Origin of the sequence: Saprospira grandis str. Lewin, assembly GCF_000250635.1 — a bacterium.
Classification (GTDB): Bacteria; Bacteroidota; Bacteroidia; order Chitinophagales; family Saprospiraceae; genus Saprospira; species Saprospira grandis.
Genome location: NC_016940.1, coordinates 980413 through 1038083 on the forward strand (window position 1 = coordinate 980413; position 57671 = coordinate 1038083).

The following is a 57671-nucleotide window of genomic DNA, read 5'->3' on the forward strand; positions in this document are numbered from 1 at the left end:
TCTACATCTATAGTGCGGAGAGGATTAAAATCCTCTACCGCTTTGAACAAGGGTTGTTTTTTCTTTGGTAGTTTGATTTTGTTTTTTTCTCCCCCATAAATTTCATAATAACCCTAGGGCCAAGGCCCTAGGCTATTGAAAAAATCGCCATCCCCTCATTCGAGGGGATTTTCTGTTCCACTAGGCTCCATCAGCAAAGAAGGGCTAAAATGTTTATTTATGGAGGGTTTCAACCCTCCATTGAACACAAAAATGCATTCGTTAATTGGCTGTAGGTTTCAACCTACAGGCCCATATAGCAGGCCCCTAGGGCCGCAGGCCACAACAAGCCCTTTAGGGCGCAGTTCGACGACCAACGGGAGTAACCGATGTGCAGGGGTGGCCGAAGGCCAGACCCAGCGGGCGCAGCCCGCGCAGGGCCGAGCGAACAGCGAGCCCCGAAACGTAGCGCCCGCCAAAGGCGGGAGGCCTATACAAAACAGCTATCAGCTTTCATATCTTAGATCTGCCAACTATTCTTCTAATAGTTTTGTTCATATCTTAGATTTACCAACTTTTTTTCTAAAAAGTCATCTCCAGGATTAAGCTTTAAGGCCTCTAGCAAATGATATTCAGCTAAATACAAAGCATAGGGCATGTACAGAAGACAATTTCTCAGTAAAATACAACAGTCAAAATGTGCTTGATATTTTTTTTCACTGCTTTTTGAATGCCATAAAGGGTAAGCATAAAATGCATAGTAAACCATCTGATAATCACTATAACTCCATATAGTAATTGCAACCTTTCTCCAAAAGGCTGCTTGCTCTTCTTTTTTCTCACTTTCGGGCGTTTTAGTCCGATCTAACTCTGCCCAAACCTCTCCAAATCTGCCTTCCTGAATAAGTTTAATCATTTTTTTAAAGCGAATCTCTTCTAGAATTTCAAGTAACATTGTCTAAGAGTTTTTCTAACTGTAATTTATTTTCTTCTTTATCAGGCGCAAGAGCCAAAGCCTCTCTTAAGTGATAAATGGCCGTCATTTTGCCTCCTCCCATGATGTCATTCATTTCTGCAGAAAGTATGTGGCCTAAGGTTTCATGTATAGCCAAATGCTTCTCTATTGGCCAATAGGATAATAAATAAACAAAAAAACCATAACAACTTATTGCGGGACCTTCTTCTCTAAGCTGTGCAATGATGATAGACGTCATTTTCTCTAAGCTCCAATCTTTGGCTACAACCATTGCATTCTCATATTCTGCAAAGAATACACATTCTACAAATTTTTCCTCTTTCATTATCTATTTATTTTAGTGCTTCATTATACGACTTTTTTCTTTCGTTTTTCCACCTTAAACTACTGTCCTAATTTTGGGGGTAAGGGCTATTCGTACAGATGAACAGCTATTTCCCTTTTTCTAATAGAGGAAATATATATTTATTTTGCCCCCTATCAAAAAATGCTTCATAAGCAACCATTTCTACTCCATAATATTTAGCGGCCCAACTAGCCATAGCGAAAAAAAAGCCTTCCTTTTGATAATCAGCACAATGAAAGTTAATTGACCTAATCTTTATTAGAGTTGACTCATTCACACAACTTACAACATCCACATTTTTTAAAAACCATTCTAAACCCAACTTTAAGTATTCACGAACTTCTTTATTAACATTCACATTTTCTAAATCCAATAATACGCTATCGTCATTTACAGGATTGGTATTTGTAACAACCTCTGCATCAATAGTTATTGAAATACCCCAATCAGCTTTTAACAACCTAAATGTGTGTACCATTTTAATCTAATTTGGTCATCTGAAGACTAATGATGAACAATAATATTTCCTACCATATACTAACAAAAGCGACTTAGCTCCCTTCTCAAAGAACAAGGGCGAAAATGTTTATTTATGGAGGGTTTCCCCCCTCCATTGAACACAAAAATGCATTCGTTAATTGGCTGTAGGTTTCAACCTACAGGCCCATATAGCAGGCCCGTAGGGCCGCAGGCCTAGCGATGGTAGGCAGTGCGGCAAAGCCGCAGAGCAAGCAAAAACTTGTTTTTTGCGCAGGGCCGAGCGAACAGCGAGCTGCCGAACGTAGCGCCGCAGCTTTGCTGCGGAGGCCCCAAAAAAAGAAGCACCTCCTAATCGTTCACGGCTGTATTTCGGCCCAAATCTAAGCGATTGATGCGCCAGAAAAAAATGAGCAGGGCCAAAAGGCTAAAGCTGGCCAAAATAGAATAGAGCCAATATTGTTCAAAAAAACTTCTTTTGGCCAGAGCCATCGTTTGGCGGTCGCCCAGATAGAGGTAGCCGCTCCAAAACTGAGGGGCCGCCCATTCTGAGCTCAGTAAAAGGCTCAGTTGGGCCTCTCGGAAAGCCTCCTCTTTTTGGTAGCCCTTGGCTAGTAAATCGTAGAAAATAGACAAAAAAGCGGCTTCGGCTTCGGCAGATTTGGACCAGCGGCTCAGCAAAAGCGAAGAGCAGCCATCATGAGCAAAAAGATGTCGCCAGCGCAACAGCTCCTCAGCCTCGGCCTGCCGCTCGGGCAAGGGCACAAAATAAAGCAGAGCCGTTTGTATCGGCAACTGTCGGAGCTGCCAGGCCGACAGACTATCGGTAGCAAATAGATAGGGGGCTTGGGGGCCTTTTTGGGCCAAAGCCAAATGCAGCAGACTATAATCGCCAGAAGCTGCCAGGGGCTTAAAATCGGCCAAACTGGCCTCCTCTGCTCGATAAAAAGAGCCTCTAAAGCGTTGAAAAAGCAGATCGAAGCCAGAAGTAGGCAGCAAGCCCATAGCTGGCGCCCGCTGATCTATGGCCAAGACATTTTTGCCCAAATTGGCCTTTTGGCTGCTGCTATCTGTAGGCAAAAAGCGATAACTCAGCTCCAGCTCCTTGATCAAATAGGGCAATTCGGCATAGCTTTTCTCTTCGGTAACCGCCTGGCGCAAAAGGGCCTCAAAAGGCAGCTGCCAGAGGGGGCCATCCAGATAAAGCTGTATTCCTTCTTTGTTTTCGGCCAGTCCGAGGGCCAAAAAGCGCTTATAAAAGCTATGCGCCTGCTGCAAATAGACCTTAGAGGGCTGGGTATTTTTTTGGGCTAATAGGCTGGCTAGTTGCGCCGTTGCCTGTTGGAGATCCTCGCTGCGGCCTAGCTTCCAGAAGCCCAGTAGCTGCTCTGCATCGGCAGCCAAAAGGTAGCTTTCTTCTTCGGCGGTATAATAAAGCAAAAACTCTTCGTTTTCCTTCAGTTGCTGCCGCAATTGGGACAGACTAAATTGGGGCAAGGGCGCATAAGTAAGCGCATATCGGCTAGGCGATTCTTCTGCTAGGCGAGCCTGCCAAAGGGCCAAATTGGGGGTGGTTTGTCCGGCCAAAAGCAAACTATCGCTGCGAACATCCTTTCGTTGAGGCCAAAGCAATGCTCTTTTTTGCCAAACTCTAGCCTCTAGGGCCAGCTGCAGGGCCTGCTCAAAATACTGCGCTTGGGCCTCTTGGCTAAACTGCTGTTGGTAAAGGGCCACCGACTGCTCCCAAACCGCTGCGCTGAGGGTTAGCAAGCGTTTGCGCAATGGGCTATAAGGCCGCAATTGGGTCCAGGCTTGTTCTAGTTTTTGGCGACTCACCTGCAAGGACAACAAAGCAGACTTTGCGGGTTCCCAGCTGGCTTGTCGGCTCAAAATTTCGGCTTCTAATAATAGGCTCTCGGCCTGTTGGCCCAAGCTAGCCAAAAGCTCCAGAGACCTTTCGGCCAAATACTTTTTGCGAAAGCGGTTTTGGCTTCGCTGCAGCTCTAAAAAATAAGCTTTAGCCAAGAGAAACAGCTGTTGTTCTCGGCTCAGGAACTGAATCGCCTGCTCCAAATAAATAGAAGAGCTGGGGCGTTTTTTGGCCAAATGCAGCAGGATTTCGCCCCAATAGGCCGTTCCTTCCAAGCCTTCCCAATAAGTGAGGGCCTTTTCTGTATCTTCCTCAATTAGGGCTTGGCCCGTCTTCCAGCGCCAAAACAGGCGCAGGCTATCTCCCTGCTCGAGGCTATCCATCAGGCTAAGCCCCTCTTGCCAAAAAGGCGCACGATTAGGCAGCGGCAGCTCGCCCAATAATTGGAGATAAGCTAAGCGGTCTGCGCCCTCCAAACTGGCTAAAGCCGTTTGGGCGGCAGCTTGGGCGCCTTCCCAATCTAGGGCGGCTTGGCGATTTTGAATGCTAGAAAGCGATTGGCCGAAGCTGCTCAAAGCAGTCAAGCCAAGGAATAAGATGGTAAAAATGGGCTGTATTCGAGCCATAGGAGTAGCACTAAAGGTGTTGGTAGATGCTGCGCATCAAAGCGCTTCATAATAAGTTAATAGCTTTTGGGCTTCCTTTTCCCAAAGCCAATCTTGCTTAGCCAAACGGCAATTTGCTTGTAATTGTTGATAAAGCTGGGGCTCATCTAGTAGTCGGCGAATAGCCCTTGAAATTGCCTTGGGACTCAGTTCTTCTAGCAAAAGGGCCACCTCATATTCGGCCAGATGCCGTTGATATTCTGGAAAAGCCATATTCAGGCTGGGTTTTTCTGCTTGAACGTAATCAAAGAACTTATTGGCCAAAGAAAAGTAGTAACTCTGTCCCTGATGCTTGAGCAGATTGAGGCCCAAATGCGCCTGAGGGGTTATTTTTTGCAGTTCTTCGGGCGGCAGGAAGCCCCAAAACTTAAGCTGTTCTCCCAAGTTAAGACTTTGCGCTTGTTCTTGCAAACTCGCCATTTTGTCGCCCTTGCCCAAAAGCCAAAGCTGAACTTCTTGAGGCGAAAAATCGGCTAAAGCGGCAAGGAGTTCCTCTAGCCCCCTACCCTCGTTCAACATCCCTTGATAAATAAGAATCAGAGGACCATTTTCGGGATAACGAACGGCTGGCTGGGCTTTGGGCTGTGCAAGAGGCAGGTTGCGAATTACGCCAAAGGGCTGGCCGTGCTGCTCCTCAAACAAATCGGCCAAACTCTGACAGACCGTATAGGCCAGATCTACCTTCGGAATATAGTGGCGGGCAATCCAAGCCCAGATAGCTCGTATTTTAGGGCGACGGACCACCTCTGGCATTTCTTCAAAGTATTCATGGGCATCAAAAACTAAGCGTTTCCCCTTTAGGCGAGCCGCCGCATGTCCTGCCGGCAAACTATCTAAATCTACAGCGCAAAGAATATCAAATTGCTGAAAAAGCAGAAAGAAGAATAGCCGCAATTGGTACTCGATATAAAAGAATTTTCCAGCCTGAAAAAAACAGTTTAGGCGCTTTTGCGCATAAGGCCTATCGGGCAAAGGCAGAGAGTCTTTTTGCTTTCGCCCCACCAAAGTAAGTTGATAACCTGCAGTCTGCAAGCTTAAACAAATACGGTGCATTCGCTGATCTTGCAAGAGGTCATTTGTGACACTACAATATATTTTTTTCTTCAACATAAGCCCAAAGATAGAGAAGAGATGGCAAGAACCTATAGCTTTTATCCTCTAGACGCTATTTTTTTGGGGCCTGCCGCCTTCGGCGGCCGGGCCCTTTCGGGGCTCGCAGGTCTGCTCGGCCCTGCAGCCCTACGGGCTTGGGTCTGGCCTGCGGCCACCCCTGCAGGCCCCTAGGCCAATCCTCCCCTACTGCTCAGCTACAAGACGCTTCGCGCCTTCAAGCTTCGCAGGCTCGCGCCAAGCGCGCCCGGCCGGCGGCTGGCGGCGGCCACAACATTCTCTGCACTTGAGCTAATCTACCCCTCAATATATTCCATTTCAGGCCTAGTCCTCCCCTGCGCCGCCCCCGCCTGGGGGCTGGGCTCCTTTGGCCTTGGAGGCCAAAGCGCCCAGCATTACGATGCCCCCCTCCGGGGCGCATCCCCCATAAAAAAAGGGCTGTCGGGAAAACCCGACAGCCCTTCACTACATCATCAACTCAGCACTAACGAAGCAAATTCACTGCGCCCTTAATCACTGCCGTCTCTCCATCAATATAGAGCACCTCAGCATACCAAGCATAAACCCCAGAATTCATTGGCTTGCCCTTAAAGCTACCATCCCAACCCTGTTGAGGATCATTAGGATCAAGGTCTACACCTTCATACACCAACTCCCCCCAGCGGTCATACACTCTAAACACCAACACCTGCTCCACCTTCTCATCGCCCTGAATAAAGAAGCGGTCATTATTTCCGTCATTATTCGGCGTAAAGGCCGTAGGTGCAGCGGCATTTCTAGGCTTCTCCATCTTCACCACAATCGAGCTATCCTGCATACAGCCAGAAGCATTCATGGCCGTAAACTGATAAAATGCCCGACTCATAAGGCGTAATATCCATCATTAGACTACTATCCAGCAATGCTCCAGAGTTAATCTCGGTCCACCACCAACTAGCTGCAGTCGTATCATTCAAGTCCGCAAAAAGCGTCAAGGTATCGCCATACTCTAGCACATACTCCACCTCGCCCGAATCTAAGGCCGGACCAAAGCTCGTGATAAAGAAGGGATCTGCCGCTTCTACCGTCACCAAAGTATCAAAGAGACAACCATTGTTATCTTGGACATACAAAGGATAAATCCCCGCTTCCAAGCCCACAAAGAGGTTACCGCCCTGGAACGTCAAGCTATCTAGACTATAAGTATAGCCTCCCAACAAAGTCGATCCGCCCGTTCCATCCAACTGAATGCTTCCGTTCGCATCGCCCACACAGGCCACGCCTGTAATATTGAGGTTGCCAATACCTACTTCCGTCGGATTCGCCAAGCTAATGCTTGTATCTACCTTACATCCGTTGGCATCTTCCACATTAAGCGTATAGTTGCCTGCCGCTATGCTATCCAAACTAGGCGTTAGCGCCCCATTGGACCATAGATAACTATAAGGCGAAGTTCCACCAGCTACCGTAGAGCCCAAAGCTCCTGTACTGTTGTTGTAGCAATCTACCGCGCGAACTTGATTCAAGCTCAACTCCAATTCAGCAGGCTGACCCACTTGGTAGCTAAAGCTATCCACACAACCACTAATCGATTGGACCACCACGCCATATTGGCCAGCGGGTACAGCCGTAATGCTTGTGCCTACAACTCCATTGCTCCAGTAACTCGCCTGCAAAGGCTCATTCGAGTTCGTAATGCTAATCGAGCCCGTAGAAGCCCCATAGCAATCTACATCATCAATCGCTACCGTAATGCTCAAGGCCAAGGCCTCGTCTACTACTGCCGTATCTACCTGCGTACAGCCATTAAGGTCTGTTACACTCACATAATAAGTGCCTGCAGAAAGGCCAGTGGCTACATTCGTCGTCTGACCCAAAGGATCTGACCACTGATAGCTTAGAGTTCCTGTTCCACCAGAAGCCATCACCTGAGCGCTTCCATCTGCGCTGCCTGTACAGCTTGCATCTGTTACATTCACTATTTGGCTACTGATTCCTGAGCTTTCATTTACCGTTGCCGAACGGACCAGAGAACAGCCGTTAGCATCTGTAATCGTCACGCTATAGCTGCCTACTGTCAAGTTCGAATTTACATCCGTACTCGCTCCATTCGACCAAGCATAAGTATAGTCTCCATTGCTGTTTGGCGTTCCACCACTCACAATAGCCGTAATTTGACCAGAGGCCCCACCAAAGCAAAGCGCATCCGCAGTATTTAGGGTCGCCACTAGCTCACTAGCGGGTTCACTCACTATAATCTGGCTGTTGGTCACACAACCATTCGCATCCGTTACGCTGACCACATAAGTACCTGCGGCCAAACCGCTAATACTTTGGCCAGTCATTCCGTTGGACCAAGCAAAGCTGTATGGTAGGGTTCCGCCACTCAAGAAGACCGTGGCCGTTCCATCGGCTCCCCCTTTACAGTTCACCGCCGTCATCCGAATCGTATCGACGACTAGGGCCGCAGGTTCTACCATATTGACATCCAAGGTCGTGCTACAGCCATTGGCATCTGTTGCCGTTACTGTATTTATGCCAGCGCCTAGGCTTGTTGCAGTTGCTGTGGTCTCCCCATTGGGCCAGAGATAAGTATAAGGGGCAGTCCCTCCGCTAGCCACTACTGTTGCCGTTCCATCTTGATCGCCATTACAGCTAGGGTTACTGCTCGATACAAAGCTCAATACTACAGGATCTGGATTTTGTAGCAAGACTTGTTCTATAACAGAACAACCTTGGCTATCCACTACTACCACAGAGTAAGCGCCTGGCGCTAGGTTCATTGCGGTGGCTGTAGTTTGTCCATCCGACCAAAGGTAAGTATAAGGGGCGGTTCCTCCTGTGGGAACTGCCGTAGCGCTACCGCTATTCGCTCCAGCACAGGCGGCTGTATTGGTGCTAATCGTTGCAGTCAACAAGCTAGGCTCGCCAATCACAATACTTTCTACTAGCTGACAGGCATTGGCATCGGTTATCGTCACGCTATGCGTTCCTGCCGATAGCCCTACTGCAGTCGCCGTTCCTTGGCCATCTGACCAGAAGTAAGTATAAGGCATTGTTCCACCTTGTACGCTTACCGTAGCATTACCATCTGTACTTCCGTTACAGCTAGGTGCATTGGCGCTCATGCTAGCCGTTAGGGCTGCGGGCTCTTCTACTTCTGTAGTAGATACCATATCACAACCATTGGCATCGGTGACCGTCACCTCATAAGTACCGGCCATTAGGCCCGTAATTGTGGCTCCCGTCATACCATTATCCCAGTTGTAGTTATAAGGAGGCGTTCCACCGCTAGCGCTTACACTAGCCGTTCCATCGCTTCCACCTGCACAAGATACATCCGTATCGCTTAGGCTCAACTGAATGGCCGTGGGCTCTGTAATCGTTACCGAAATCGGCAATACACAGTTGTTTCCATCTCGGACCTCTACGGTGTAGGTGCCTGCGCAGAGACCCGTAAAGTTATTATTGCTGCTAAACACATTGCCTGTTTGACCAGGACCCAAAATGCGGTATTCATAGCCATTTACGCCCAAGGTACCCGTTCCAGATACTGCAGTAGCGATAATTTGGCCATCGCAATCATTGGCACAGAATACATTCACTTGCTGGATCGTCGCATCCAAAGGTACTGGATCGGCTAAGCTGATGCTATCAATAGCGGTACAGCCAGAAGCATCCGTTACCGTTACGGCATAAGTCCCTGCCGCCAAGTTGCTAGCAATTGTACCGTTTTGAGCTTGGGCGCCAGACCAGGCATAAGTATAAGGGGCAATGCCACCACTAGCCGTAACCTGAGCCGCTCCATCTGCTGCACCAGGGCAGCTAATTGCTGCGCCGTTGTAGTTCGAGTATTGTTGAACAGCCATCACGATAGGAGCTGGCTGCAACAAAACAGCAACCGCAGTATCTGAACAACCTCGGCTATCTGTAGCCAAAAGGGTGTAGGTACCTGCCCCCAAATTGAAGAGGTCCTCTGTTGTTTCCCCTGTAGACCAAGAGAAGGTATAGTTAGGCGTACCACCCTGAGCATCGGCGTCAATCATTCCAGTACTATCTCCAGCACAACCAGGCTGTGTAATAGATAGAATGTTGGCTTGTACTGCAGTAACAGGTTGGCCTACCGCTACAGAAGCAGTATTCGTACAACCTGTAGCATCAGTCAAAGTTAAATCATAACTACCGGCAGCCAAGTTAGAAATTTGGCTTGTTGTCGCTCCATTCGACCAGTTGTAGCTATAAGGGGTAACCCCACCTACAGCCGAAGCGCTAGCGCTTCCATCTGTACCACCAAAACAAGTGACATCTACAGTACTAAAGTTGATCTGAATAGGAGCAGGATCTACCAGTGTGCCATTATCTGTAACTACACAGCCATTGGCATCTGTAATTGTTACGCTATAAGCAGCCGCTGTAAGGTTAATAGCGGGATTGCTTGTTTGGTTATCTGACCAAAGGTAGCTATAGGGTTGAGTTCCTCCTGTTACAGTGGCCTCTAGGGTTCCATCAGAACCAGCAAAACAGCTAGGGTTAGTAGCGAGCATAGCTGCAGTGGCCAAAACAGTAGGTTCAGTAATAATAAAGCAGCTATCCATTGTACAGCCATTATTATCCGTTACTGTTACACAATAAGTGTCTGCTACGAGGTTGCTATTAGTGGCTGTAGTTGCTCCATTGCTCCAGTTATAGCTAAAAGGTGCAGTACCTGCAGATGCCGTCAAGGCGATTTCGCCATCATTTCCGCCATTACAACTTACGGCACTTACTGTTGCTGCCAGCTGAATAGCCAAAGGATCTGTAAGTGTAATGCAATCTGTAAATGTACAGCCATTAGCATCTGTAACCGTCACACAGTGGTTCGCTGCCAAAAGGTTGCTAGCCGTAGGAGTGGTCTGTCCATCAGACCAAAGGTAGCTATAAGGCTGTGTTCCACCAGTCGCCACTGCAGAGGCTTGACCTGTAGCAGTTCCTGCACAAGCAGGATCTATTCCCGATAATGTAGCATTTAAAGCTGCGGCAGGTTCTGCTACCGTAGCAGTAGTAACTAGACTACAGCTATTTCCGTCTGTAATCGTCACATTATATGTCCCTGCGATGAGGTTGCTAGCGGTTGCTGTAGTTTGAGCAGAAGCATCATCCCATACATAAGTATAAGTTCCTGTTCCGCCTGTTGCTGTTACCGTGGCAGCACCATCATTTCCAGCAAAACAATTTACAGCCACAGTAGAGCTAGTAGCAGAAATCGCCGTAGGTTCATTGACTGTTGCCGTTGCCGTGATGCTACAGTTATTAGCATCTGTAATGGTTACTGTATAAGTAGCGGCGCTAAGAGCAGTTGCTGTTGCTGTAGTTTGGCCAGAAGCATCATCCCATACATAAGTATAAGTTCCTGTTCCGCCTGCTACGACTACGCTTGCCGTACCATCTGTTCCAGCATTACAATTCACATCAGTAGCTGAGGTTGTAGCCGTAAGCGCAGCGGGTTCTGTCACTACTTGCTGATCTGTTATAGAACAAGCATTTCCATCTGTTACCGTCACGGTATAAGTGCCAGCAGCTAGGCCAGTAGCCGTTGCTGTAGTTTGAGCAGAAGCATCATCCCACTCATAAGTGTAAGGAAGTGTACCATTACTTACAGTTACTGTAGCCGTACCACTATTATCTCCAGCACAGTTGAGATCTGATCCCCCCATCACTGTTTGTATTGCTGTAGGCTCGGCGACTATTCCACAATCAGTAAAGACACAACCATTATTATCTGTTACCGTCACACAATAACTTCCTGCAACTAAACTAGTTGCTGTAGCCGTAATTTGTGTAGCTGGATCATTCCAAACATAAGTATAAGGAGCTGTACCTCCTGTTCCTCCTGCAGCAATCACCCCATCTGCAAATCCATTACAACTAGCATCAGTCACTGTTAAGGTAGCTCCTAAGGATTGAGCAGGTTCACTCACTGTTCCACAATCAACAATGCTACAACCATTCACATCTGTAATGGTTACACAATAAGTACCTGCGCTTAAGTTGCTAGCCGTAGCTGTTGTTTGTGCAGAAGCATCATCCCATACATAAGTATAAGTTCCAGTGCCCCCCGCTACAGTTGTAGCCAAGCTACCATCATTTCCGGCATGGCAATTTACATCTGTCACTGTGGTTGTTACCGTCAAGGCAGCAGGCTCAGTGACTACAATATTCGCTGTATCTCTACAACCTGCAGCATCTTCTACAATCAAGTTGTATGTTCCTGCTGCAGCATTATATACCGTATCGGCAGAAGTGCTAAACAAGAAAGAAGAACCTCCGGTCCAAGTATAAGTATAAGGAGCTGTTCCCTGTGTTGTTCCTGTCGCTAAAGTTGCGCTATCAGCATTACAAGCAATAGGGGTTACTTCATTGAGGGCTAAAACAGGAGGGTTATTGCTTGCCGTAATGTTCAAGCTCGTATCTGCAGTACAACCATTGGCATCTGTAATCGTCACGCCATAGGTTCCTGAGTTAAGGCCAGTAATAGCCGCTGTAGTTCCTCCATTAGACCAATCATAGGTATAAGCAGCTGTTCCACCCAACGCTTCTACTTCTATGGCGCCTAAGGTACCACAAGCAGGACCAGTTTGCGAGACGACAGCCATTTGTAGTTGGTCCGGACGAACAATGTCCAAACAAATAGAAGATGTACATCCATTATTATCAGTCATGGTCACACAGTAGTTGCCCGGAGCAAGGTTGCTCTGGCTAGCGGTTGTTCCTCCATTAGACCAAAGGAAACTATAAGGAGCAGTTCCTCCTGTTCCAGCAACCGTCGCACTACCATCATTGGCAGAACAACCTGCTTGCGTACTCGATTGCAAAAAGACTACTGGCGCAGTAGGTGCAGGATATAAATAACTGCTATCTACGCTGCTACAGCCTGTAGTACTCTCGGTAACGGTCAAATAGTAAACGCCAGTTGGAATAGTCAAAAGACTTGAACTACTCACGGCATTGTCTACCTGTCCAGTAGACCAGCTAAAGTCATAGGCGGTGCCGCCAGTGGCTGTAGCATCAATTTGTCCATTGTTATTACAGAGAGGGCCGGTATTCGTAAAGTTGATGATGGGGTTAGCATCAATGGTTACTTGGAAGTCGACCGTTTGAGGACAGCTCAAAACTTGGACACCACTATGGTCCACTACCGATAGAATGGTAGCGGTATAGCTCTGGGTACTGCTTGGCGCTACCGTAATACTATTAGCAGTACTGCTCAAAATCCCTGTACTGGGGCTCCAAACTACACTGTCCGTAGCTGTCAAGCCCGTAAGGCTGAGGGTCGTATTTTCTCCACTACAAATTGTTACATCTCCAGAACCAGTAGCCTGAGGTACAGGATCTACATATAGATAGACGGTATCTTCTGTAGAGAGTCCACAACAATCTGTGAAAATAGAAAGGGTAATCGTATAAAAGCCAGCTACATTAAATTGAGTATAAGAGGTAGACATGACATTACCGGGGTTGGGAATTGCCCCATTAAAGCCCCAGTTATAGGTATCTGCATTTTGTAGGCTCTCAAAGCTCGCAAAATCGCCTTGGCAAAGCTGGAAAGTATCCGCACTCAAGGCTGTTGCTCCTGCCACTAGAATTTCTGGACGAGTAACCAAGAAGGATACATTATGAAAGCCTTCATAGCTATCTCCAGCATGCTCTACAGTATAACGGTCCAAGTTGGTATATACCAAGTTGGCAGGGTTGTCTGTACTTGTTACTGGTGTAGCGGCTCCTGTAATAGGGTCAAAGTTCCAGTTAGTTACTCCTGTACCAGTTGCCGTAGCAGGAGCTTCAAAGCTCATAGGAGTATTGATACAGTTTACGTTTTGGGCCAAGATGACTGGCTGGGCAGCCAAATTAAAGCTAGATACATTGGTCGACAAAGCCGTACCGCCAGCAAGATGAATAGCCGCAGCTTCCCCAGGGAAGCCATCGCCACCATCACCGCCAAGACCACCGCTTCCGCCGTCTCCGCCGTCTCCGCCGCCACCAATGCTACAGGCAGATCCGCCACCTACACCACCAGCACCTCCAGTTCCAGCAGCACCACCATTACCGCCCAAACCAGCGGCACCAGCAGAACCAGCCAAAACATTACTCTGGCTCAAACGACCATTGGCTCCATTCAAATAGAGGTAGAGACCAAAAGAAGCCCCTCCAGAAGTTCCACCAACACCAGCTTCTCCGCCGCAGCCACCGCCGCCGCCGCCAGCACCAGACGAACCAGAACCGTTATTACAAAAAGAACCTTCTTCGGCAGCGCCACCGCCACCACCGCCACCGCCAGTACCATTTGTACCCGCAGTACCGTTGGTCCCAGATGCACCGGTAACAAAGAAACCAGCCGTGTGACTTCCCAAACTACCATTTACACCATTGGTTCCCGCTACACCGTTCACACCATTGGCGCCATCACAGCCATCCATTTCTTTTCCAGAACAGCTGCCATCATTATCATTACTACAACCAGAAAAATCACATTGGTTGTTTTTTCCAGCTCCACCAGCAGCTGCACCGCAACCACCAGGAGCACCATTTTGACCATCGCGGCTTCCACAGTCAGCCTGACCGTTTCCTCCACCTTGTCCCCCCGGACAACAAGCAGAGGAACCAGCAGCACCTCCATCATGACGAACGCAACCATCATCATCTCCAGTGACACCATTGCCACCATTGCCACCATTGACACCATCAGCGCCATCAGCGCCATCAGCGCCATCACCAGCATTACCTGCCCGAATCTGCGTCCGAACAATGTCGTAATCAGAACAAGAGGTAAGGTGAACGCCATAAGTAGACATCCCCGGTTGGTTTGCATCATCTGTGGTGATGGTCAAATCCTGTAGACGGAAACCCGTATTGCTATTTCCATAAAAGGTAACCAAACGCTGAGAACCCACAGGTCCTTCTGGATTTACAGTGGTTCTGTTAATCGTTGTAGCCCCTGCCAAAGAGGTTTTCTCCCAAGCATTAGCCGGATCAAATCCTCCTTCTACGGTCATAAAACTGCTCAAGAAAAGAGGGTTGTCCATATTATAGGTACCAATAGCTAATTTAAGAACACTATTATTACAAGCGGCCCGACTCAAAGCTTCTTCCAAAGAGGTAGGATCAGCCTGCGTTCCCGCAGCAGCTGCCGTCCCCGTAGGCGATACATATATATTGACACAGTTGGCAATCACTGGAGGGGTCCCCACTTCCAACTGAGCAGTTGTTGTGCGTACACAACCTGTTAAAGGATTAGTTACCGCTAAGGTATATTCATAAATGCCCGCAGCAGCAGGTACATTAACCGAAATTGTAGAAGTGGTGCCCGAAACATTGCCCTGCCCTAAAGAGGCCATGCTAGGATCAAACCACTCAAAGGTAGAACCCGCAGCATCCGATACGCCCGTGAGCAAGAAACTAGCTCCCGAACAAACCGAAGCATAGGCTGGCGTGATGGCCGCCTGAGGAGCCTCCAAAATATCTACCTGCAATTGGTCCGAAGAGCTACAGCCATCGGTATAGTGCAAGGTGACGGTATAGTTTGTATTTGTTGTTGGAAAGGCCGTTGTACTGGCCTGATTGGGCGTGCCCAAAGTAAAGTTGGGCGTCCACTCAAAGTAATCGATATTGCTAGCGGTGGTGCTAGCATTTAAGGTGGCCGTATCGCCTCGACAAAGTTGTACATCTGGCCCTGCATTGACGGGGTCGTTGGGGTTGGGCAAGATGTTAATGGTATAGGCCTTACTGTTTTGGCCAGGTAATGGACAGGCATCGTCCTCAATCAAAAGCGCAAAAGTATGGCTACCTACATCGGCATCAGAGGGGGTCCAACAGAAGGTTCCTACTAGTTCTCCATTGACCATTTGCTGCGTGAAGCTAGCGCCCGGAATGGCATTGGTTACGCTCATCGTAATGTTATCGCCTAGGTTGGCATCATCACCAATAATGTCGAAACAAAGGGGACTATTAGCACAAAGGACCGTATCAAAAACTGTGGTGCTGCCATTTAGGCCCGATACAGTAGGCAATTGGTTGCTACAGTTCTGAATCACAAACTGCATATCGCGAACGATCTCGCCCACTTTTACGCCATTTCGGTATTCTTCTACCAAAACACAAATTACCGCAATCTGAGGGTTGTTGGCCGTAAAGCTAATTTCTCCCGTTGTAGGGTCTAAGCTAATGGGCACATCCAAAGGAGAAGCCCCACTAAAGCCCCCGCCATAAGTTACATTAACCCCAGCTGCCGTTTGGCATTCTGTTAAAGAGTAGACCAAAGAGTCATTGTCTACATCATTAGCCAACTGCTGAAAAGTCACCTGCTGCCCCGTACAACTAAATGGAGTAGGATCACTAGCAAAGACTGGCGAGCTATTACAAGGACTAATCGTATTGTCCAAGCTCGTTTCTACATAAATCGAGTTGCTGCCCGGCCCACTCAAGTTCGTAATCGCATTGTTACGACAACAAGAAGAGGTAGACAAGACCCAATCATTACAGGCCGTGGGCAGGTTCAAGGTCCCTTGATAAACATGGGCCTCTACCCCCAAGGTAGACCCTCCACTACAGGCACTAGTTGCAGAGGGACAAAGGGGCGTAATGTCGGTTACCGACAAACGACTCAGACTCAAGCTCCCGCTGATTCCACAACTAGCCGATTGGTAGTTGATGTTAAAACTAGACCCCAAAGAGGCCCCATCGCAATCCCGATAGGCTTTTAAGGTCACCTGGTACTGATTGGGCCCCACACAACTATAAGTGAGGTCAAAGCCCATAAAGTGCGTGGCTTTTAATGGGGATAAGCCACTAAAGCTTATCAAAAATAAGAGGAGCAACAGCCCCCCAATTCTAGTAAAAAACTGCTTCATTTTGCGATCATTTACAGTGTGTAATGCTTGCCTTTGGTCAAATTCCACTAAACAGGAAAAGGCCTTCAAAGTTAGGGACTTCTACTCCCTAAGCGAAGGCTTATTTAGCTTTTTTTAGCAATTGTTAATTATTTTAAGGTAAAAACTATAAATATATTGTTAAGTCCACGGCATTTTTTGCCCAATTTTTTGCGGTTTATCCCTTTTTTCATTGGATTTGTCCATTATTCCTCCTTTTTTCATCTTTTATTTCTATGACTTGGGGCCCGCGGCCAGCTAGGCGTTGCCTAGCTGGCCGCCGCTATGCTCCGCCGCTCGCAAGTCTGCTCGGCCCTGCGGCGCTTGCAGCGCCTTGGTCTGGCCTGCGGCCACGGCTGCGCAGCGCTGGGCCGCTCATCTGCTCTACTAAAGCCAAACCTCAGTCCTTGGCCGCTTAAGGTTTTATATAAAACGTAGTCCCTGGGCCTTTTATCAATAGAGGCTGTTTAAAATTTTGTGTTTCGCCTTTTTGCTGCCTAGGGACAAGCCCCTAGGCAACTACTGACCAAATCCTAAGCAGCTAAAGGCCCAAATTTTATTCTAATACACAACATCCTGAACCCTCCCCTGAATTTAGAGAGTAGCCGCTTAGCTGGAGCTAGTAAAAAGCTAGGTCGAGCTAACAAAACCCTAGGTTGAGCTAGTAGCCTCTTAGGTCGAGCTAGGAAAGTATTAGCTGGAGCTAAGAAAAAGCTAGGTCGAGCTAGCCAAACCCTAGGTTGAGCTAGTGACACCTTAGGTCGAGCTAGCCAAGTATTAGCTGGAGCTAAGAAAAAGCTAGGTCGAGCTAGCCAAACCCTAGGTTGAGCTAGTGGCGCCTTAGGTCGAGCTAAGAAAAAGTTAGCTCATTGGCCCTTAGCAATAAGTTCACTAAGTCAGTACTTTAACTTATTAGTAACAATTGGCCCCTTAGGCGGTTTAGCAGGCGGCGAAGCCGCCGCAAAGGAGCGAAGCGACTGGCCTAGCGATGTGCAGGGGGGCCGCGAAGCGGCAGACCAAGGCGCTGTAAGCGCCGCAGGGCCGAGCAGACCTGCGAGCCCCGAAACGTAGCGCCTGCCGAAGGCAGGAGGCCCCAAAAACATCCCTTCAAGACATAAAAAAAGCCAGCAGAACATCATTCTACTGGCTAAATGGGGCTTAAATTAGGGCCCTAATAATAGAGTAATTTGAAATATTGCAGGCCTTCTTTGGGTTGATAAAAGAGCAGGCTGCCCTTATCGAGGCGTTCTTGGACCTGGTCTAAAAACTCTCGGATGTTGTAATTTTTGCTCTTAAAGACCCGAAAATAGAGGACGCCATCGGGGGCGAGGTGGTCTAAGGCAAGGTTGATCAGCTCCCACATTTTGTCCACATTGGGCAAGAGGTGGAGGAGGTTAATCATCGAAATAAAGTCGAACTTTTTATCGGCGGGCAGGGCCTTCATATAATCGAAGACATCGGTTTCCCAATTTAGCTTGGGTTCAAAAAGCGCTTCAAAGGCTTGTTGGTCTTGCAAAACGGGTTGGCTATCTGCGCCAAACTTTTTGAAGACCGAGCGATAAATTTCGTAGAAATTTTGGGGGTCGGCGGCTTGCAGGCGTTTATTTTGGGCCAAGAACTTGCTCATCGCCTGCTCTTTTGTGTCTTGGTCTACCCCATGAAATTCCGTAAAATCGAAGCGATGAAAAAGAGGGAAGAAACTCAGTGGGAATCGGCAGCCCAGCTCTAGGGCCGACTTTGCTTCGGGTCGTTTTAGGCGTTCGCAAAGGGGGTGCACCATATAGGTTTTGAGCAGCAGGCTACTGATGTGCGAGTCCTCCTTGGGCGTTTCAATTTTTAATACTTCAGAAACCATTATTCAGCGTTTAGGTAGTTGGTCAAATACTGGAAATGAGGACCTAATTGGCCATTTAGGGTGACGCTAGCCCGCTCGATCATTTTGGTATCTTTCAGGCCGAGGAGCTCGGGCAAAACCGAGGCGATAAACTGCTCGCCAAAAGACAAAGAGGCATCTCGGGGCAGTTCATTGGGCAGGTTATCGATAGTCATCATATCGATAGTTTCGGGGGCGTAGGGTGCCACCGCCTTGGCCTGTTGGGGATCATAGCCAAAAACGGGCTCGGCGATCGTGCTTGCAAAAAGCGTAGAGGGAATCGAGGCAGCGGGGGCGATATCGCAGGTCACATCGGCGATCACTTGGATCTTAAAGTCCTTGGATTTCATCTGCTCGGCGGTAAAAAACTGGGGCGCGCGATTATCCCAATAAATGCCGTTAATCATCAGGTCGGCGACCTTTGTATAGGGTTCAAAAATGGAGGTATAGCGTTCGGGATGGGCAAAAAACTCGCTTTGGTCGTAGTTTGCGCCTTCGGCTTTGGGGGCCACATAATCCTCACAGCAGAGCTGAGTAAAAACGGGGCCTTCGCTTGCATTATTTAGAAACTCTTGGGGGCTCAGGCGTTGAAAACCAGCATTTTCGAGTACCTCAGCGGCACCATTAGCCACACGTCCAGCACCCGTAAGGACCACCTTCATATTGGGCCAATTCACTGTTTTGTAATAGGCAGTAGCCTCGGCCATATCCTTAAACTTGATCATTTGGGGCAAGTTATACGCCTTGGTCCGATTGCCATAAGTCATCAGGCCATTATGAGCGCCGGCGATTCCGGCGAAGCGGCCAAAAGCGATCACGCGCTTGCCTGTTTCGTCGGTTAGAACCTCATAATCAAGCAATTGGATATTCTTTTCGATAATTGCTTGCAGGAGTTTTCGGTTATAGGGTTGCTCCTTGATGGTATGCGAGAAAAAGCAATACTTTTTATTGGGAATCAATTGATTGATGGGCACCTCCTTCACGCCGAGCAGCAGCTCTCTATCGCTAAGATCTTCTTGGAGTTGGAGGCCAGCGGCTTCATATTCTTCATCCTTAAAGCAGCGATTGGGAGAAGGTTGGACCAGAATATCGAGTTGGGGAAACTTAGCGAGCAGCTCCTTACATTGTTGGGGGCTGAGGGGGACTCTAGAATCTGGTGGGACCTTACCTTCACGTATAATTCCGATTTTCATAGCTAAGATTTTAAATTTTTTGGTGGTTTAGAGAACTTTTCGGTCCTTAAGATAATTAAGTGGATGCATAAAAGAAAAAGACGGTCCGTCTTCTTATGAATAGTTTGGTAGAGAAAGCCGAAGAAAATAAAAATGGGGGGCTTGGAAACTTTTTCTTTCTTGTAAAAGTTCTATATTTGTCGCCCGCTCGAAAGGAGGGGGAAACAATTACCACTGGGGCTGACTGGAATCGACAGCATTGGACGGTTGGTAAGTAAGCATGCCGAGTCAGGTGTACTCACACTCGTTAAAACTGGTGCATAACAATTTTAAGTGGCAACACTAACTATGCTTTGGCTGCCTAATTAGGCCCTTTTAAAGGAAACTAATAACAGTCAATTCGCCACTAGCTTGAGGCCTAATACACAGCTAGTCGCACAAACACAACCCCTTAGGATCGCTGCAAAGGCTTGTTTTCACCGGCGTGGTTAAACTTTTGAAAACTGGAAGTGCGTTCGTCTGCAGTAAAACTTCTCGCACTTTAAGATTTAGATTTATTGCTAAGCATGTAGAAAGCTTATTAGCGCATTGACTGGACGAGGGTTCGAATCCCTCCAGCTCCACAGATGAAAAGAGAAAGCCAAACCTTTAGGGGTTTGGCTTTTTTTTGTGTGGGTGAATAGCTATCTTTGGGGCAGAAACATCAAGCGTAGCAACAGACGCAACTCTCCTAAAATCCAAACTTTTTGAACCGATGCTAAAAAAAGTGATTATTGTACTCCTATTACTTTGGAGTATGAGCCCTGACCTATTTGCTCAGATTCAAGATGGAATGACACCAGTTGGGCAATATGTTCCTAAGACTTCATCTAGTAGGCGATATAGAACCTCTAGAACATACTCGGCGCCAAGACGGGAGCCCTCTAAAGCTGAGCTATGTGGGATGTATATGGAAAAGATTAAAGCTAGTGCTTATGGGCGAACCTACAGCAGTTACGATAGTGATGCTATTTCAAAAGTCACATTTTATGATGTGGCGATAGAGTATGAAACGCACTACTTTGCAGTTGTTTGCTTTAAGACGAAAGGGTATGGTTGTAGGGAGTATCTTTATGAAGTAAGCTCAAATACTCAAAGGCTATATGCTCAAAATTACGAAGAGAGTGCTGGAGCAGCTTTTTGGAACTACATCCAACCTTATGCCGAGGTATTAAACTGTTCTCCTGATTTTGATTAGATAAAATAGAAAGTGGCAGCTAGAAATAGCTGGCCACTTTTTTTATTTTCTGTGTCTTTAAGACTTCGGTCGCAGTCTTAAATTCAGCTCCTCTCTTCGCCAAATGCGGTAGACCTTTTTATGGTTGAAGTGTAGCCTGCCCAAAAAAGCAACCATTAGTTATAGAAAATAATTATCTTAAAGAACAAAAACTAAAAGGATGCGAAAAAGTAAATTCACGGAAAAGCAGAAGTTATCAATTTTAGCTGAGCACGACAGCGGCCTTAGCGTGGCAGATTTGTGTAGAAAGTGTAGCCTGCCCAAAAAAGCAACCATTAGTTATAGAAAATAATTATCTTAAAGAACAAAAACTAAAAGGATGCGAAAAAGTAAATTCACGGAAAAGCAGAAGTTATCAATTTTAGCTGAGCACGACAGCGGCCTTAGCGTGGCAGATTTGTGTAGAAAGCACCAAATAAGCCCAGCCACTTTCTATAAATGGAAAAGATCCAAAGAGCAAGAAGTTGACGATAAAGAGCGTTTAATCAAGGAATTAGAGGCCCAAAATACTCGTTTAAAAAAGATGTATGCAGACTTAAGCATGAATTATGAAATTTTAGAAGAGGGCTATGTAATGGCAAAAAAGCACTTAACCCCAAAAGACAAGAAAGAGTCATAGACGAGCTGTCCAAGAAGTACAGTGTGCGTCGAATCTGTGTCGTTTTGGGGTTTCGTCGTCAAACATACTATAAACGAAAGTCAGGTCATCGGCCAGAAGTAGTCGATGATCAAATCGCTAAATTACTGCATGAAGTCACGAAAGAATATTTAGCTTGGGGCTTTTGGAAGGTTTTTCATTACATTAGAAATCAAGGTGTTATCTTCAATCATAAGAAGGTGTATAGAATCTGGAAGAGAGAAAAATTAAACTTAAGACAGCGCCCAAAGCGTCAGCGTATTCGCCGAAAATTTGAACCTATCTCTTTGCCCAAGGAGGTAAATAAGGGTTGGTCTATGGATTTTTTAAGCGATTGGGTCATGAGCTCAGATAAGAAATCGGTCCGAATTATCAACATTATGGATGAGACCTCAAGGCGAGCTTTGTGGACAGAAGCCCATCAAAGTATCTCTGCAAAAAAGCTTACTGATGTACTTGATAAAGTACTGGATTACAGAGGTAAACCTGACTATATTCGTTGCGATAATGGGCCAGAATTCATCTCTAAAAAGTTAGCTGCTTGGGCCCAAAAACATGATATTGAATTAAAGTTCATCCAGCCAGGAAAACCTACCCAAAATGCATTTATTGAGCGATTAAATAAAACTTTGAGAACAGAGTGTTTAAACTTATCTTGGTTCCACTCTTTAGAAGAACTAAATGAGGAAATTCAAAATTGGTTTCAGCACTACAATTTTAATCGTCCCCACCAAAGTCTGGGAAATATTAGCCCATATGACTTTGAAAGGACGATGTTAGATGTATAGTATTTTTTGGTTGCACCTTACGGGTAGGCTACAAGAGTGTTTAAACTTATCTTGGTTCCACTCTTTAGAAGAACTAAATGAGGAAATTCAAAATTGGTTTCAGCACTACAATTTTAATCGTCCCCACCAAAGTCTGGGAAATATTAGCCCATATGACTTTGAAAGGACGATGTTAGATGTATAGTATTTTTTGGTTGCACCTTACGGGTAGGCTACAAGTTGCCCAAACTTCATTTGAACGGCTCACTTTTAGGCCTCGAAGCAGATAAGGGTATTTCTTATGGCTTTTAGCTGATAATGAGGTGTTTGGCTTAGGTAAAACAGATCGAATATTCATCTTTTTCATCAAGCGAGCAACTCGTTTTTTGTTACAAGTCAAGCCAGAGGCCCTTAAATATTCAGTCATTCTAGGGTAGCCCCATTCTGGATGTGACAGATGAAACTCGTCAATTTTACGCATCAGCTTTAAGTTTTCTGAACTTTCGCCCACTGCCTGATAGTAGTATTTTGATCGGGAAACAGACATTAACTCACATTGCCGAGCTATACTAAGTCCTTCTAATACTGCTATTTGGCTCAGCCTTAAAGCTTCATCACATTCCTCTATATTTTTTTTTAAGCCAGTCCAGCTCAAACTGCAACTTGCCTATTTGCTCATATAAACGGGCTTCTTTTTCTTCATCAACATCCACTTTGGGCCCTCGCTTTTTTTCATAAAGCAAAAAACTATTGGCCAAAAGCTCTTTCTTCCAGGCCGATATTTGATTCGCATGTAGCTCATATTTTGTCGCTAATTCTGCCAAGGTCAATTGTTCTTTTAGCGCTTCTAAGGCTACTTTTGCCTTAAATTTAGAACTGAAATTACGGCGCTTCTTTCTCATCTCTTTTGTAATTTAGTGCTTCATTATACGACTTTTTTCTTTCGTTTTCCACCTTAAACTACTGTCCTAATTTTGGGGGTAAGGGCATAGCCCTCTTCTAAAATTTCATAATTCATGCTTAAGTCTGCATACATCTTTTTTAAACGAGCATTTTGGGCCTCTAATTCCTTGATTAAACGCTCTTTATCGTCAACTTCTTGCTCTTTGGATCTTTTCCATTTATAGAAAGTGGCTGGGCTTATTTGGTGCTTTCTACACAAATCTGCCACGCTAAGGCCGCTGTCGTGCTCAGCTAAAATTGATAACTTCTGCTTTTCCGTGAATTTACTTTTTCGCATCCTTTTAGTTTTTGTTCTTTAAGATAATTATTTTCTATAACTAATGGTTGCTTTTTTGGGCAGGCTACATTATAGTTAATACCCTTCCTCCTTAATTATCCATTTTATAGATCTAGCCTACTGACCATAACCTGCGAAATTGACTAAGTATATGTAGCCCTGTTTTATTGCTGCAGGACACCATTTTTGAGTGTAATTTGTTCCGTTTTTAGCATCATATACTTTTGAATCCTCTAAAGTGTATACTATTACTTCACTAACAATATAACCTAGGAGTGTATTATTGTTAGTTGTTCTGATAGCATTTTTTGATAAAGCAGCTACAGCTGTGTCATTATGTATCAACTCTCGAAAAAGATAATTCCCATGCTGTCTGAAATGTATTGAAACTTGATCTCCTACTTTAATATATTTTTTGATGTAGTCATTTACTCCCTTTGAAAAATTATAGCTATTTGCTGGCCATGATAATTGTATTTTATCAAGATCTGGTTTGACAGGTACTCCAAGTGAAGTAAGAGAGGGCCAATTGAGTTCTCTGTAGTTTATGATTGCCGTTTCCCGTTGATGCTGAAAAACTGCTAATCGATATTTTGCACGTGTATATGCTACATACAATAACCTACGTTCTTCCTCTATTTGATCTCTTAACGGTATTGGAGAATTAGAGTTCAGTGGGAGGTCCGAAAAGGAAGGTGTAACAATGACAGCATCATATTCTAGTCCCTTTACCTTATGCATAGTAGTTAATACAATTTCTGTTTGAGTTTTTGAAGAGGCATTATATTTCTCAAATATCTGGTATAATTGACCATCATCACGTCTTGTCATTTCTTGAATATGTGTGATGAGTTTATCAACTGAAAACTTACCTTCAAGATTATCTAGATAATCTTGTAACAAAGCATAAAATAACCCTAAATAAAAACTATCCCAATTTTTCTCATTTGATAGAGCTTGGGGAATGCCTTTGCTTATATATTGTTCTAGATCTACTTTAGTTTGAATTAAAGTTTGCTGTGAATTCTTATCCTTCTTTAGTAAGTCCTCTAAGTAATGAAAACATTCTCTTATTTTAAGAAATTCCCCCGAGGAGCTTCCTTGAATACGGACTCTAACATTAGAAATATTCTGTTGCTGAATTTTCTGAAATCCTCGATATAGTTCATTATTTGTCCTAAACATAATTGCAATCTGCTGATAAGGTTTTTTAGAAACCTTTCCATCCTCATCCACTACTACTTTTTGCTCTTTTAACAGCTGAAGAAGTTTATCCTCCCAAGAATTATTTATGGTAGCTTTATGAACTTCCACATAGTTATCCATAAAACTCTCAGGCACTGTATTCTGTGCTTCAGAATATAGTTTATAGTCAGCATTTTCTAAAAATTCCTCCATTGCCTCAGAATCACTATGTTGCTCTAACAAATCATTTAAGGCTGGAGGAATCTCCGCTTGCTTTTGTATAGGTTCTGTCAATAACATTCTTAAAGAACTTTCTTGACTAAAATTAGCTTGCTGAAGCTTTTGATATGCTTTGTCATTAACAAGTAATTTACTTGCTTCAAGTAAAATACCAGAATAGGACCTATAGTTTTTCATCAGACTGAACTTTAATGGGCTAAACTGTTCATTAAAAACATCATAATAATGATATGGATCCATTACAGAGCGGTCATATCCGTATATACTTTGATTAGGATCACCTATTACAAACAGCTTTACATTGGGGAGTTGTTGTATTATTAAGTCTAAGATCTCAATACGAATATCATTTATATCTTGAAACTCGTCTATCAATATGTGTTTCACCCCTCCAAGGCTATTCATTATTAAACCTGGGTTATTTTTTAGCTCATTGTGTAGTACTTCTTCCCATTTTTCAAACTTTAAAACATCTCCATTATTTTTTATTTTTTCGGAACAGGTCACTAATGCCAATTCATGAAAGGTTCTAATCTTAATCCGTTTAGATAAAAAGGCGTAGCCTAGCTTTTGGAACAAAGTTTTTAGGCGATGTTTTAGCTCAGAGACTACAGCCCGATTATAGGCAAGTACTAGTATATTTTCTGGTGATATTCTTTCATGGTGCACTAACCTAGCAACCCTTAATGATAAGGTATGGGTTTTCCCTGACCCTGGCCCTGCTGCTACATTTATATTTTTAGTAATAGGTGAATTATAAACAAGTTTCTGCTCAGGATTTAGTCTATCTTCTTGTTCTTTTATGGCATCGCCTCTAAAAGCTTGAAAGATTGGATCTGTAGAAGGAATGTATTGCTGAAGGTGGTTTATAAAATCTGCTATTGACTTACAACTGAAGTAGCCCTTTATAAATTCATCATGTTTTGAGGAGTCAGTATCAGATATAGCTTTTAAGGCAATCTGTTTTAGAGTTCTAATTTGTTGCACCTCATCAAATTCTTTTTTTATTGCTTCATCTCCTGAATTTGATATAGTTTCATCTATAGCGTCTATTGATTTCAGATAGACTTCTATACCATGAGGCATTAAACCACTAGACCGAACATATCCCATCAATGTTAAAATAAAAATCGCATCCGATAACCCTTGAAAATTTGTAGGGTTAGACGTTTTTTCTAATAAAACTTGCCAGCGAAACTCCCTGTTATTAAACTTGATATTCTCTTCACCTATATATTTTAGAATCCCAATACAATCTCTTTCCAATTTACGAAAATAATCTCGCCATTCGCTATTTCTTGAACAACCATTAAAAATACTTTGATTGACTTCATGGTTTTTACTAAAATCGCTTTGGTTAAAAATTGACTCGTGCTTAATCTTCCGGAACAACCTAATAATCCTGAAAACATGTTTAATCCTTTTCTTCTGAAAATCGCTTAAATAGTTCTCTCTGGATTTCTCAATTTTGCTCTCGTTACTTGAGTTTATAAAAAAGTTAAATTTACTATTATGGATAGAGTCTATTTTCTTAAAAACTATATCTAAATATTCATTATCAAATACCCTAGATGTTTTTGGACCCACTTCTTCTAAAACACTCTCCACGAGATTAAAAATAAGTTTAAGAGCCCATGGTGTAGCATTTTTTTCATTTACTAGATACTTGACTTCTTCTGTCCTCTGCTTAGTATGCTTTAGGGATATAGTTTGTGTCATTTTTATAAGCCCTATCCGCTCCCCTTTAATTAAGGAACGGAACAGTTTACTAAGTGCCATTCCAGACTTTGATCTAAGCATTGAAATGGGAACGCTTACCTTTTCATCTAATCTGTTTTTGTCAAGTGAAGAAAACACTTCCCATAATGCATTTAAAGCTGGTTTAATCTCAGGATCACTACAACCTGGCATCTCTCGTCCAAGATGCTCCAAAGACTTTTTCTCAAACTCTAATTGTGCTATTGCAAAATAACCTAGTTTTATTCTGCCTAACTTTTCTAACCAATGTAGGGACAGTCTAAACTTTGTATTAGTTTCATTTTCATCATTGATACTGTTGAGCCCTCTAGTTAACAAGTTAAAAGGGATAACTACTGGAGTCTCCATAGGTGGATTGACCTTAAGAAACTTAGCAGTATATTGCTCAACTTCTTTTTTTACTTCTTTAACAAATGCCCAAGAAAGAGCACTCTTATGTAGCCTGTCAGCAATTTTTCTAAAGTCTTCATCAGATGCTAAACAAAGTGATTGAATAGGGTTGTCTGCTATGAATCCTGCTGCAATTCTTTTTGACTTATTTCGACCAGCACGACCTACTTCTTGTAAATAATCCTCAAATGCACTTGGAGGCGACAGGTGTGCAATAAAATGAATATCTGAAATATCCATACCCATTCCAAAGGCCTTTGTTGCAAATAATAGATTTATTTCATTAGACTTATATTTTTCATAGACAGAATTTCTCTCTTCTGTATCCATACCCGCATGATAATAAGCTACATTCTCTGCAAACTCACATTGAGTATATATTCTCTGTAGTATAGAGGGCATATCTGCAGATGCTTCCTCTGCTTGAGCTCTTGAATTCACAAAAACCAACCCCTTACTTTTACGGTGGTTAAACTGATTATTTTTTAAATAGTAGGCGATTTCTTCAAGACGATTTTCATTTTTAAATGAAGTTTTGAATCCTAATGAAATATGGTCCTGAATAGGGTTGTAGACTATATTTGTATTAGGAACTACTTTTAATGTTGGCAAAACACCTTTTATTTCACTCAAAACTTGTTGAGATATTGTAGCTGAAAAAAGTAGCTTAGATGCTGAAAAACGTTGATTTTTATGATCAAACCAACTTGCTATTTGAGAACTAGCATAAAAATAATCTGGTCTAAACTCTTGTCCCCACTGAGAAATACAATGAGCCTCATCAAAAACAACATACTCCAACCCCTCATCATTTTGGATTCTTAGTAGCATTACTTTTTCAAAGGATTTAGAGCGAAATCTCTCTGGTGTAACAAAAACCATAGTTACTTCTCCTCCAGCGATTCTTCGATATAAATTTTTTGTTTCTTCAAAGCTCTTATCACCACTAATAAAGTCTACATTACTAATAAAGCCCCTTTCCCACAGTCCTTCAACTTGATCTTTCATCAATGCCTTCAAAGGAGTTATAACAATACTTAAGTTATGGGAAATTGATGACCTATAAAGTGCCGGAGCTTGGAATAATAGAGACTTACCAGCCCCTGTTGGTAATGATACTATGAGGTCCTCCTCAGCTGGTAAAATGGCATCTAGATATTGATGTTGATACTCATACCAGTCACAGCCTTCACCTAAAAAGACATCACTAAGCATCTTTTTTACACCACTGAAATCTCGCCTTAATTCTACTTTTTTTCTTTGCTTAAAATATTGTTGAGCCAGAGCTAAACTTTGTTTATAAGAAGCTTCATTATTCCACAACACAACCTCCTTCTTTTTCGCAAGAAATACAGTCTCTATATTAAAATAATCCATTAACCTTACATCAGCTAGATGAAGACTTGACTCTGGATTATGTTTGTAAATTAGATGATAGTAGTAGTCTACTAAAAACTTATGCACTTTTAATAATGCAAAAATATCCCCCTGTTGAGTAGCAACACCCTTCTTTTGGATATTATCGCTAATAGGGTTAATTTTTTCCTCATTTTGTCCCTTTAGGTCTGAGGATAGCAAACTTAATTGTTCTCCTATAACAACTTCCTTTTCTTTTAGAAGAAAACTATCCCAGTAAAAATCAACTGCTACCTCTATAAAAGAGAGTACTTCTTCAATTCTACCTATAGGGCAAACCAATAATCCATTATTAGCCGAAGACAATAATTCTAACTTACGGCCTAAGGCAAGGTTCTCATTAGGAACATAGTAGCCATAACTTTGAGCTAGCCCCTCAATCCTTGCCTGTTCCGAAACATCATTGATTAACAAGACTTTTAAACGATTTGAAGAAACTCCACTTATTAGCTTAAATTGATACGTCCAATATAGTGCACGTTGTAAAGACTCTGGATTTACCCTATACTGTTCTGCAGTATAGTTTGACTTTTCTATATCTGCCCTTAAGATACAAACCTTGCGATCTACTTTACTAGAGAAGTTAGCTTCTAACTCAATTATTTCATTGGTTTTACCAATCTCTAAAAACACCTTTTCGTAATCTATGCTGTAGAATACTTTATACACTCCTTTTGCATCATTTTCTAGCCAAATAGTTTTTACTGTTTCAGGATTAGCAATTCCTAATTTAGGAGTTATAGTACTATCAATAGCTATAAAATTTCTTCCCCCAGTCATTTTGAGCAGTAGCTTGTCCCCTTTAAGTCTTTCATATAGATCTGTGATTTCGTATTCATAATTTGTAGAGTGCCTATTAGTAAGCAAACTTATTTTATATCCAACTTTTACAACTCTAACCTTTTCTTCTATTAGAATATCTCTTAACCTAGAGTCAATATTGTTAGCTACAACATTTATATTTTTGTCCTCTAGGCTAGATAAAAATTGATAGTTTACTAAATCACATAAAATAGCTTTTTTTTCATTACCTATTCGAATTCGAATTGCAAGAGGAATAGTTTCCCAATATGCCAAACGACCTTCTGCCAACCTCTTTTCAATGAACCTTTTTAAAATAGCTACATCTAGTGAGTTTTCAAGTTTGCTGAGCTTGTTCTCATTTAATATATAAGAATACCTACTATCTAAAAAGTAAACTTGACAAAAGCTAGCTAGCTCATCATAAAGTATTGGTGGGCAAAAAACAAAATTCCTCTCACCCGGTATAAGAAAATTCTCTAAATCATAATTTTCAAAAAAAGCAATACGACTACAAGACCTAAAGCAAACATTAGCATTTTCTTCCCAGTCAACAACATCAATATCCACTAATTCTAATGGCTTTTTGCCTAGTGGAAATAGCAGATCTTTCAATCCTTTATCCTTAGAGAGTATTGATCGGGCATATTGGCTTTTAAATAGCTCTAAACATAATTTTGCATCATCTTCAGCTTGATGACTAGTCTTTAGTGCAAAACTTGGTCGAAGAGGATTTATGACAAACTCAGATTCCAAAGTATCCCAGATCCATTGATTAGCGAGCTCAATACCATGTTTTTTTAAAATAGGCAGATCGAATTGTTTAATATTATGCCCTATAATAATTTCTGCTTTTAACAGCCTTTCCTTCAACTCAATTATCCCTTCTTTTACTTTACCTCCTTTAAAAGTGTGTACACCTAATACGTCAATAAAAGACAACTCATAAATCTCTTCGCCATTACTTTCTATGTCTAAGCTTAGAAAGTTTAGCTTCTTAAACTCTATCTCAATAGCATTTTTAATTTCACTGATTAAGCGCTTTTTCAATTTTCTAAACTGACCAAAAACAGAAAGCTTTTGCTTAGCACTTATTGACAGGCTATTCACATAGTCATAAACCCCATCTTCCTCTAATCGTTGCTCTTTTACTACTTCTTGGATTATTTTTGTACTAATATTTCGTACAACATTGGCTTCATAGAGATCTATAAGTAATGATTTATCATCTACATTAAACTGTACTTTTTGAAAATCAATATTTAAAAACTTCTTACGTAGGCTAGGCAACTCATTAAAAAGTATAGTAACATCTTTAGTGTTCTTAACTCTTAGCTTTGCTATCAGTAAAGCTTCTAAAATCCGTGGCCCTAGTTTTACTCTGTTGTTAATATTTTCAAATAACCTAGATAAATCATCTTCATTTTCAATATAGTCTTTAATATCCTCCTCTAACAGCTCTTTAAGAATCCCCTTTTCATACAGATCTATGTAGAATCTAAAACTCTTTACTTTAAAATGCTTAGTTGATACAACTATACTAGGGTACTTATCAAGTATTACCTTGAATCTATTTGCCAAGTCTTTATTATTCACATCAATGCCATGAAAAAAGAAATCTATTTGATGTTCTAGCACCTTTCTCAGTAGCTTTTCTACTTGAGATTGCTCTAATATATAAAAGGAATTTAATACCTCTTCAAAGTTATATCCTTTTCTTAGGATTTCTTCTAAATCACTATCTTCAATATTATTTAAAACCCCATTACAAAAAAGAGAGAACTTAACATTTAAAGATGTTCCATTATGCAGTTGCTGTAAATCAATTTTAAAATGAGGGTACTCTCTTGCAAAAGATGTTAATATATTTTGTAATTCATCATCTACTAATAGCTTTGGTTTTAAAATACCTTCAAATAAGATTTGCTGGATCTCATTCGATAATCCCTCACTCTTTAGCTCAACACCAAGAATTGCTAGATCCTTTGGAGTTGATTCTGCACAGTATTTTTCAAAACTCATTAAGTCTTTTTGTATCAAATCTAGTGTGCTTATTCCAAATTTATATCCTTTTGATAGTAACTTCAAATACAACCTAGAAAACGAATTTAAAACTACTGAAATATCATTAAGGGATAAATCAAACTCATCTAATAGCCTAATATAGGATTCTACTTCCTGGTCATCAGTAGAATCAACTATTTGTATAGTTGATTTTATAAGCTTTTTCAACTTTCCTTCATCTACGCCCCCTCTATATGCATATAGCACAGAAACTACATCTAACTTACTAATAAAAAAATCTAGTTTTTCTAGCAGGAAACTTTCGTGAGCTATATTGTTCAACTCTTCAACAAGATCAACTTTGACACCTCCTTTATACTTGAAGCTTAATTTTACACGATATAAATCTGCCTTAAATTTAAATCGAACTGGGGCAGGAAACTCTATACCTTGTTGGTAATAATCCTGATGTAAAATATGTGCATACCCAATACCTTTTCGAAAAAAAACAAATGCATTTAATTTAGATTGAGGACGTATTACATCATTATTTTGGTGCTCAAATTCAATAATTTCTGTTCTTTTTAAGTTCGAACATTCTCTTAAGTAAGGCCCTCTTTTATTCTTCATGAACTTACGTTCTTTGAGCTCATTAAAATTTTTAAATAGTAGAACATAACCATGAGACTTATCTTCCGCTATAAAGTTGACAACACCTAACTTTAATTTTTTTCCTAAAATCTGATGTTCTAATTTTGTTATATTTTCCAGCTGTGTTAATAAGCTATTCGAATCTCCAATGTTTTTACTTCTAGTTTCTTCTCTAGAAAGTATTCTTTCTACTTTGCCTAGTTCATCAGCAAAGCTCCGTCCTTCTAATTGTGTTAAAATAGTTTCCGACTCAACTTTATACTTTTTTAGCCTAAGTCGCCAAAGTGCAGCTTCATCAATAGAGTGACCTTTTTCTAATTCAGAAAAAAGACTTAAAACTTCAGCAGAGACCAACCAATCTATCCCTATAAAATTTTCTAGTTTTTCACCTATAGATTCTAAATTATTTATCAATGCCTTATAATCAATATTATATTGATTGAATAGTTTTATCAATGCCTTCATATCTATGTGCGATTATTAGTTTTTCGTGCTCTAAGTAGACCTCCCACCCAACTTATAAAAAATTGACTGCCAAAGATCTATAAACCTGCAGCATTAAACTCATTTAAAATTTGAATACACCCTAGCACTTCTTATTCATGCATTTTAAATGCTTAGGAAAGAAAAGTCCTCAGAGAGATCAGTTTATTCCGTATACCTGAATCGTAGGTTCCCCCCCCCAACAAGCAATATATCAAAAAACTCCAAGAAGAATTCATCTCAACCTTTGGAAAACATCAAAGCTCTGCCTTGTGGCCCTCTTATATTAGCATGCCCAAATATACCAATTGGGACGAGCAAACCTTCTTAGCTATTCAGGATGGCAGTTTCCTAAAAGCTATAGTCGAGAGTATTAACAAGTTGCTAGAATGTTCTGCTGATGCAGAACAATCTGATGTATCTAATTCTCTTTAAGCCACCCAAAAAAAATACAGCCCTACAGGCCCGAAGGGCCGCAGGCCTAGGGGCCTGAAAGGGGGCCGCGCAGCGGCAGACCCAGGGCGAAGCCCGCAGGGCCGAGCAGACCTGCGAGCCCTGAAAGGGCCCGCCCGCCTTCGGCGGGAGGCCCCAAAAAAAAACGACCAACAGCAATCTCCAAATAGCCCCTTAAGGCTGACTCCCCCCTATAATTTTTCGGTAAGTGAGGTTGATTCTAGCCGCCCGTACCTTTTTTTGAGCCGGAACCTGATGCAACCAATGATGCTGTAAGCCGCCTGTCATGAGTAGCAATGAGCCTGGACTTAAGGCTATTTGCAGCTTTAGCGCCTTGTTTTTTCTATGTTTTAAATCAAAACGCCTGATCGCCCCAAGACTCACAGAGGCAATCGTTGGATTTACCCCCAACTCTTTCTCATCATCAGCATGCCAACCCATTTTATCATGCCCATCTCGATAGAGGTTCAATAATACACTGTTGAATTTCTGCCTCGGCAGGAGCAGCTCGATTTGCTGCTTGATCTCTAAAAGCGCGGGGGTCCATGGATCTGGCCGACACAAAATGCCCGCATATTTATAATGGTAGCCCGCATCTGCATGCCAAGCCGTTAATCTCGGTAAAGGATGGGTTTTTCCATACATTTTAATTTTTTCTTGCCGCCAATTGATCGTTTCTTTTATTTGCCGATAGTAAGCAGCGGCTTTTTCTGCCGACAAAAAATTAGGCATGACCCAAAGCTCCCCTCCCGCTAAAATATGCTTCTGAAACCCCGACCGAATAGGGCCTTCTTGCTGAGAAAATAAGTCCATAGTTTATCTTTTAAAATGTATTATGCAACAAGGCCATTAAAAAGACTAAATAACATAATTCATTGTGGGCGTCTCTATCCAATCACTTCTTACAAGATCGGCACGAATTGTGGTGCTGTAGCGACCTAACTGTAAGGTCTATTCCTATATGCAGTAACTACCCATGAATTATTATTAAAATTTAATTGAACTATGGCTTTTAAGTCGAAAATTACGGTTGATCAGCTCAAGGATTTGACGGAGGTGAACTATATTAAATTGGCGCAGCAGGAAGTGAAGCGTGCGGCAAAATTTGGAGAAACGGGAGTTGTGGTCCTTTCTGATTATCAGTTTGCTTGTGGGGCGGTGAGTACACTCATGCTCTTGGGTAAAATGTCGGGCTCATTGATGAAGTTTTATAGGCAGATGAAAACGGAGCGAAGCAAAGAGAAAGACTTTGCCAAGGGAACTTGCTACTTTTCAAATATTGATGGCAATCAGCCTAGTATGCGGATCGCTTTGGATGATGGCAAGGGTAAACCGGCCAAAATCAAGAAAAATGGAAAAAAGCTTTTGAAGAAATTGGGCCTAGCTGTAGAAATCTTTAAGGGGGAAATGAATTTGGCCAATGAAACCTTGGCCCAAGAGGAGTTGGATACTATTGAGGCAGAAGTAGATAAGGAGAATGACGATCAGAAAATGGCCTTAATTATTAAGGCCTATAAAAAGGCGTTTGCTTCGGTTGTGGCAGATGTAGTCCCCTTGCTAAAAGCAAAAGCGGGAGTTGAAGAGCAGCATTATCAGTTGGCTTTAAAGCTACTGAGGCTCTCTAAATCTATACAGGATAAACAGGAAGAAATTTCGGAGAAACAACAAGCCAAATATGTAGATCTGGTTGCTGAGGTTAAATCTAGAGAACCTAAAGTGATTAAAATTGTGGCCAATCTGAAGAAAATGTTGGCCAATAGCACTTTGGTGGGCAATTTTAAGGAGCTACATGAAGAAATGAGTGAGCAGACCGCAAAAAGGCCTTTATCTGATGAGCGTCGTATGCAGATAAAAGGACGACTTGAGGCCTTAAAAGAGCGCTTAAAGGCAGTTAGCGCCTAATCATTTTTTTTATCCTTAGATAGCTTTTGGGAAGTGTACAGGGAAAAATGCCTTGACTAGCCTAAAACACCCAAAGCGAAGAACTCCCATTTGGCCTAGCGATGTGTAGGGGTGGCCGTAGGCCAGACCGAGGCGGCAAAGCCGCCGAAGGGCCGAGCAGACTTGCGAGCCCCGAAACGTAGCGCCGCAGCGGAGCTGCGGAGGCCCCAAATAACAGCTATCCTCATTTTTTCAAACTAAATGCAAGATGAATAAAGATCAGAAACGTCAGGAATTAGAAGCGATACAGGCCGAATTGTTGGCCATCAAAGAAGAGTTAAATACGGCAGAAGCGGCAGAAGACTTATTGGCAGAATTGGAAGCCCTCAATATGATATTGAGTAGTTTTTGGGCAGCGAATGATTTTGATCCAGCGCCTGAATTGCGCAAAATCATTGATGCCTCGACGCTTCCCCAAAAGATAAAAGATGCTTTGTATAAGCTTTTTGATGAAGTGGATCATTCGGAGGCTATGGAGGCTCAGCTTTATGCGATTTTGAATGGCAGCAAGCAGTTCTTAAACAAAGAAAGTTTGGCCACTTATAATATAAAATTGAAACATCAGGCAATTTTGGATTACCTTGCGTCCATGCACCTTAACAACATAAGTTATCAGGACTTAGATATTGCTTTTGAAAAGAGGTTGCGGGAGTTGCTGGCTAGTAAATTGACCTTAGAAGAAAGTCCACAGCAATATTCCTTGAACATAAAAAAATGGCCGATTATCAGTGGAAAAACTTGGGATGTTGATGCGAGCCTAAGTATGGAATTTTTGGCGGATCAGAATGATGTAGTTCAATACCAAAGTGATAAGGGGGATAATTGGCCAGATTTTACAGCAGCTTTGTTCAAGAACAGTGTTTCTTTGAAGCTGCAAGACCTTGTAAATCGAGATTTTGCGGCTAGATTTACCACAACCATTTTTAATGCATCGGGTCCGATTCCTTGGGGGGATTTCACGGATATGCTAGATGGCTATTTTGGGGAGAAATTTCCTGGCGTGAAGCTTAGCTGGGCCATTAAAGGAGGTGTAATTTCCGGGGGAAATCCATTTAGAGAAGGTAATAAGTTGGTTGTTCCAAAAATAGCTATTGGGGGGACCTTATTAAAAGTTCAGGCAAAATTGGTTATTGATAGTACCAAAACATTTAAAGCCTTAATTGGTGATCCTGCATTTCCGATAAAAAAAATGGGGAATTTCGATTTCAACATTTCGGTCTCTTTGAAATGGACTCCCGAATTTTTAGAGCGTTTGAATCAGAAGAGAGTAAAAACTAAAACCCCAAAGGTTGATCCTGATAAAGGGAAAATCGACATCAGTAAAGAGGAGAAGAAGATTTTGAAGGAAATGGGGGAAGATTCTAAAAAAATAATCTCTAATGTCGATGAAATTGCGGATAATATTGATCTTAAAAATGATATTACCACTAGGAATAGTACTCGGAAAGCCTTGGATAAGGATAATGCAAAATTAAGCAAGGAAATACATGAGAAGCTCAAGACAATGCAGAAGTCTGCTCAAAAATTAAAGTCTAAGGGGGCTAAAAAGATTGCCAATAATGTAGTCAATGGAGCGGGCAAGCATATTCTCAAGAAATTGGGGACTCGTTTGGCGGGCAAAGTCATTCTAAAGTTTATTCCTGGCCTAAATGTCATCAGTACAATAGTCGATCTTGTAGAAGTTGGATTCGTATTATATAAATACTTTAGTACCCCTAAAGAGTACTTAATTGAGCCAAAAAACTACGATACGAATCCTATAGATACAATGGACGACCTTTAAATGCTAAGCAATGAATCAATTCCAACATTGGCAGGCCCGTTTATTTCGCAAAGAACAGGCTGCATGGAGCTATATTGTTGAGCCTATTCCGCCTTATTGGTTTGTCCCGCTGCAAATCGTGTTTTTCACTATATTTATTTTAAATCTAATCGTAATGGTCCTCGCTGCTCTGTTCGAATTAGAAATAAAATTGCTTATAAATATATGCAGTTCTATTTTTTTCGGCTCTTTTGCCCTTTTTTTTCTAGCAGGACTTCTCTTAGCTTATAAAAACGAGGACTATATATGGTATCCTAAATTTTGCATTTCAGATCAGCAGCTCAAAATTCTTTCTAGGGGCTTAGGACTTTCTTTGTTTAAAGAAGATATGCAGCGTATTCAATCGGCTAGTATCATCAAAAAAACGCTCTTCAAGAAAGAAGTTTATCAATTGGTCCTTCAACTGACCGACGGTCAGCAAAGGCTTGTTCCCTATTGCCTTCAAAGTAAAGAGAACCTAGCTGTTTTTTTAAACCTATTGAATCGGGAAGAAAGTCCAGAGCTAGCCCTTGTCGATCAAGCGGCACCGGCTACTATTTATATTCAAGAAGAAGAGGAGTTAATCATATTGGCCCAGCAAGATCCTGATATCTCCATCAGCCGTCGAAGAATTGTAGCTGTTATTGCTTTTTTGGCCTTCATCCTTGGCACAGGGCTTTGCTCTGCCCTTTGGGAGAATAAAAAAATTTTATTTGAAGCTTTTCCCTATTTAGTTCTAGGAATAGCCAGCCCTTTTATCCTTTGGTTAATTTATGAGCAATATAGATACATGAGCAACTTAAAAATGGTGATCTCTCCTCATCGACTAGCCTTAAAGCGGCCAGATTGGCCTTTCCCCTTGGCCACTTCTTCAATAGAGCAGCTCGGCCAAATAGAGATTGTTCAAAAAGAACGCAATTCATTTGAATTAGAGTTTATTGCAATGGATGGCAAAATTATTAAAGCACCAATTGTTTTCCAACAATACGAACAAGCCGCCGAATGTAAAAAACAGATTTTAGCATTGACCCATTTTAAAGCCTTATAAAAGGACTAAAAAAATAGCAAGACCGCCTTTATCTATGGCCATCTTGCTTTTTTGTTTTTAGACGGTCAGTCTGCAAAACAACTCCTTCAACAGCAAAGCCAAAAACTCCCCCCCGCAAAAACTCAATGCTAAAAAAAAACAGTAATTTTGGCCCGCAGCTAGCTGCCCGTTTTTTATTCAATTTATTTTTAAAAAACAACTAAGGCATTGAATAACAAATATATAGACCTCATTCAGCAAACCTACGACTTCCCCCAAGGAAGCTTCAAAGTAGAAGATAGCCACCTCTGGTTCAATAATATCCCCCTCAAAGAATTGGCCCAGCAGTTTGGTACCCCGCTAAAATTGACCTATATCCCCCGCATCGGAGAACAGGTGGAAAGAGCCCGCAGCTATTTCCATAATGCCATGCAAAAACATGATTATCAACAACCTTATCTCTATACCTATTGTACCAAAAGCTCGCATTTTGCTCATGTGCTCGACGAAACGCTGAAGCATGATGCTCATATCGAACTCTCCTCCGCTTTTGATACCGAAATCGTCCTCCGCCTCCTCAAACAAGGCAAAATCAATAAGGATACTTATGTCCTCTGCAATGGCTATAAAACACCCGATTATTTTGCCGGTATCCAACGGATGATCCATGCCGGCCTCAAAAATGTCATCCCCATTCTCGACTGCAAAAGCGAACTCCGCGTCTATGAAACTTTCGACGCCAAAGAGGTCCAAATTGGCCTCCGTATTGCCACCGAAGAAGAACCCTCTTTCGATCTCTATACCTCCCGCTTCGGCATCCGCCGCACCGAATTACTCGATTTCTACCGCTATCGCCTGCATAAACACCCCAAAGTGAAGCTCAAAATGCTCCACTTTTTTATCTATACGGGCATTAGCGATACCACTTATTATTGGTCCGAATTGCATAAGTATATTAAGCTCTATGTGCAAATGAAACAGCTTTGCCCCGGCCTCGAAATGCTCAATATCGGCGGTGGCCTCCCTATCCAAAATTCCCTGGAGTTCGAGTACGATTACCAATATATGATCGACGAATTGGTGGGCCAACTCAAAAATTATTGCGAAGAGAAAAATGTCCCAGAACCTACCCTAGTCTCCGAGTTTGGTAGCTTTACGGTAGGCGAAAGCGGCGCCACAATCTTTAAGGTCTTAGGCACCAAACGCCAAAATGATCGAGAAATCTGGTACATTATCGATAACTCCCTGATCTCTACCCTGCCCGATATGTGGGCCGAAAAACAACGCTTTATTATGCTCCCCCTCAATAAATGGAATGTGGAGTACCATCGCGTGATCCTCGGCGGCCTGACCTGCGATAATGACGATTATTATAAGATTATTTCCGAAGATGAAGAGCTCTTCCTCCCCAGCATAGAACCCGATGATGTCGAACCCCTCTATGTCGGCTTTTTCCACACCGGCGCCTACCAAGATTCCCTCAGCGGCTATGGCGGCGTGCACCACTGCCTGATCCCCTCCCCAAAACACCTGCTCGTCGATGTCGATGAAGACGGAAATATCCAATACCGCCTCTTCGCCCCCGAACAACGATCAGAAGAAGTGATGAAAATTCTCGGTTACTAATATTACTAAGGCCCGCAGCTCTCTGTGGGCTTTTTTTATGCCCATAATTAACTGTTTTTGGGGCATTACTCCCTTCGGTCGTCGAAGACGAACTAAAGTTCTTGTTGTCGTTGCGCAGCTCGCTGCTGTTTTTGGGGCCTCCGCCTCCCTTCGGTCGTCGGCGCTACGTTTCGCAGCTCGCAGGTCTGCTCGGCCCTGCGGCGGCTGCGCCGCCTGGGTCTGGCCCTTCGGGCCACTGCTGCACATCGCTAGGCCTGCGGGCGCTCCGCGCCCTGCAAAACCGCAAAAATGGACCAAATAATAAAAAGTTTACAAAAAGGTTAGCTTTTATTTGTGTTTACGGAAAGTTATATGTATAATTGTATTCAACAACGGTTACCTACTTTATAAATATAGCACCCCATGAAATTAAAATTAAAGCTAGCCGAGCTAGAAAAACTGCCAATCAATAAGTTTGGCCCTATGCTAAAAAATGAGCTCAAAAAAGCTCGTAAAAAGGCCATTTCTCCCGAAACAGCCGTCCCCCTCGCCCTAATTATTGACCATCAGTTTGGCGAAGAAACCGCGCCCCTTATCCTCCTTGGCCATTTTACTACAGACTGGCGCAAATGGCTAAAGGATAAATTCAAAAGCCAAAAGAAATTGATGGCTATCGGTAAGGTCTATTGGTCCGCAGAAAAAGAAAGCTTTTACTTTCTGCCCGAAAAAGGCGGCCTGACCCAAACGAAGTATCAAAAGGCCGCTAAAAAAATGAGCAAAAAAGCCGCTTTTCCACTCCTCTTTGCCGATGAGCCGCAAACAGAAGATGATGCTGCCGCAGCTGAAGCTGAAGAGGCAAGCGCCCCCCCTAGCCCCCAAACCGCCAGCTCTCCTCATGCCACTGAAGAAGAAACCAGTTCCCCCCTGAGCAAGGCTGAGTTTAGCCAAATTTTCCGCAAATGTGTTGCCACACTCAAGCAATTGCGCAAAGAGGCCCAAGCCGCCAAAAACAAGCCCAAAGAAGAACAACTCAACGCCTGGGCCAATATCTTTTTCCAACTTCGCCCCCTGCAAAAAGAGGTAAACCTACTCGGAAAACAACAGCTCGCTATCAAAGAAACTCAACAGCTGAAGCTCCGCCTGCATGAACTGATTAAAAGCGTACAAGAGCATAAAGCCGACCTTCAACAACATATTAAGGCCCAAAAACAAGAGCTCAATCAAATGATTGCAGAGGTCAATGAGACCCTCAAAGCGCATGGCCGCCCCCCACTGAAAACAAAAAGTGCATAGCCCTGCCTATAGCGTATATAGAACTACCATTTTTAATAGTGTTTTTAGGTGAGTGTCAACATCTCAGGCAGACCGCTTAGCGTCTGCCTATTTGTTGGCCAACAAAAGAAGCGCTTAGCCTCTACAGGCTAAGCGCTTCTTTCTTTTCTCAAAACTCCTCTATTTCAAACCAATGACCTTAAAGTCGGTCCGACGGTTAACTGCATGCTCTTTTGAGCTACATGGCACCCCATCCTTACATTTATTGAGCGGTAAAGTCTCTCCATACCCCTTATATTTTAAGCGGAATTTGCTCACGCCTTGCTCAATTAAGTAGTCATAAACTGCCTTGGCCCGACGCTCAGAAAGGTCCAGGTTCTTTTTGGCAGACCCTCTAGAATCGGTATGCGAGCGTATCTCCACCGAAATTTTATTGGCCTTGAGAATACGCACAATCTCATTGAGTCCACGCATATCCCTTTTGTCCAATACCGCACTGTTGGTCGAGTAGTTAATATTATCTACCTTGATAATATCGCCGTATTTAAAGCCAGACTGCCCAATCACCTTAAATTCGGTCCGGCGATTGACCGCATGCTGCGCTTTGCTACAACGTACTCCATCCTTACAATGATTCAAAATTTCAGATTCGCCATAGCCCTTCGCCACTAAACGATTGGCCGGAATCCCCTTGGCCACCAAATAGTTTTTCACGGCATTAGCCCGCTGCTGCGATAATCGCTGATTGTAGCTTTTAGAACCCGTGGCATCTGTATGCGAACCAATTTCTAATTTCACATGTGGATGGTCCTGCAATACTTTGAGCAACTCTTTCAAACCCGGAGAGTTTTTGTCTACCGCCGTTTTATCATGCTCATAGTAAATATTGGCCACCTTGATGTAGTCCCCAATCGCATAATGCGATTTGCGCTCTGGCTTTCTTCGAGAAGAACCACTACCGCTAGAACGAGAAGAGTTATTGCTCGTACTGGCTGTAATTCTGGGCCGATCTTGAGGGTTATCCATTTCAGCTACGGCAATAGCTGGCATATACTCCTGTAAGTATTGCCCCGCATCCGAAATTCGGCCAATCACAATAAATTCTAATCGTCTATTGGCCCGATGTTTATCTTCCGAACAGCGCACGCCATCCTTACAATTATTGGCCAAGTACTTTTCTCCAAATCCTTGGTAGCGAATACGTTTTTTATCTACGCCCCGACTTACTAAGTACTCATAAGCTGCCTTGGCCCGCTTTTCTGCCAAAAGCAAATTGGCCCGATAGCTTCCCTTAGAATCAGTATGCGCATAAATCTGTATGACCACCTCTTTCTGCCGCAAAAGATCCTGCACCAATTGGTCCAAGGTGTCATTCTTGATCTTATCCAAACGCACCTCTTTAGGCTGATAAATATCGACCAAAATGAGTTTGTCGCCAGGCTTAAAGCGACGAGGCTCTCGGGCTGGCAAGGGCCGCTCTAACTTTAAGCGGTAAAGGTCCTCATGCCCCTGTCCACCTGGGCGGTTAGAGCTAAAAAAGCCAAACTCTTTTTCTGCATCATAATAAAGAGATAACTCATCATAGGCGGTATTGACATTGGGGCCCAAATTGGTCAGATTTCCCCATTTCACCCCATCTTCATAGCGTTCTACCGTAAAAAGGTCCAAACCACCATAGCCGGGCTGCCCATCCGAAGCAAAAAACAAACGGCCTTTGCTATCCAAAAAAGGATGCAACTCATGTCCTGCCGTATTTACGGCTGGCCCTAGGTTTTGGGGGCGGCCCCAGCCGTTTTTGGTCCGAAAAGATACATAGAGATCAAAGCCACCATAGCCACCTGGGCGGTTAGAAGCAAAATAAAGGGCCGAACCATCCTTATTAAAACAAGCTTGGCCGGTAGAATAAGGCGTTTTATTATCTAAGGGAGAATTATGCTGAAAAAACTGCTCCTGACTATGGTCCCAACTATTCCATTTTTTCATTGGGTAAAAATAGATGTCCATCATCAGACCAGATTCTGGAATGGGCCGCAGGCCATCCATATAGTTATTAGAACTAATGGCCAACCAATCCTCTTTGGGGCTGTAGGCCATGGGCGCATCATTAATGTCCTTGCTAGGCATTTTATGCAAGGGCTGCAACTGCCCTGTTGGCTGCCCCTGTTCATCTAGCGGCAAATAGTAGTACTGATTAAAGGCGTCATTGGTCCAAGAAGTTACGCCCTCCTTTTTTACGGCCACCGATCTAGAGGAAGAGAACAACAATAAGCCATGATGCATCAAAGGCGCAAAATCAGCACTCTTGCTATTGATTCCCTCTAAGCTAAAGACTGAAAAATAGGGCTGGCTACCGCTCTCTTTTTTAATAAAGTCAAGAGCGGCCAACTCGAGTTTTACTTCCTTGGCCCATTTAGCGGGCACCCTTTGCAAGTAACTACGAGCAGCATCCAACTGCTTTTTGGTCTTGAGTAGGCGGGCATAGGGCAAATAGTAATTCTCTTTACCCTCTGCGATTAAGATTCGTTTTTTATAATAGGCCAAGGCCTTATCCAACTCATTGCAAAGCGCATAAGACTCTGCCAACTGGGCCAATAGATCAGCCTCTTCTTTGGCCCCTTCTTCTAGGGCGGTTTCAAAATGCAGAACCGCCTCTTTATAAAGTTTTTTCTGATAAAAATCTTGGGCCTTTTTCAAAGCTACACTTTGGGCCGATAGGCTTGTGCCTCCTAACAAAAGCCCAAAGCCCAAACTGAGCAAGAGCTTTTTTCCTATTCGCTGCATAGTTCTCGGATGAGTTCAATTTCTGAAATGAATGCTGCAAAGATAGGTTTTTCTTAGGGAACTCATTTAAAAACAACTGTTCTTGTGCGGGAAAGCTAAGTTTGTGTTTTTGGTCCTTAATCGGCCGCAGGCCGAAACGGCTGAGGGGCTGTAGCAGGGCCGCCAAAGGCGGCAGACCTAGCGGGCGCAGCCCGCGCAGGGCCGAGCGAGCAGCGAGCTGCGCAATGGCCCGACCCGACCGCAGGGAGGGGCAGCCCCAAATAATGTCACAAAACATTAATTTTCAAAAAACTTTGGCTCGAGAAATAATATTTTAAGTAAAAAGATCAGCATAAAATATAAAAACAGCCTAAACTTTGTAGTTAAATAGATTATATTAAGACAGCTTATTTTAAAGCGACCTACTTAATGCTTCATTCACCTACTAATCAATTATTTAGTCTTATGAAGAGCCCAGTTTCTAAGCCCATTCCCCATCCTCCTATCTACCCCATTGTAAAAAGTGTACTCAGTCTAGACATCAAGCGGCCCGTGCAAAGTATGATGGCTTTGGCGGAAAAATACGGTGGAATTTATCGCCTAGAAGTGCCCAACGACAGTCTAGTTATTGTGAGTGGTTTAGAGTATGTTCAAGAATTTTGCGATGAGGACCGATTTGATAAAAAAGTATTTTCGGCCCTAGAAAAAGTGCGTGACCTTACTGGAGATGGGCTTTTTACGGCCCATACCGAAGAGCCCAACTGGGGGAAAGCGCACCGCATTTTGACCCCTGCTTTTGGTCCACATGCCATGCAAGATATGTTTGATAAAATGTATGATGTGGCCGAACAACTTTGTGTTAAACTGGAACGGCTTGGGCCTGATGAGCCCTTTAATGTTCCGGCAAATATGACGCGTTTGACGCTAGACACCATTGCCCTTTGTGCCTTTGACTACCGCTTTAACAGCTTTTACAAAAACGAAATGCACCCCTTTGTAGAGGCCATGTTGTTTATTTTGCATGAGGCCAATCAGCATATGCGGCGCCTACCGATCATGAACCGTCTGATGTATAAAACCAAGGAGCGTTATAATAAGGACATTCAATATATGTATACCGTGGCGCAGAAAATTTTGGATCAAAGAAGAAAGGCAGACAAAGCAGAGCAGGTGGATGATCTTTTGGGCCGTATGCTTGAGGGAGTAGATCCCGATACTGGCGAAAAGCTGAGCGACCAAAACATCATCTACCAAATGGTCACTTTTCTGATTGCAGGACATGAAACGACCAGTAGCATGATGGCATTTACCTTCTATGAAATGCTCAAGCAGCCGCATATTTTGGCCCGTGTTCAGGCTGAAGTAGATGAGGTGCTTGGTCAGGAAAAGCTGCAGTTTCATCATTTGAGCAAGCTAAAGTATATGGATATGGTTCTTAAGGAGTGTTTGCGCCTTTGGCCCATTGCATCGGGCTTTAACCTTCGTTCCTTTAAAGATGAACAAGTGGGCGAATACCTGATTAAGCCGACCGACTCCATTTTCATCTTTTTGCCCTCTTTGCATCGCGCTCCCATTTGGGGAGAAGATCCCAAGCTATTTAACCCCGAAAACTTTTCGCCAGAAAATGAGGCTAAAATCCCCCCATCGGCTTACCTTCCCTTTGGTAATGGCCGCCGCTCTTGTATTGGCCGCCCCTTTGCCTTTCAGGAAGCCAAACTGGCCATTGCGATGATTTTGCAGCGTTTTGATATTAGCTTGGCCGACCCCAACTATGAGCTAGTTTTAGATGAAACGCTGACTATAAAGCCCGATAACTACTTCCTTAAATTCAAGAAACGACCAGGCTTTAAGCCAGTAGAAAATGGCCCCAAAGTACCCGCCAGCCAAAGCCTAAAGTTAAAGGGCGGTAAACAGATTTATGTCCAAAACAAGCCCCTACTCTACCTCGCCTATGGCTCTAATATGGGCTCCTCGAAAAAGTTTATCCAACAACTAGCCGAAACAGCCCAAGCATTGGGCTATCAGCCTAGCGTGCATAGCCTCAATGAAACCAAGGCATTAATGGCCCAAAACAAAGGGCATTATGTCATTATTACCGCCTCCTATGAGGGACAGCCCACCCATGATGCCGAAGAATTTGTCGATTGGATTGTGGAACAGCCTGAAGGTAGTCTAGACCAAGTTCAATATAGCCTCTTTGGTTGTGGCAACTCGGATTGGATCCATAGCTATCAGGCCGTTCCTCGGAAAATTGATGCCCAATTAAAACGCTTAGGCGCTCAGCCATTTTTGGCCCCTGGAGAAGGCAATGCCAAGCAAAACTTTTTTGCCTCTTTTAACCAATGGCATGATGAACTCTGGCCCGCCCTAGCCAAAAGCTTAGGACAAGATGCCATTAGTCCAATCAATAAAAAGAGCTATAAGGTCCAATTGCTACACGATTGGCATGCACAGACTTTGGGCGAAAATGATTTTGTTCGGGCTCAACTGCTGAGCAAAAAAGAATTGGTCCAACAAGAGAGCCCCTTTGCTAGCTCCAAAATTGAGCTGCAAATTGAAGTCCCCGAAGGCCAAAGTTATCAAACTGGCGGCTACATTGATATTCTGCCCCAAAATAGCCCCGCAACTATTCAGCGGGTGTTGCGCCACTTTCAAATGCAACATGACCCCTATATCAAATTGGAGTCAGAAGAGCAATCTGTTGCCCTAAAGTTGCCTTTGGACCAACATATTCGCCTGACTGATTTGCTCAAGTATTATGTAGAACTACAACGGCCCGCAGGCAAAAAATGGCTAGAAGAAGTTTTGGCCCAAACTCGCTGTCCCTTTTCGGCCCAAGGCCTTCAACAGTTTATTGAGCAGTATGAGAGCGAAGTTCTGCAGAAAAATCGAAGTTTGCTCAGTATCATTGAGCAGTTTCCTGGAGCAAAAATTGACCTTGGCCAATTTATTAGTGCGCTGCCCGCTATGCGCCCCAGAACCTACTCTATTTCTTCTTCGGTTAAACAGTCTACAGATAAGGCCAGCTTAGTGGTATCCTGCATTAAGGGAGCTGCCTGGTCTGGACAAGGAGAGTATCAAGGACTAGCCTCTGGCTATCTCAGCCAATTAGAAGAAGGCCAACTCCTTTGGCTCCGCTTTAGCCCCAATTTACCCAACTTTCCCGCCCCCAAAAGCGAAGATAAACTCATTCTTATTGCCGCAGGTACGGGGATTGCTCCCTTTAGAGCCTTTATGCAAGAACGCAGCCTAGAGAAAACGCCAGAAAAAGCAGTATTTTTCTATGGTTGCCGAGCCAAAGAAGTGGATCAACTTTATGCAGAAGAGTTTGCGCAATGGGAAAAAGAAGGTTGGTTGGATTTACGTCCCGTTTACTCTAAAGCGCCCGAAAAAGAAGGCCAAACTTATGTACAACACCGCCTTTGGGCCGATAGAGATGCCTTCTGGGCCGCTTGGGAAGCAGGAGCCAAAATCTATATCTGTGGAGATGGCGAAGGCATGGCCCCAGCCGTACGCCAATGCCTGATGGATATTTACCAAGAAAAGGCCCAAGCTACAGAAGCCCAAGCCCTAGATTGGTTGATGCAAATTGCCGGTAAGGACAAACGCTATTTTACCGATATTTTTAGCTAAAAAATGGCGCTTATGGTCCATGAAAAGGCCCTGCAAGGAATTGCAGGGCCTTTTTGCGTTTTGCAGGGCGCGAAGCGCCCGCAGGCTGAGGGGCTGTAGCAGGGCCGCCGAAGGCGGCAGACCAAAGGCTTTTGAAGCGCAGCGAAAAAGCCTGCAGGGCCGAGCAGACCTGCGAGCTGCGCAATGGCCCGACCCGAGCGAAGCGAGTGGGCAGCCCCAAAAAAGAAAGCGTTGCTCCATACAGCTAGACAAAAAAGCCTATATTGGCGGCTAATTTTTGCTTATGTATTTAGTTGCAGAACATCAGGTTCGGGAAGAGCGGGCGGGAAGAGTCTATGATTATGCTCAAGGGTTATTTCCTTTGCTGCCTAGCCGAAAAAGTGTCAAAAAAGCTCTAGATAAGGGCCTTTTGAAGGTTAATGGGCAGGCCGTTGGCACGGGCTATTACTTGCAAGTAGGCGATATTTTGGCCCTTTGGCAGCGGCCAGTCAACCAAAAAGAGCGAGAGTTGCCCCTAGAGGTGCATTATGAAGATGAGGATTTGGCGGTGGTCTACAAACCTGCGGGACTTGCCGTTTCGGGCTATCATAAACACAATTTTCAGCAGCGTTTTAGAGCGGGTTTGCAGCCTTCTTTGACCGAGGACGCCCTGCCCTCTCCCCTGCCCGTGCATCGTTTGGATTTGCCTACACAGGGCCTATTGTTGGTCGGTAAGCGAGCTTCTTCCCTGCGTTTTTTGCAGGCTGCTTTTGCCCAAAGAAGCATTCAAAAAACTTATTTGGCCATTGTGATGGGAAAGCCGGCCCAAGCCAAAGGGCGACTCGATAGTCCCGTAGATGGCAAAGCCGCCGAGACCGACTACCGCTTGCTTTGGAGCGTCCCTTCTCTGCGTTCTGAACAGTTGAGTTTGCTGGAATTGCGGCCCAAAACAGGTCGAAAACACCAGCTGCGGAAGCAATTGGCCCAAATTGATTGCCCTATCGTTGGCGATAAGCAGTATGGACCAAAAGGAAAGACCCTTTTGCATAAGGGTCTTTTCTTGGTTGCTGTTGGTTTGGCCTTTGCCCATCCCGCAGGCGGCCAAATTGAACTTAGTATGCCCGCCCCCACTAAGTTTTTGCGCTTATTGGAAAGGGAGCGTAAGCAATGGGAGAAATACCAACCTTAACGGAAGGACCAATCGTATTTAGAAATATTCAATAAGCACTGCTTGAGGAGCTGAATGCTTTGGTAAATATCCTCTTTATGAGCCATTTCTACAGTTTGGTGCACATGTCGACAAGGAATGGAAATGGCGCCCGTAATGGCCCCAGACTTTCCATATAGCTGCAAACCACCCGTATCACTGCCCCCTCCGGTCAAGATTTCAGGCTGCCAAGGAATTTCTGCCGCATCGGCTGTTTCTTTCATAAATTGAACCATGCGATAATCGCAAATACTCGAGCCATCCATAATTTTAATGGCGGTCCCTGCGCCCAAAGCCGTAATTTTTTCATGCGCCTGAGCCCCAGGTACATCAAAGGCAATAGTAATATCTAAACCCAAACCAAAATCGGGGTTAATATTATGTGCAGCCACCCGAGCACCACGCAAGCCCACCTCTTCTTGGACCGTAAAAACACCATAAACATCATAATCGAGCTGCTCGTCTTTGAGCTCTCGCAAGCATTCGAGCAAAATGAAAACGGCCAAACGGTTGTCCAAAGACTTAGAATTCACGCAATCGCCCATTTCAATCAACTCCCGCTCTCGACTAATAGGGTCACCTACCGATACGTACTTCTCCAGCTCTTCCTTGCTCATACCCGTATCAATAAAATAATCCTTGATGCTCAAGTTTTTACCTCTTTCTGCAGCCGACATCAAATGGATGGGTTTGCTGCCCATTACCCCCACAATATCCTTTTTGCCATGCACAATTACCCTTTGCGAGCTCAGTGTTTTGGGGTCAAAACCACCCAGGGTATGAAAGCGCAAAAAGCCGCCCTCCTCAATATGAGTGACAATAAATCCAATCTCATCCAAATGGGCCGCCACCATGATCTTTTTCTTGGGCCCCTCGGCAGTTCCCTTCCGAACCGCATACAAATTGCCCAAAGCATCTGTAAAACAATCATCTACCAAATCCGTTACTTCCGATTCTACAAACTGACGCAGGCGCTGCTCAAAACCAGGAGGCGCCGCCGTTTTACAAATTGTACTGAGCAAAGGGATATTTAGTTTCTCCATATTTTTATTATTTTTTTAATGTTTTTGACTCTACACTTTTGGTTTTGACCTAGTTTTAAAGGAAAAGCCCCTAAGGCCCAAATGTAGGAAGATCTGTAAAAAATATACGCTATTATTGAATAAGCGAGCAGCAAGCTACAATAAACTCATATAATAATAGTAAATTAAAGGCTCAAACAGGCAGTTATCCAACACCTTATGAAAACGAGAAATCAAATAGACCAATCTATCGATGATTTGCTGAACCGCATCGAGCAAGAGTGCCAGGAAGATCCCGACACCCTACTCAGCATTCATCCGGCCCACTATACCACCGAACACCTCTTCCAACTGCGAGGGCGTTGGCAACAACGCAACCGAGAATACCAGCGGCTGTCCAGAATTATCTTTGCCGCCGGCATCGCCTCTCCCACTTTTTTCGGCATCGGCATGCTGGGCTTTTGGTCCTGGGCCCTGCTCGGCCTCATTTTTCTGCCCATCGCCGCCACCGCCTTTATGTTTTTTCTGCTCGGTAGCATCTGGCTATCCGCAAAATATAAAAGTAGTGGCTACCAACAAGCGATCCTCAAAGCCATTGATGAAGAACTCAAGGAAAGAGGACAATTTCTAGATCATTAATTAGGGGCCTCCGCAGCAAGCTGCGGCGCTACGTTGCGGGGCTCGCAAGTCTGCTCGGCCCATCGCCAGCAAGCTGGCTCGGTCTGGCCTTCGGCCACCCCTCCACATCGCTAGGCCGGTCGCTTCGCTCCCCCCAAACCCAAGACAAAGGCAAAAAAGCTGGCAAGATTTCTCCAAAAACTTGATTAAAAGAATATTTTGTCTATCTTTGCAACACTTTTGTAAAGCAGAAAGAAAGCCAGTGAGGGCCAAATGGCGCACTAGCTTCTTTTATTTTTTATAGACAACGCTTAGTTATACTAATACAAATACGCATTTCTGATGAAAACGATTGAATTTGAGGGCCAACTGAGAAGCAACCTAGGAAAAAGCAGCAGCAGAGAACTTCGCAAAGAAGGGCGCATTCCTTGTGTGGTTTACGGAAATGGCGAAAACCTCCACTTTACGACTACTGCTCTTGAGATCCGTGATCTCATTTACACTGACGAACTTCGCAAGGCTAGCATCAAATTAGGTGACAAAACTGTTGAAGCGATCGTTAAAGATGTGCAGTTCCACCCTGTAACCGACAAAATCCTCCACATGGATTTCCAAGCTATCGTAGCTGGTCAAACTTTGAAAACTGAAGTACCTATTCGTCTTGTAGGTAACTCTAAAGGCCAAAAAGTAGGGGGTACGCTAGTGCAAAAAATGCGCAAGCTTAAAGTATTGATCCAACCCGAAAGCCTTTGCGCTTACATCCCCGCTGATGTAACTCCTTTGGACCTCGGTAAGTCAATGCGTGTACGCGACATCCAAGTTACTGAAGGTATCGAAATCATGACCAATGGTAGCATTCCCGTTGCTTCTGTTGACATTCCTCGTGCTTTGCGTTCTGCTCAGTCTAAGGCTGCTGCTGAAGAGAAGTAAGAAGGAGCTTGATTTTCCTTGACAAAACGCAGTTCAATCTCTATTGAACTGCGTTTTTTATTTGAGATAAAATGATTGCTTGGATTAAACAACTTTTTGCTGGCCCCGCTAGCTCCAAAAGTATAGACCCTATGAAGTATCTTATTGTAGGCCTGGGAAATATTGGCGCAGAATATACCGAAACCCGCCACAATATTGGCTTCAAAGTAGCCGATGCCCTAGCCCAAAGCCTAGAGGCCAAATTTGAAACAAAACGCTATGGCGATCTGGCCCAAGGAAAATACAAGGGCCGAAAACTACTCATCCTCAAGCCTTCTACTTATATGAATTTGAGTGGAAAAGCCCTGATGTACTGGATGAAAAAAGAAAATATTGGCCTAGAAAATGTCTTGGTCCTTGTCGATGACCTCAATATCAACTTCGGAACAATCCGCCTGAGAGGAAAGGGCGGAGCCGGCGGCCATAACGGCCTCAAAAGCATAGAAGAAGAATTGGGCCACAATAATTACCCCCGCCTAAGAATTGGTATTGGCAATAACTACCCCAAAGGCCGACAAGTAGAGTTTGTTTTGGGCAAATGGAGCCCCCAAGAAATAGAACTGCTGCCCAAGATTATCCGCCACTGCCAAGGCGCCTGCAAAAGCTATAGCTTTTTGGGCCTAGCCAATAGCATGAACCTAAGCAATAAAAAACTCTTTGCCCCACCTACTAGCCAAACAGAAGTAGACAAAGACGATTTGCCTGAAGTATAAAAGCAAAAGGGCGGCCCGCAATTGCGGGCCGCCCTTTTGACGCTAAACGCACTACTTGAAGCGGTAATAAGTAGGCTCCTTCCACTCAAAATCTTTGTGGCGAGGCAACTCATCAATAACAGCAGCCACCAAATCGGGCCAAGGGGCCGTAATTTTGCGGGCCTGCATATCGATCCAGCTGCCATCAATAAGGACCTTGGCCGCTAGCTTGCCATTTTCCTTTCGGACCTCCTGCTCTATGGTATAAAATGTATAGTCTGCAGTGGCCGCTTTAAGCAACATATTAAAACTGAGCTTTTCGTGCATTTGAGTTTCTCGGATATAAGTGCTTTGCTCTCTGAGCAAAATAGCGCCCAAACCCTTTTTGGCCAAATCTTGCAAGGGAAAGCCCTGCTGGGCAAAAAAACTAATCCGAGTATGTGCCGCATACTGGCTGTAAGAGGTATGACGCATATGCTGATTGGGATCCATATCGGCCCAAATTACCTCTACTTCCTTTTCATAAGACTTCATAATAGAATATTGAATTTGATTGATGATTTTCAGTGAGTGCTGGCGCCCTACAGGCCCGAAGGGCCGCAGGCCTAGCGATGGGGAGCAGTGCCGCGCAGCGGCAGACCAAAGGCAGGCGCAGCCTGCCTGCAGGGCCGAGCAGACCTGCGAGCTGCGGACCGTAGCGCCGACGAGCAAAGCGAGGCGGAGGCCCCAAAAAAAACAAGATTAAGGTAAGGCTTGCACCGCCTTTCTAATCATGTAGCGATTGAGCCAAAGAATGCCGAGGGCCAAAAATAGGGCGCTCAGGAGGACCGTAAAATGTGGCCAATGGCCGATGGCATAGCCCTCTTGGCTGAGCAAATAGCCCAGGCCAAACTTGAGCGGCAGCAAAATGGCGAAGACCCCAAGGAGGATATAAACCAGCAGTAAATTGAGTTTTTGGCCCAAGACCTTAGCAATTTGCTCTTGGCGATAACCGAGCTGTAAAAGCAGTAAAATATCGCTTTGCGCTTGGCTGACTAAGAGGCGATAATTGAGCAAAAGGACCAAAACGGATAGGCTGATGATGGCCGTGGCCAGGAAAAGCAAAAAGGCCAACAGGAGGAAAATCCCCTGTTTCAGCTCGCCCCCAATGAGGCTATTTCGGCTCAGTTCATAGCTCTTTTCTTCTAGGTAATTGGCCAAAGACTTTTGAAAAGGATTGTCCGTTTGCAAAATCAGCTGGCTCACCTTAGGCTGCTCATAGCCAAACTGCTGATTGCTGGCCTCCAAAAAGCTAGCGGGGACCAAAATCGAGTTGAATTTTCGGCTCAGGCCCACCACCTTGGCCTTATAGGTTTTGCGTTTGTTTTTTCCACGAATATCAAAATCGAAGAAAAAAGAGCCCAGCATATCGGCACTGACCTTGGGCAAGCCCTGGCTAGGACCAAAGCCATAATTATAGAGGCTGAGATAGTCATTGGACAAAACCACCGGCACAAAGGGATCGCCCTCGCTCCATTGGAAATCGCTGCTATCTATGTCGACATAATCTAGAGGGACCGACTGGCAGAACAGCAGGGTAGAAAAACCCAGCTGCGGCACACGGGCCATCAATTCGTAGCGATTGGAGCGAACGGGAGCCAAATCTTGGCAAAAGCCCTGGGCTCGAATATTGGCAATTTCTTCCTCACTAAAGCTTTTTTCTCCGCTCAGGCCCTCTACCCTTTTTTGTAGGACCAAAAGATTTTCATCGCTAGCGCCATTGGCTAGCGTTTGTACATCCCAGAAAATTTGTAGGCTAAACAAAAGCAGAAAGAGCCCCAAAAAAAGGCCAATAGCCGCTCCCCAAACTTGCCAGGGCGAGCGGCTTTTCCATAATAATTTTTGCAATAAAGGCTTCATAGCATTGGCAGCTTAGAGGAAGCGGCGGCGGATCCATTTGATAAAATCCTTGGCCAAATCCTGCTTTTCTTTTTTCATCCAGTCTCCTTCTGGAATCAATTTATTTTCTAGATACTCTCGGGCCTGATTAAAGTCATCGGCCTTGCGGTTAAAGTAGTCAATGGCCTCATCAAAGCGGCTCGCATCGCCAGCAAAGAGCTCCCCAATATAGCGGAACCGTTGGCCCACCCCAATACTTCCTTTTAGGTCGCTGATGGGTTTTTGTTGCAAGCGGCTCATGAGGTCCGTAGCCTGCTTAAAGACAAAAAGGGCCTCGTATTCGTCCTTATTAGCAGCTGCGGGCTCCTCTTTTGGGGCTTCGACAACAGGCAGCTCTTCTTCTTTGGGCGCTTCCTTTTCTACAATAGGAACAGGCGGTTGTTCTTCTTCTTTGGGCGTTTCTACAACAGGAGTAGCGGGCTCTTCTACTTTCTCTTCTTCTTTTTCGCTAGACAGTTCTAGTTCGGGCAAAATTTCCTCGGGCAATTGAGCTTCTTCCTCTTTTGCTTCCTCAGTCGCCCGATGGCGTACTGGCTCAAGTTTTTCTTCTTCTAGAGCAGGCTGTTTGTCTTCTTCCTGAACTTTTTCCTCTACCAGAGGCGGTTCTACAGGAGCTGGAATTTCTTCTTTTGCCTTGGGTAGTTCTGGGGCTTGATTTAAGAAGATTTTTGGACCTGTTTTTTTAGGCGTTTCTTTTTTGGGGCTTTTGGGCGCTTCCTCTTTTTCTATTTTGGGCTCAGTCGTCAAGGCTGGAGTTTCCTCCTCCTTGGCCAAGGCCAATTCATAAAAGCCTCTAATTTTTTGTAGAACGAGATCTACCTCTAGTTGACTAATGGGTTGCGATTGCTCGATGCGCTCCAGTAGAATTTGGAACTGGGCAATCTCCTCTTTTAGGGCTTTAAGTTTCATGCTAATTTATTTTATGAGCAGCGGTTGGGCTGGTAATATGTTTCGTCAAGGGCAAAAAGTTCGGGATTTTTTCCCAGTATGTCCTTATAAAAGCACATAATTTCGGCCATATCCTTGGCAATATCTCCAGAAGGGTGAATGACCTTGCCAATTCCCCCTTCTTTTTTGGCATAATCTAGCCAACCGAGTAAGATAGGTACCTTTGCCTTTAGGGCCACATAATAAAAACCGGTTTTCCATTTGACCACCTTAGAGCGAGTTCCTTCAGGCTCCATAATAATACAAAGCCGTTCTTGGCCCTCAAATAAATTGGCAATAACGTCTACCATAGAAGGACGCTCCTCCCCTTCTTTTTTGGGCTTGCGGTTGATCCCAATTCCCCCCATCATCTTAAAAAACCAGCCAAAAGGGGGCCGCATATAATCATCTTTGATGGTGTACTTAATGGGAACGCCCAGCTCGGCCATAGCGGCCATCGTAATGGGATAGTCCCAGTTGGTGGTATGCGGGGCCGCAATAAGTACGCAGTTGCCTTGGGCCTCTTGGGGAATACTGGGGTGAATTTTCCAGCCCGCTAGTTTGAGGTAGAGTTGGCTAACTATTTTCTTAATCATTGTTTTTATTTTTTTTCAAAAATACAACTAAAAAAAGAGGCTTTTCGTCAGAGGAGTATATTTAGTAATCATTTAATATCCCCCTCCTATGAAAAACTTATTCTTTCTGGCCCTGGCCCTTCTCGGCCTTGGCCTCTCTTCCTGCCAAGAAGATAAAGAAGGCTACCTAGAGATTTCAAATATCAAACTACTTAACTATAACGAGTTCGATAAGTCATACTACGGCTATTATGGTCAGTTTTCTTGGGTAAATTGGGATCCAGAACTGCCCGGAAAAGCAGAAGCGAAATATCCCGATATTTTTGCTCGGGTCTATTTTCGTTATTCTAGCCGTAGAGTAGATACGATCGTAAAGGAAACAAGAGTCTTGCATAATTGTCCCCATGGCCAAGAAGTCTACCTCCCCTTACAGAAAATGTCCTTTCCAGATGATACGGAAGCAACTGTTAGTATTCTGCTCGTAGACCATGATGAAGATAACTATCACAGAGGGATGCACTCCTTTAGGTTTACTCCAGCAGGACTCAAAAGAGACCAAATCGAAACCGCCTATATTACAAGCGATGAAAATGGGGTCCTCCGATTTGATGTCAGCTACCACTAACATGAGTAAGCAAAAGCTTTTTTAATTAAAAAAACATATCCCCCCCTCCTATGAAAAATTTATTCTTTCTGGCCCTGGCCCTTCTCGGCCTTAGCCTCTCTTCCTGCCAAAAGGAAGAGGACCTTTCTCCCGCCGCCCCCTGTACTGACTGTATCGAAATTCTAAATATTCGGCTGCATAATTACATGGAGTTTAAGCTCTATGGTTACTACAACCACGTTTGGGACCATTGGGATAGAGAGGAAAGCTCTGCAATAGAAAAACGCCCAGACCTCTTTGTTCGCATTAGAGACGACACCTACTCCCAAAGAAGATACATCTATGAGGGAAGCATCTTAGCAGAGAACGCTCCTAGAGATTCTACCATTTTACTTACTGCCGAAAGCATATTTATTCCCGCCGACTCCTTTCCGAATGCTCGCATTCAAATAATGGATCAAGACTATAGATCGAACATAAACCGATGGTATCATGATGAGGTAGGCAATTTTTACTTTAACCCTAGAGAAATTATGGATGACAAAATTTCCCATATCGTCCGTGGCCAAAGCGATGAAACTCAGATCAGTTTTGATGTTAAATTTCACTAACTCCCCCCCCTCCTATGAAAAACTTACTCTTTTTAACACTGGCCCTTATCGGCCTTGGCCTCTCTTCCTGCCAAAAGGAAGAAGCTCCATTAGCCCCAGTAGAACTTACTGGCATTACCTTATTAAACTATAATGAATTTAAGTCCGTTTATTCGTACCAATATGCTACCTACTCCCGGGAAAGCTGGGATGAAGATGTTCCTGGACGGCCCCAAGAGAAATATGCCGATGTTTTTGTCCATGTTTATTACCGCCGTTCTCCTTATCAGGTAGATACACTGCTAAAAGGAAGAAATATCCTACATAATTGGCCCTATGACCAAAGTGCCAACATCCCCATCAGTCCTATAGCATTTGAAACTGGAACAGAAGCAATGGTTGAAATCCGACTACTAGACTATGATGAAGCGGGTGCCCATGAAGTGATTGACACTTTTCTTTTTTCTATGGCAGCAGTCAGAAGAAACCAAATGGAAACGGCCTATCTTTCTACCTATAGCCATAATGCTAATACTGGCAGTAATATCCGCATAGATGTCAACTATAATTAAAAAAACATATCCCTCCCTCCTATGAAAAAATTACTCTTTTTAACACTAGCCCTTATCGGCCTTAGCCTCTCTTCCTGCCAAAAGGAAGAGGACCTTTCTCCCGCCGCCCCCTGTACTGACTGTATCGAAATTAGCAGTGTTCAATTACTTTACTATACGCATCTGGCCCCCTATTCTTACTATGGCCCTAGAGATTACTGGGATAGATATGCGACTAACCCAGAAGACCGCGCCCCCGATCTTTATGTAGCAATAACGGAGGTAGTCGAACGCGGCTATGACGCAACTACCCTTTGTAGCTCTCCTCCCATACAAAACTGCCCCTCTCTTCCAGGTTTACCAATGGATCTTCCCAAAGTGTATATCGATAATGATAGCGAATATGAGTACGCCATCTCTGTGATAGATGAGGATGTAAGTGAAGGAGAACATTACAACCGAGGTATGGCCCACTTTTATATTACAGCTACTGAGCTCAAGCGGACAAAGCCAGACTCCCTTATTTTGGAAAGCCCTCAATACAATAATGCAGCCCTTCTCCTACTACTAAAATACCACTAAGCCCTAAGTCCCTGCATTACATTTAAACAGGGGCTTTTTTGGCCCATAAAAAAAGCATCCTGGCGCTGCTACACCAAGATGCCCAATAGGCTTACACCTATTCTCATGAAAAATCTACTAATTGTAAGGGTAAGCTGCTTTATTTCTTACCCTTTGCTGCTTAGCTAAGATAAGGATTTATTCTTAATAGGCCCTTATTTTAAAAGAACTTTATCATTTCCATTAAAAAGCTAATAATCAATATTCTTACAAGCAGCCCAGAAGCCCTATTGACAGCGGAGTAAATCCCCCTTTTCCAATATTTTATTTTAATTTTGTGCCCTAACCATCAGACCTCTCCTCTATGTCGGCACTCTATATCCATATCCCCTTTTGCAAACAAGCTTGCCATTATTGCAATTTCCACTTCTCTACTTCCCTAAAATATAAAGGGCAGATGCTTGAAGCCATTAGCAAAGAGCTGCTCCTGCAAAAAGATTATCTCCAAGGCGCCGAACTACAATCGGTCTATTTTGGCGGAGGTACCCCCTCCCTGCTCTCCGCCGCCGAGATTAACCAACTCTGGTCCATTATCGAAACACATTACCCCCTCGGCCAAAATATGGAGGTGACCCTAGAGGCTAATCCAGATGATATGTGCCTCGATAAACTCCGTAGCTATAAGTTACATACGCCTATCAATCGCCTCAGCATCGGCCTGCAATCCTTTTTGCCCGAAGAACTGAGCTA

At 43.8% G+C, this 57671-nt stretch carries 41 protein-coding genes and 1 other RNA gene (1 of these 42 running past the window's edge); 22 read left to right on the forward strand and 20 right to left on the reverse strand.

What is annotated here, in order from left to right:
- Nucleotides 1-520: 520 nt before the first annotated feature.
- From SGRA_RS04270 to SGRA_RS04310, 9 genes are all read right to left on the reverse strand, one after another.
- Nucleotides 521-934 (reverse strand): hypothetical protein, encoded by a 414-nt coding sequence (locus tag SGRA_RS04270; protein WP_002657910.1) that lies wholly within the window; start codon nt 932-934, stop codon nt 521-523.
- On the reverse strand, nt 924-1280 hold the full coding sequence (locus SGRA_RS04275; RefSeq protein WP_015691359.1) for a hypothetical protein: 357 nt from the start codon (nt 1278-1280) through the stop codon (nt 924-926). Before SGRA_RS04275 ends, SGRA_RS04270 begins: the two co-directional genes overlap by 11 nt.
- A gap of 106 nt (nt 1281-1386) precedes the next feature.
- Nucleotides 1387-1779 (reverse strand): hypothetical protein, encoded by a 393-nt coding sequence (locus SGRA_RS04280; protein ID WP_015691360.1) that lies wholly within the window; start codon nt 1777-1779, stop codon nt 1387-1389.
- Nucleotides 1780-2129: 350 nt separating this feature from the next.
- Nucleotides 2130-4274: a CHAT domain-containing protein gene (locus tag SGRA_RS04285; protein WP_015691361.1), complete on the reverse strand. Its 2145-nt coding sequence runs from the start codon at nt 4272-4274 to the stop codon at nt 2130-2132.
- A 36-nt stretch (nt 4275-4310) separates the two neighbouring features.
- Nucleotides 4311-5423, reverse strand: coding sequence for a glycosyltransferase (locus SGRA_RS04290; RefSeq protein ID WP_041329493.1), 1113 nt, complete (start codon nt 5421-5423; stop codon nt 4311-4313).
- Between the two features lie 484 nt (nt 5424-5907).
- Nucleotides 5908-6288 (reverse strand): T9SS type B sorting domain-containing protein, encoded by a 381-nt coding sequence (locus SGRA_RS24015; RefSeq protein WP_245538634.1) that lies wholly within the window; start codon nt 6286-6288, stop codon nt 5908-5910.
- The gene (locus SGRA_RS19915) at nt 6230-16285 is read right to left on the reverse strand and encodes a SprB repeat-containing protein (protein ID WP_050981160.1); all 10056 of its coding nucleotides are present in this window, start codon (nt 16283-16285) and stop codon (nt 6230-6232) included. Before SGRA_RS19915 ends, SGRA_RS24015 begins: the two co-directional genes overlap by 59 nt.
- 1189 nt (nt 16286-17474) lie before the next feature.
- On the reverse strand, nt 17475-18158 hold the full coding sequence (locus SGRA_RS04305) for a methyltransferase domain-containing protein (RefSeq protein WP_015691366.1): 684 nt from the start codon (nt 18156-18158) through the stop codon (nt 17475-17477).
- Nucleotides 18158-19369: an NAD(P)-dependent oxidoreductase gene (locus tag SGRA_RS04310; protein ID WP_015691367.1), complete on the reverse strand. Its 1212-nt coding sequence runs from the start codon at nt 19367-19369 to the stop codon at nt 18158-18160. The genes SGRA_RS04305 and SGRA_RS04310 overlap by 1 nt, the downstream gene beginning before the upstream one ends.
- A 215-nt stretch (nt 19370-19584) precedes the next feature.
- On the opposite strand from SGRA_RS04310, the gene ssrA reads away from it, so the two are divergent.
- The 6 genes from ssrA (at nt 19585) to SGRA_RS04330 (ending at nt 22233) form a co-directional block, all read left to right on the forward strand.
- Nucleotides 19585-19974, forward strand: a transfer-messenger RNA (tmRNA) gene (ssrA, locus tag SGRA_RS19655).
- 323 nt (nt 19975-20297) lie between these two features.
- Nucleotides 20298-20585, forward strand: coding sequence for a hypothetical protein (locus SGRA_RS04315; RefSeq protein WP_187288179.1), 288 nt, complete (start codon nt 20298-20300; stop codon nt 20583-20585).
- Nucleotides 20586-20784: 199 nt separating this feature from the next.
- A complete protein-coding gene (locus SGRA_RS22780; RefSeq protein ID WP_015691369.1) occupies nt 20785-20916 on the forward strand; it encodes a transposase in 132 nt (43 codons plus the stop codon).
- 27 nt (nt 20917-20943) lie between these two features.
- Nucleotides 20944-21243, forward strand: coding sequence for an IS66 family insertion sequence element accessory protein TnpA (gene tnpA / locus SGRA_RS04320; RefSeq protein WP_015691370.1), 300 nt, complete (start codon nt 20944-20946; stop codon nt 21241-21243).
- Between the two features lie 5 nt (nt 21244-21248).
- Nucleotides 21249-22049 (forward strand): IS3 family transposase, encoded by an 801-nt coding sequence (locus SGRA_RS04325; protein WP_245538678.1) that lies wholly within the window; start codon nt 21249-21251, stop codon nt 22047-22049.
- Entirely contained in the window at nt 22042-22233 is a 192-nt protein-coding gene (locus SGRA_RS04330; RefSeq protein WP_015691372.1) for an integrase core domain-containing protein, read from the forward strand. Before SGRA_RS04325 ends, SGRA_RS04330 begins: the two co-directional genes overlap by 8 nt.
- Here SGRA_RS04330 and SGRA_RS19930 read toward each other — a convergent pair.
- The 4 genes from SGRA_RS19930 to SGRA_RS04345 form a co-directional block, all read right to left on the reverse strand.
- Nucleotides 22222-22575 carry an IS3 family transposase gene (locus SGRA_RS19930; protein ID WP_081477675.1) on the reverse strand — a complete coding sequence of 118 codons (354 nt, stop codon included), beginning with the start codon at nt 22573-22575 and terminating at the stop codon, nt 22222-22224. The two genes, SGRA_RS04330 and SGRA_RS19930, sit on opposite strands and share 12 nt — an antisense overlap.
- A gap of 67 nt (nt 22576-22642) precedes the next feature.
- On the reverse strand, nt 22643-22930 hold the full coding sequence (locus SGRA_RS04335; protein WP_015691374.1) for a transposase: 288 nt from the start codon (nt 22928-22930) through the stop codon (nt 22643-22645).
- A gap of 53 nt (nt 22931-22983) precedes the next feature.
- On the reverse strand, nt 22984-23268 hold the full coding sequence (gene tnpA, locus SGRA_RS04340; protein WP_015691375.1) for an IS66 family insertion sequence element accessory protein TnpA: 285 nt from the start codon (nt 23266-23268) through the stop codon (nt 22984-22986).
- Nucleotides 23269-23385: 117 nt separating this feature from the next.
- A complete protein-coding gene (locus SGRA_RS04345) occupies nt 23386-32178 on the reverse strand; it encodes a DEAD/DEAH box helicase (RefSeq protein ID WP_015691376.1) in 8793 nt (2930 codons plus the stop codon).
- A gap of 309 nt (nt 32179-32487) precedes the next feature.
- Here SGRA_RS04345 and SGRA_RS23760 point away from each other — a divergent pair, with 309 nt between their 5' ends.
- Nucleotides 32488-32631, forward strand: coding sequence for a hypothetical protein (locus SGRA_RS23760; RefSeq protein ID WP_187288180.1), 144 nt, complete (start codon nt 32488-32490; stop codon nt 32629-32631).
- A 192-nt stretch (nt 32632-32823) separates the two neighbouring features.
- On the opposite strand, the gene SGRA_RS04350 is transcribed toward SGRA_RS23760, so the two are convergent.
- Nucleotides 32824-33462, reverse strand: a complete 639-nt coding sequence (locus tag SGRA_RS04350) for an alpha-ketoglutarate-dependent dioxygenase AlkB family protein (protein ID WP_015691378.1) — start codon at nt 33460-33462, stop codon at nt 32824-32826.
- Nucleotides 33463-33654: 192 nt separating this feature from the next.
- Between SGRA_RS04350 and SGRA_RS04355 the strand changes: the two genes are divergently transcribed.
- From SGRA_RS04355 to SGRA_RS04375, 5 genes are all read left to right on the forward strand, one after another.
- Nucleotides 33655-34551, forward strand: coding sequence for a hypothetical protein (locus SGRA_RS04355; protein ID WP_015691379.1), 897 nt, complete (start codon nt 33655-33657; stop codon nt 34549-34551).
- Between the two features lie 247 nt (nt 34552-34798).
- Nucleotides 34799-36373 (forward strand): hypothetical protein, encoded by a 1575-nt coding sequence (locus SGRA_RS04360; protein ID WP_015691380.1) that lies wholly within the window; start codon nt 34799-34801, stop codon nt 36371-36373.
- A 10-nt stretch (nt 36374-36383) separates the two neighbouring features.
- A complete protein-coding gene (locus tag SGRA_RS04365; RefSeq protein ID WP_015691381.1) occupies nt 36384-37439 on the forward strand; it encodes a hypothetical protein in 1056 nt (351 codons plus the stop codon).
- Between the two features lie 207 nt (nt 37440-37646).
- Nucleotides 37647-39044 carry a type III PLP-dependent enzyme domain-containing protein gene (locus SGRA_RS04370; RefSeq protein ID WP_015691383.1) on the forward strand — a complete coding sequence of 466 codons (1398 nt, stop codon included), beginning with the start codon at nt 37647-37649 and terminating at the stop codon, nt 39042-39044.
- 402 nt (nt 39045-39446) lie between these two features.
- Nucleotides 39447-40316, forward strand: coding sequence for a hypothetical protein (locus SGRA_RS04375; RefSeq protein WP_015691384.1), 870 nt, complete (start codon nt 39447-39449; stop codon nt 40314-40316).
- 159 nt (nt 40317-40475) lie between these two features.
- Here SGRA_RS04375 and SGRA_RS04380 read toward each other — a convergent pair whose 3' ends face one another.
- Nucleotides 40476-43076 carry an OmpA family protein gene (locus SGRA_RS04380; protein ID WP_015691385.1) on the reverse strand — a complete coding sequence of 867 codons (2601 nt, stop codon included), beginning with the start codon at nt 43074-43076 and terminating at the stop codon, nt 40476-40478.
- 444 nt (nt 43077-43520) lie between these two features.
- On the opposite strand from SGRA_RS04380, the gene SGRA_RS04385 reads away from it, so the two are divergent.
- Nucleotides 43521-46688 (forward strand): bifunctional cytochrome P450/NADPH--P450 reductase, encoded by a 3168-nt coding sequence (locus SGRA_RS04385; RefSeq protein WP_015691386.1) that lies wholly within the window; start codon nt 43521-43523, stop codon nt 46686-46688.
- A 283-nt stretch (nt 46689-46971) separates the two neighbouring features.
- A complete protein-coding gene (locus SGRA_RS04395) occupies nt 46972-47856 on the forward strand; it encodes an RluA family pseudouridine synthase (RefSeq protein WP_041329496.1) in 885 nt (294 codons plus the stop codon).
- Here the strand turns inward: SGRA_RS04395 and SGRA_RS04400 are convergent.
- Complete coding sequence (locus tag SGRA_RS04400; protein WP_015691389.1) at nt 47853-48917, reverse strand: M42 family metallopeptidase; 1065 nt, start codon at nt 48915-48917, stop codon at nt 47853-47855. The two genes, SGRA_RS04395 and SGRA_RS04400, sit on opposite strands and share 4 nt — an antisense overlap.
- A gap of 198 nt (nt 48918-49115) precedes the next feature.
- On the opposite strand from SGRA_RS04400, the gene SGRA_RS04405 reads away from it, so the two are divergent.
- From SGRA_RS04405 to pth, 3 genes are all read left to right on the forward strand, one after another.
- Nucleotides 49116-49535: a DUF2892 domain-containing protein gene (locus SGRA_RS04405; protein WP_015691390.1), complete on the forward strand. Its 420-nt coding sequence runs from the start codon at nt 49116-49118 to the stop codon at nt 49533-49535.
- Between the two features lie 321 nt (nt 49536-49856).
- The gene (locus tag SGRA_RS04415) at nt 49857-50444 is read left to right on the forward strand and encodes a 50S ribosomal protein L25 (protein ID WP_015691392.1); all 588 of its coding nucleotides are present in this window, start codon (nt 49857-49859) and stop codon (nt 50442-50444) included.
- A 131-nt stretch (nt 50445-50575) separates the two neighbouring features.
- The gene (gene pth, locus SGRA_RS04420) at nt 50576-51196 is read left to right on the forward strand and encodes an aminoacyl-tRNA hydrolase (protein ID WP_041329844.1); all 621 of its coding nucleotides are present in this window, start codon (nt 50576-50578) and stop codon (nt 51194-51196) included.
- Nucleotides 51197-51247: 51 nt separating this feature from the next.
- On the opposite strand, the gene SGRA_RS04425 is transcribed toward pth, so the two are convergent.
- From SGRA_RS04425 to SGRA_RS04440, 4 genes are all read right to left on the reverse strand, one after another.
- Nucleotides 51248-51709 carry an acyl-CoA thioesterase gene (locus tag SGRA_RS04425; RefSeq protein WP_015691394.1) on the reverse strand — a complete coding sequence of 154 codons (462 nt, stop codon included), beginning with the start codon at nt 51707-51709 and terminating at the stop codon, nt 51248-51250.
- A 207-nt stretch (nt 51710-51916) separates the two neighbouring features.
- On the reverse strand, nt 51917-53074 hold the full coding sequence (locus SGRA_RS04430) for a hypothetical protein (protein WP_015691395.1): 1158 nt from the start codon (nt 53072-53074) through the stop codon (nt 51917-51919).
- A gap of 12 nt (nt 53075-53086) precedes the next feature.
- On the reverse strand, nt 53087-54022 hold the full coding sequence (locus SGRA_RS04435; RefSeq protein ID WP_015691396.1) for a hypothetical protein: 936 nt from the start codon (nt 54020-54022) through the stop codon (nt 53087-53089).
- Between the two features lie 11 nt (nt 54023-54033).
- On the reverse strand, nt 54034-54636 hold the full coding sequence (locus SGRA_RS04440) for a 1-acyl-sn-glycerol-3-phosphate acyltransferase (protein WP_015691397.1): 603 nt from the start codon (nt 54634-54636) through the stop codon (nt 54034-54036).
- Nucleotides 54637-54724: 88 nt separating this feature from the next.
- Here SGRA_RS04440 and SGRA_RS04445 point away from each other — a divergent pair, with 88 nt between their 5' ends.
- From SGRA_RS04445 to hemW, 5 genes are all read left to right on the forward strand, one after another.
- Nucleotides 54725-55240 (forward strand): hypothetical protein, encoded by a 516-nt coding sequence (locus SGRA_RS04445; protein ID WP_015691398.1) that lies wholly within the window; start codon nt 54725-54727, stop codon nt 55238-55240.
- A gap of 50 nt (nt 55241-55290) precedes the next feature.
- The gene (locus tag SGRA_RS04450) at nt 55291-55830 is read left to right on the forward strand and encodes a hypothetical protein (protein ID WP_015691399.1); all 540 of its coding nucleotides are present in this window, start codon (nt 55291-55293) and stop codon (nt 55828-55830) included.
- 14 nt (nt 55831-55844) lie between these two features.
- Nucleotides 55845-56381, forward strand: coding sequence for a hypothetical protein (locus SGRA_RS04455; RefSeq protein ID WP_015691400.1), 537 nt, complete (start codon nt 55845-55847; stop codon nt 56379-56381).
- A 21-nt stretch (nt 56382-56402) separates the two neighbouring features.
- Nucleotides 56403-56942 carry a hypothetical protein gene (locus tag SGRA_RS04460; protein WP_015691401.1) on the forward strand — a complete coding sequence of 180 codons (540 nt, stop codon included), beginning with the start codon at nt 56403-56405 and terminating at the stop codon, nt 56940-56942.
- A gap of 343 nt (nt 56943-57285) precedes the next feature.
- Nucleotides 57286-57671: the start of a radical SAM family heme chaperone HemW gene (gene hemW / locus SGRA_RS04465; RefSeq protein WP_050981162.1), read on the forward strand. 757 nt of this gene lie beyond the right edge of the window; 386 of the gene's 1143 nt are visible here — the first part of the coding sequence; the start codon lies at nt 57286-57288; its stop codon lies off the right edge, out of view.

Coding starts and splice junctions, on each gene's coding strand:
- SGRA_RS04270 (WP_002657910.1), bottom strand. CDS start 934: ATGTTACTTGAAATTCTAGAAGAGATTCGCTTTAAAAAAATGATTAAA.
- SGRA_RS04275 (WP_015691359.1), bottom strand. CDS start 1,280: ATGAAAGAGGAAAAATTTGTAGAATGTGTATTCTTTGCAGAATATGAG.
- SGRA_RS04280 (WP_015691360.1), bottom strand. CDS start 1,779: ATGGTACACACATTTAGGTTGTTAAAAGCTGATTGGGGTATTTCAATA.
- SGRA_RS04285 (WP_015691361.1), bottom strand. CDS start 4,274: ATGGCTCGAATACAGCCCATTTTTACCATCTTATTCCTTGGCTTGACT.
- SGRA_RS04290 (WP_041329493.1), bottom strand. CDS start 5,423: ATGTTGAAGAAAAAAATATATTGTAGTGTCACAAATGACCTCTTGCAA.
- SGRA_RS24015 (WP_245538634.1), bottom strand. CDS start 6,288: ATGAGTCGGGCATTTTATCAGTTTACGGCCATGAATGCTTCTGGCTGT.
- SGRA_RS19915 (WP_050981160.1), bottom strand. CDS start 16,285: ATGAAGCAGTTTTTTACTAGAATTGGGGGGCTGTTGCTCCTCTTATTT.
- SGRA_RS04305 (WP_015691366.1), bottom strand. CDS start 18,158: ATGGTTTCTGAAGTATTAAAAATTGAAACGCCCAAGGAGGACTCGCAC.
- SGRA_RS04310 (WP_015691367.1), bottom strand. CDS start 19,369: ATGAAAATCGGAATTATACGTGAAGGTAAGGTCCCACCAGATTCTAGA.
- SGRA_RS04315 (WP_187288179.1), top strand. CDS start 20,298: ATGGAAAAGATTAAAGCTAGTGCTTATGGGCGAACCTACAGCAGTTAC.
- SGRA_RS22780 (WP_015691369.1), top strand. CDS start 20,785: ATGCGAAAAAGTAAATTCACGGAAAAGCAGAAGTTATCAATTTTAGCT.
- tnpA (WP_015691370.1), top strand. CDS start 20,944: ATGCGAAAAAGTAAATTCACGGAAAAGCAGAAGTTATCAATTTTAGCT.
- SGRA_RS04330 (WP_015691372.1), top strand. CDS start 22,042: ATGTATAGTATTTTTTGGTTGCACCTTACGGGTAGGCTACAAGAGTGT.
- SGRA_RS19930 (WP_081477675.1), bottom strand. CDS start 22,575: ATGTCTGTTTCCCGATCAAAATACTACTATCAGGCAGTGGGCGAAAGT.
- SGRA_RS04335 (WP_015691374.1), bottom strand. CDS start 22,930: ATGAGAAAGAAGCGCCGTAATTTCAGTTCTAAATTTAAGGCAAAAGTA.
- tnpA (WP_015691375.1), bottom strand. CDS start 23,268: ATGCGAAAAAGTAAATTCACGGAAAAGCAGAAGTTATCAATTTTAGCT.
- SGRA_RS04345 (WP_015691376.1), bottom strand. CDS start 32,178: ATGAAGGCATTGATAAAACTATTCAATCAATATAATATTGATTATAAG.
- SGRA_RS23760 (WP_187288180.1), top strand. CDS start 32,488: ATGCCCAAATATACCAATTGGGACGAGCAAACCTTCTTAGCTATTCAG.
- SGRA_RS04350 (WP_015691378.1), bottom strand. CDS start 33,462: ATGGACTTATTTTCTCAGCAAGAAGGCCCTATTCGGTCGGGGTTTCAG.
- SGRA_RS04355 (WP_015691379.1), top strand. CDS start 33,655: ATGGCTTTTAAGTCGAAAATTACGGTTGATCAGCTCAAGGATTTGACG.
- SGRA_RS04360 (WP_015691380.1), top strand. CDS start 34,799: ATGAATAAAGATCAGAAACGTCAGGAATTAGAAGCGATACAGGCCGAA.
- SGRA_RS04365 (WP_015691381.1), top strand. CDS start 36,384: ATGAATCAATTCCAACATTGGCAGGCCCGTTTATTTCGCAAAGAACAG.
- SGRA_RS04375 (WP_015691384.1), top strand. CDS start 39,447: ATGAAATTAAAATTAAAGCTAGCCGAGCTAGAAAAACTGCCAATCAAT.
- SGRA_RS04380 (WP_015691385.1), bottom strand. CDS start 43,076: ATGCAGCGAATAGGAAAAAAGCTCTTGCTCAGTTTGGGCTTTGGGCTT.
- SGRA_RS04385 (WP_015691386.1), top strand. CDS start 43,521: ATGAAGAGCCCAGTTTCTAAGCCCATTCCCCATCCTCCTATCTACCCC.
- SGRA_RS04395 (WP_041329496.1), top strand. CDS start 46,972: ATGTATTTAGTTGCAGAACATCAGGTTCGGGAAGAGCGGGCGGGAAGA.
- SGRA_RS04400 (WP_015691389.1), bottom strand. CDS start 48,917: ATGGAGAAACTAAATATCCCTTTGCTCAGTACAATTTGTAAAACGGCG.
- SGRA_RS04405 (WP_015691390.1), top strand. CDS start 49,116: ATGAAAACGAGAAATCAAATAGACCAATCTATCGATGATTTGCTGAAC.
- SGRA_RS04415 (WP_015691392.1), top strand. CDS start 49,857: ATGAAAACGATTGAATTTGAGGGCCAACTGAGAAGCAACCTAGGAAAA.
- pth (WP_041329844.1), top strand. CDS start 50,576: ATGAAGTATCTTATTGTAGGCCTGGGAAATATTGGCGCAGAATATACC.
- SGRA_RS04425 (WP_015691394.1), bottom strand. CDS start 51,709: ATGAAGTCTTATGAAAAGGAAGTAGAGGTAATTTGGGCCGATATGGAT.
- SGRA_RS04430 (WP_015691395.1), bottom strand. CDS start 53,074: ATGAAGCCTTTATTGCAAAAATTATTATGGAAAAGCCGCTCGCCCTGG.
- SGRA_RS04435 (WP_015691396.1), bottom strand. CDS start 54,022: ATGAAACTTAAAGCCCTAAAAGAGGAGATTGCCCAGTTCCAAATTCTA.
- SGRA_RS04440 (WP_015691397.1), bottom strand. CDS start 54,636: ATGATTAAGAAAATAGTTAGCCAACTCTACCTCAAACTAGCGGGCTGG.
- SGRA_RS04445 (WP_015691398.1), top strand. CDS start 54,725: ATGAAAAACTTATTCTTTCTGGCCCTGGCCCTTCTCGGCCTTGGCCTC.
- SGRA_RS04450 (WP_015691399.1), top strand. CDS start 55,291: ATGAAAAATTTATTCTTTCTGGCCCTGGCCCTTCTCGGCCTTAGCCTC.
- SGRA_RS04455 (WP_015691400.1), top strand. CDS start 55,845: ATGAAAAACTTACTCTTTTTAACACTGGCCCTTATCGGCCTTGGCCTC.
- SGRA_RS04460 (WP_015691401.1), top strand. CDS start 56,403: ATGAAAAAATTACTCTTTTTAACACTAGCCCTTATCGGCCTTAGCCTC.